A 45042-nucleotide genomic window follows, 5' to 3' on the forward strand; every position below is an offset into this window, starting at 1 on the left:
AGAACTCATTCAGATCTCCCGGGGTAGGACAATCTACTTCCTATGGATGTGGCCTCTGTATATACGTAATAGTCCCCGTGCAGTATTGGGCTTCTGTTTGTTGGGCAACATCACCCGGACTAAATCCGCCTCATATACAGTTTCTGTTCGTAGGCCCCCATATTTGCCGCGGACTTCCTTCAGATTCGCAGTCACCCACGACACCCTTGTCTCTGGCTAACACTTCCTACTGCTAAGCGTGTTCGGGACTCTAACCCTATAGTCGATTGACATGCCCGGCGCACCCAAAAAAAAAAGCCCTGAAATTCAGGGCGTTTAGTTTATTTTTTAGTTAGCCGAAGCTGTCCAAGTATTGTTATCTGGATTAGAATCAGGCAATACTTTATTAGGATCTAGAACTACTGATACAACTTCTTCTGTTGTTGGGTAACGTACAACCCAGTTTGTATATTTCATCCACACATCTACCGGAATTTTTATGGTATCTGTTTTACCACTTTTAGTTTTAATTTGAAGTATAATGGGCATTGGCATTTTCTCGAGGTTTAAAACATTAATTATATAACCCGAAAACTGATCATTTTTTAATGGTTTTACGCTTTCAATTCCTTGATCCATTTTCCAGCTATTTAAAAACCAACTTCTCCAAAACCAAGCTAGATCTTCTCCGCCAGCATTTTCCATCGATCGGAAAAAATCGAATGGTGTAGGGTGTTTGAAAGCCCAATTTTTAATGTATTGGCGGAAAGCATAATCGAAGCGGTCTTCGCCTAAAATTTGCTCTCTTAATATGTTTAATCCCCAACCTGGTTTAGCATATAAATTTACACCAATATTTCCCTCAGTCATACCATCGGGCATTTGCATAATATTTTCATATCTAGGATTGCCAATAACGTTTTTACCCATGTTATTCATGTCTTCTCCCTTTTCAGCATATTCTCCATTGTTAAAGCTTTTCGAAGAAATTCCGTTGATAAAGGTGTTAAAACCCTCATCCATCCAACCATACTTACGCTCGTTAGAACCTACAATCATTGGGAACCAAGTGTGCCCAAATTCATGATCGATTACACCCCATGCATCGCCTTTTTTAGCTGTCCAACCACAAAAAACAATACCTGGATATTCCATTCCACCAATATTTGTAGCCACATTAACAGCCATTGGATATGGATATTCGAACCACTTTGCAGAATAATGTTCGATTGTTGATTTTACATATTCAACACCACGACCATAGCCTTCTAAACTATTACTTTCTACAGGATGCGCCGAAACCGCCAGAGATTTTTTACCACTCGGCAAATTAATACGAGCAGCATCTAAAACAAAAGCCTTTGATGAAGCCCAAGCCGCATCACGAGCATTTAATATTTTAAATTTCCAAGTTAACTTATCTTTTGCAGGACGAGATTTTGGATCTGTAACCTCAGCTTCTGTGCGAATATGAACTGTTGCATCGCTGGTTTTTGCTGCATTCCATCTTTGTAATTGGGTTGCCGTAAAAACTTCTTGAGGATTTAATAATTCTCCAGAACCCATTACAATGTGGTTTGCTGGCGCAGTTATAGCGAAATTTATATCGCCATATTCGCAGTAAAACTCACCACCACCCCAATATGGTAAAGTATTCCAACCAATTACATCATCGTAAACACACATACGTGGGAACCATTGTGCAATGGCGAAAATTTCGCCATTCTTGGTGGTTAAGTGACCAGTTCTATCCGATCCCAGTTTGGGAACAATGTAAGAATAGTCCATTTTAATGGTAACAATATCTCCATTTGCAGCCAATGGTTGGTCTAAGCGGATTTGCATACGGGTATCTTCTACCAAAGAAGTAAATTTTACAGCCGCAGCTTTTTGCGAAACACTAACGTTCTTTATCGAATACCCTCCATCGAATTTTTCGCCCTGTGCGCCGTAACGGCTACGTGATGGCGTAATTTGCTTGCCCCTAGAATTTTCCTTGAAAGTATTTTGATCTAATTGTAACCATAAATAAGGTAATTTATCTGGACTATTATTTTTATAAGTAATGGTAACCGTTCCAGTAACCATGCTTTTGCTGTCATCAAGATTGGCAGTAATATTATAATCTACGCGATTTTGCCAATATTTTGGTCCAGGAGCACCAATGGCAGAGCGGAATTCATTTCCATTTTGTGTGTAGAACAGTGGGCCGAATGCCTCAGATGGATTATAATTAGATTTAGGCGGTGCCTGTGTGGTTTGTTGCGCACTTGAAGAAAAAATAATAGCGAAACAAGCTATACACAGGGTGAATAGTTTAATTTTCATATTTATAATAAGTTATCGGTGGTAAATATAAAAAAATACCACATATAGCGAATATATGTGGTTATAATTTTACGTTTAAAGTGAGTAAGGAATTAAAAGTGAGTATTAATTAGCTTTAAGTTTAGGTAAATCTTGCAATTTTCTTTGTTGTGGCGTTAGTTTTTGCCAAGCAACAAATGCACGAGAAATATAATAAGCGTAACGATATGGTCTTTCTGCTTTTACCTGCTCTACAGATGGACGATAAATAATCATAAAGTTTTTAAGATCCTCTCCCTGAAGTTTTGTTAAATCGACAACCGCATTTTGCGAAAAATTCTCGTCAATTTCTTCGAGGTACATTTCTCGCTCACTTAATTCTGCTTCCTTACGTTGTTGCCTTTTGTATTTGCCATAACCTAGATTGAGATTTAAACCCCCAACCTTATCGGTCATTCTTTTTCTATTCAGATTTCCGCCAGTATTTAATAGCGTATATTTTTCTGCAAGAGGATCTTTGGCATCAGTAATTTGGCTATTCATCCTAACAGCCTCTACGTTAACCTCGGCAAGGTTTGTAGATTTAACGGGCAGATAAATGGTTCTATTTAAAAGATTGGTTAAGTACAAAGTATCGGTATGGTATCCCACTGCCGAGAATTCGATTAAATCGCCAACGGCTGCAGTAATGGTATATTTACCTTCCTTATTGGTGTTTGTTGATTTTTTACTATTTAGGTTTCGAATATTTACGCCCGGTAAAGTGAGCGTTTTTTTAGAATAATCGAAAACAGTACCTGTGGTAACTGTTTGTGCTAGAGCGCCGAATGGCAAGGCAAGAACGAGAAAGATGATCAGCTTATACATATTCAAAAGTAAGTTAGTTCGACATTCAAAAGCTGCTTTTAACATACTTTAACATTATAACAAATGGATTAGCCAAGTGTTTCATTATATCTGGTTTCATCAAAGGAAATTAAAATAGCCTGACTATCTTTTTCAATAATCGGACGTTTAATGGCACTGGTATTTTCGATTAAATAGTTAATGGCTTTTTCTTGATTATCGATTTCGGCCTGTTCCTCTTTGTTGAGTTTTTTCCAAGTTAAGCCTTTTCGGTTTAATACAGTTTCCCAACCAAAAGTGTTACACCATTCATTTAATTTTTCTGGAGTGATGCCCTTTTTCTTAAAATCGTGAAACTCGAAATCTATTTTGTGCGCTTTAAGCCAATCGAGCGATTTTTTAACTGTATTGCAATTTGGAATTCCGTATACGACCATCTTAAATTATTGGATTTTGAATGATTAAATATTAAGCTCAAAGTTAACATTCTGATCGCTTTGCAGAAATATGTTTGTTAATGGATGCAGCATTTGGATTAATTTAAAGTCCTGAAATCATGAGAATCCTATTCATTCATCACATTTTTTCGATAATCCATCACATTTTAAAAATCGAATTGCGAAGTCTTTGTAGAATTGTACCATAAACCAAAAATAAAATGATCATACTTTCTGGCGACCCGGCTGAAACGAAAACAAAAAACATCAATCAATTGGAGTTTTGGATCTCTACTACGTTATACATTCTTGCGGTGATTGGCATTTGCACTTCAACAAGCTATGGCACAGCAAACGCTTATCGTTTTATCGAGAATCACATTTCTTACAGCCGATTAAGCAATTTCTTTCTACCAGAAATTTTTAAAATTAGCATTCTCTACATCAGCTTTTTGCTCATTAATTTTTGCTTTATGCCACAACTGGCTAAAAAGAATAACATCGTGTTGAATGTTGTACTTACTGTCATAGTTACCGGAGTTTCGGTTTTAATTTGGATGGTTGCCAACACTTATTCTCAAGCCGATCGCTTAATAGAAGATGATGATATTGGCCATGCTTACGATATTTTATTTGGCGAAGCTTTTACTTATATTTTCTTGCTTTACCTCCTTTTTAATATATATGCCTATTTCAGTGAAAAGGGAATGGAATTATTAGAAAAGCTTTCATTTTTGAAGAGCTTTAATTCCAATATCAAGCTAGAAATTTTCACCTCGATAAAAATCTGGTTAATTACTTTAATGGTATTTGCTGTTGTATTTTCTCCAACCCGTGATTACGAAATCGTGGTTATTTGCTTAATTGCTCCCCCGGTAAATATTATTTTTGTATTCCTCTCAATTTATTACACTATTCCAAATCTTCGAAAAATAGGTAAAGGTTTTGGCCGATATTTTTGGGGTAATGTGGCAATATCTGCAATGATTTGCCTGCTACTCCTATTGCTACTTGTTGGGTTTATGAGAAATGGACCTGCTGTTCCCATTGCGTTAATTTTGACTTCAATCAGCCTAATTTGCATTTCTACGCCATTAGCTTGGTACATTTATAAACATAAGTTTGAAAAGCAAACGGAAATACAAATGCTGAAAACTGAGTTGGGAAAATCTGATGCAAGCTTAAATTTTCTTAAATCGCAAATTAATCCTCACTTTTTATTTAATGCCTTAAACACTTTATTTGGCACAGCATTACAAGAGAAAGCAGAAAGAACTGGCGAGGGAATACAAAAACTCGGCGATATGATGCGGTTCATGCTGCATGAAAATACCCAAGATAAAATTTCGCTAACACGAGAGGTTGAGTACCTTAATAATTACATCGATCTACAAAAGTTAAGAACATCTCGCTCGGCAGATATCAGCATAGATTCGCACATTGAAGAACAACTTAACAACTTGCAAATTACGCCGATGTTGTTGATTCCTTTCATAGAAAATGCTTTTAAACATGGCATTAGTTTACAGCAACCATCCTATATCAAAATGACGCTGCAAACCAAAGAAAGCACCTTGTATTTCGATGTGAGCAATAGCATTTACATTAAGGCAGATAACGATCCGGAGAAACTAAAAAGTGGTATTGGTTTAGAAAATGTAAAACAACGTTTGGCCTTACTTTATCATGGAAAACACGAATTGATTATTCGCGAAAGTGCAAACGAATTCTTTGTTCATTTAACTTTGCAGTTGGGTTAGTCCTAATTACTATATTGCCGCAAAGAAAAAAATATGATTGCAATTGCTATAGATGATGAACCGATTGCGCTTGAGATAATTAAATCACATGCTTCAAAAGTTCCGTTTGTAGAATTGCAGGAAACCTTTACCGATGCCTTTGCGGCTATTAGTTATTTGCAACAGCATAAAATTGATTTACTCTTTTTGGATATTAAAATGCCAGACATTAGCGGCATTGATTTTTTAAAGAGTTTAAGCAATCCGCCGATGGTCATTTTTACTACGGCTTACACCGAACATGCGGTGCAAAGTTTTGAACTTGATGCTGTTGATTATTTGTTAAAACCTTTTTCGCTTTTTCGTTTTTTAAAGGCTTGCAACAAAGCTCAAGAGTTGTTTAATCTTCGAAATCAGAAGCTGGAGACCAAAACCGAATACATTTTCGTTAAAGATGGTTATGAACAAATTAAGGTGGAATTAAGCGAAATCATTTATGTTGAAGCTTCGGGAAATTACACTCAAATCCAACTTAAGGACAAGCTTTTAAGCTCTAGAATAACGATAAACGACTTGGCAGAACTATTGCCAAAATCAGAATTTATTCGCTGCCACCGAGCGTTTATCGTTCCAAAAAGCAAGATTACAAAATTCGATCGCAGTCAAATTTGGGTTGGCGAGAAAATCATACCAATTGGTGCCACTTACGGCGGCATCCAACTTACCTAAATTATGGCCTCACAGTAACCCGAACTCCTGCAGAATGCGTGGTAAACTCTGGCGCATACATGCTTTGTAACGTTGTTATTCCATTTGAAAAATTCCCTGAATGTGTAACTCTCAATGGGTATTCAAAAACATAAGTTCCTTTACGCAAATAGCTGATGAAGAAGTTTGTTGAGGCATCTTTTGTGCTTTCGTAGTAGCTTAAACCGTCTTGATATTTATATTGAGAAATCACATTCACAGGCTCAAAACCCGAAGAGCGCATATCTTTCAAGTGGATGTATTCCATATCCCGATCACAAAAAATTTCTATCCGAACCTTAATCAAATCTCCGGGAGATAAAACATTGGTTGCTGTTAAAGGCGTTAATAGATTTCCTTTTTCAGTTTGCTTTTGCAGAAATAGTTGTTTGTTAATTTTTACACCAGTTGCAGCAGATGTAATTTTATCCAATTGTTCGAAATATTGCCAATAGTAAGCACCCCATGACACCGTTTTATTGTTGTTTTTGATTTGTACCTTCGCCATTTCTGGTTTAATATCTTTACCGAGGATCACCACTTTTTCATAACCTGTTCCAGCTTCTTTTGGTGACTCGCTTATTCCCAATTGTGCAAACGTTTTTCCGCCAATTAGTATTTCTGGAGTTGCAGATTCATTTAACAAATCATAGCCTCGCATCAGCAATGCATACGAAGCCGCAGCGGTTGCCTTGGTGGTTTTCCAATCGTTGGTTTGCTTATTCTTTAGTAACCAAATCTTCATTTCCTCAACTGACTTCGTATCCTTTGCCACTTCATCAAATGCTTCGATCAACAAAGCTTGAGTTTCAATTGGATTTTGATACCACCACCAACCATTTTGGTTTTTCGGCCAATACATCCCCATTTCATCACTTTGTTGCGCAGTTTGCTTTAACAAATTAATGATTTTCATTGCCTCTGTATGGTTACCGTTTCGCTCTAAAATTAAAGCCGATTGTGCCAATTGGTAAGGCTGCATATATTTCCAATCGCTAATTATTCTTTTGATAAAATATTGTTGTGCCTTTACAAAATCTAGATTCGCATTTTTCTGGATGGAATAACTTCTGGCATACAAATAATGAGTGGGAAGATAAGTTGAAGTGATTTTATTTTTTAGCGCATCCTTATAATCTACTACCAATTTATCATCAAGGTAACTAATTGACTTGCTTAACATTTGGTTCAGTTTTGGAAAGGCTTTTTCATCAACCAATTTAAGGTGTTGCAATTGGCCTAGCCCCAAAGTAATGTGCTGGGTAATATATCTGTCTTCTTGCATTCCCGAGAACCAAGGAAAGGAACCATTGCTAAACTGCATATTTTCGAGTTTTTCGAAATTTGCTTTTAGTTCGTAAGTCATCCTGTTGAGATCGAAAAGTACAGCCAAACGTTTTTTGCGTTCGGTTTCATTTTCGGCATTTCTAACCCAAGGTGTTTCTTCCAATAAAATTGATTTTAAAGCTGGGTTTTTCTCCAAATTGGAAAGTAAGGCTACGCCATTATCAACGTGCTTCCAAGATTCGAAAACGGTTTTAACTTTTGGTGATGAATTGATAATTCCCGTAGCAAAACTGTTTGCGTAAAACCGGCTAAACGTTTGCTCTGCACATTCATAAGGGTATTCCATTAAATATGGCAATGCCTGTACCGCATACCAAACAGGATTTGAGGTAAATTCGAATGTTAAGGATTGATTTTTTAATGTTTTTGAATCGCCAGAGTTTAACAGCTTATCCATTGTAAAGGTTTTATTCATACCACCTCTAACATTGATTGGCATACTTTCGGTAACCAGCATGTTGTTCGGTAAAACAGGAATCGTCATTTCCTCACCATCAGAATAATCTCCCGATTGTGCAATTAATTTATAGGTAATTGCGCCAATTCCCGATGGGATAATTAACGACCATTTCAAGGATTGATTACCATTGTTGGCCAATTGAAATTTTTGTACGATTGCTACATCTTTTCCAAAAATTGAAATGATCTTTCCAGAAAGCGCATCTCTTAATTCTAAAATTGCATTTCCATCAATCGCCTTTCCAGATAAATTGTTCAGTTTAGCGCTGAATAAAATCGAATCGCCCTCACGAAAAAAGCGGGGTGCATTTGCAGAAATAGAAAGTTGCTTTTGAGTTACCAATTCTTTGGTTATGGTCGCCGTTTTAAGGTCTGTCGTATGCGCAAACCCCATCATTTTATACCGGGTTAATGATTGTGGAATGGTAAACTCGATATTAATTTCGCCGGCTTCATTGGTTTGTAATTGAGGATAGAAAAAAGCGGTTTCTGTAAAATTTGTTCTTGGAATAACCTTGGCTTTTTTAACGGGTTTGCCATTAACAATATAAGTATCGGTTTTAGGATCGTAGCCCTTTATACTCAGGAAATCATAAACCTGGTTATCATCTACAGCAATGGCATCCCTTAACGTTTCTGGTGATGGATCGCCCGAAGAATTATATTTTAAACCAGGTGTGGTTCTAATTTCTCTAAGAACTATTCTGTTAGCTTCTACCTCTTGCCTCAATGTTGGATCTTTGTCATCATACATTGTTGCAGATCCTGTTACATCGCTTTTCTTTTGGGTTCCGTAACCTACAACAGAAATTTCGCTCAGACCTTTACCATCTTCTTCTAACCTAAAGTTTATGCGTTTTGTCGATCCTATTTTTAAGGATGCCGAAGTATATCCTATGAAATTAGCACTTAATTCCTCTCCTATCTTGGCGTCAATGCTGTAAATCCCATATTGATCTGTAGAAGTTTTTTTATTTCCTGCTTTAATAGAAACACCAGGAAAGGCATATCCATCAGGATCAGTTACAACGCCGTAAATTTTACCAGTTGCCTTTAGCTCATCAAGCTTTTTACTTGCAGCTTCTGAAATAAATTTGCGCCTATCTGTTTCTAGGCCCCTCAAGAATTGGTTGTAACTATATTTTGGATCGTAACTATTATAGTTAAATCCGTAAAAATTGATTACCTCATAAGCTCTTCGGGTAATATCGAAATAGTTCGCGTAGTTTTTCAGAAACCAAAATTCATTTCCACTTAATAAATTATTTAAGTTAAAGCCCCAAAAGTATTTTTGGTAATCATATTTAGGAGTTACAATATTATCCCAGCTCATGGGCTTCAAATCATCCAATGAAGCATCGTATAAAGAAGCCACCATTTCTGCCATTTGTTTTTCACCTCTTTTGTTGGTGATACTGAGCTTCCAACTTTCTTTTTCTCCCGGCTGAAGTTTATCTCTAAATGTTAGAAATTTAATGTCAAGATTATCCTCAGTATTTATAATCGAAACCTCATTCATCGATTGAAAAATTCTACCGTTTTGCACCATGGTAAATTGAACAGCAAAGCCATCAACAAAACCTAATTGAGGCTTAATCTTAATAATTGTTTGCTTTGGCGACGCTTTTAGCCAAACTTTTTCTACAATCTTATCTTTGTAATATACCTCATAATAGGCTTTTGCATTTGGTACAATACTCGCTAACCTAAAAACAGCAAATTGTTCTGGTTTTATCGTTGTTTTCTCAGCAACAAGCCATTCATTACTCAAGTGAATCTTTTCTGCACTTTCTTTATAAACACGAACAATTTTCTCCACAACAGTAGAATCTTGCGCCTCATTTATTGCCTTAAACCTAACTTTGTAATATCCTGCTGGAATTGATTTGCTACTGACCGCTATTTTCCCAGTACCCATACCTACATTGGCATGCTGTGTAAAATCAACTTTTTTTGCTTTCCAGTTTTCTGGATTTGCATCTCCGTTATATTCCTCATTTGGAAAGTACTTTAGAAATTCCTCTTTGCTTAGGTTATATTTCTCTGTTTTATTGTAGAAAGAACTCGGGTAGATAGGGCGATCGGGATTAACTAAAAAATACCATTCTGAACTTAGTTTTCCTTTTATAGATTCGCGATTTAAATTGGTAATTTGGAAAGGAATACTATCAACCTTGGCAGTTAAAAAGAGTTTTGTAGGCATTGAGACATTTAAAAGCACATCACTTTTACCAGCATTAACAGTGAGCATTTTAGTTTTTGTTTCTCCATTAAGATCCGTGATTTCAACATTAACTTGATAAGAATATGCATTGATATTACCGCTATCAGCCAAAGCCATATAGTTGATTTCAAAACCCCCATCTGCTTTCGTTTCCGTTTTTCCAACAGCTATCTGTTTAAACGTATTAATGCCATAAACTCGACCGAACTCTGCCAAAATGATTCTAGTAATGGTATATTTTACTTTAGCGCCAGTTACGGCATAACCAGAAAAACTAATTGCCTTGCCCTGCAAACGAATGCTATCGTTTAGATTATACTTTTTATTCAACTTATCGAATACAATTTCAAAAGTTGGTCTTTTGTATTCCTCAACCTGTACTTGAATAGCTCCGTAAGTAGTTGAAATATTCATTCTACCATTTAGCTTACCCATTGGAATGATAAACGAACCTTGAAAAGTACCATATTCATTGGTAATTTTCGTACACTTTTCGATGTCTTTCCAGTTAGTATCCTTAAAGGTGATATCTATGCTTTGCTGCTTTAAAATTCTATTCTTGTAATCTTCGTATTCGAAGTAAATTCCTTTGTAAAAAACAGTTTGACCTGGGCGATAAATTGCTCTATCTGTAAATAAAACTACCTTTTCCTTTTTGGCTTGATACTGATACCATTTTTGATTGATATCCATTGCGATAGAATCGCTACCGTGGTTCACCACAATTTTATTTACTGAGGTGTTTAACACACTTTCTGCAAAACCATTTTCATCTGTCAACAGCGTCCCTTTATTATTTAAAACAGATTTGCCATTTTTATATTCGCTCATCTTTTCCTGAATTGAAGCATTTTCAATTGCTTCTCCAGTAGAACTATTTGCTACAAAATATTGATGGTTCATCACGCCGGATACCCTGTTTGTAACCGCCAAATTGGTTACCCTAAAACTAACAAAGTTATAGGCAGCATTCCGGTCATTACTGTCTAATGTACTTTGTGCGATGATGACATAGTTTCCAATCTCTAGGCCATTTAATTTATCTATAATGGAGTGTTCTTGATAGTCTTTATTTACAGGCAAAACTATAGTCCACTCTTTCTCCATCTTATTTCCAGCCAGAAACTTTGTATATGCAGATTTGGTATTTAGTGCATTCGGATCGAGCATATAACTCGGTTTAAAAAGCTTTAAATAAATGGTATCTACACTTTTATATCGAAAAAGCATTTGAGCCGCTTTACCAGGCTGAAGAAACTCTTTCATCGTCATGTTTAGCGATCTATTTTTAATATCGATAACAAGTTTCTCTGAATTCTTTCCGCCAATACTATTTGGATAAGCTTTAATTGCCCGATTAGCAATCCCAACCAATTCTTTTAAATTAGGCAGTTGCTTTGGATCTTGAGAAAACCTACTTTCATATTTTTTTGATGCGAGTTCGAACAATACATCAGCATAAATCTCTGATCTTTTTGAATATTCGGACACCTTTTGGAGCGCCTTGCTGTAAAGTTCTAACTTGTCCTCACGGGTACTTCTCAGAAATATATAATTGAGTCTTTTTAAATCTGCATCTGCAATAGCGCCAATATTTTGTGTTGAACTATGTGTTTTAATTAGGGTTTGAAAAATATCAAAAGCTTTGGCAGCAAATGATGTTGTATCGGTTTTTGGAATCTCAATTGCTAAAAATGATTGATAATCGCCAAACCATTTCTCATCATTAAAATTAATTACATCATCAGTTTTATTTATTTCCAGCTGCGTATTCATCAAAACCGCTATTGCCCGATAGGCTAAAATATCATAAAGCTTTGGTCGCAAATACCTGCTGTAATTATCTCCAATCATCATGTCGCTTAGGCTATCTATCCTGGTTCTCTGCAATAATTTAACATCAGCCAGTGAGGCGAGGTAATATTTTATGGTTTCGTCAATAAATTTGTTTCTCGACCAGATTTTAATGTCATCACCCAAATTCGATTGAACATTAGTTCTATTCATTAAATTGTAACTGTTCTGCTCATAATACTTCCAGTAGCTTTCTGCCAATATCGATTGAAGAATACTTTTAGCAGGCTGCTTGGCCGAGGAAACATCTTGCTTTAACGCTTTTATAATTTTCGAGAATGCATCTTCCTCCAAATAACTCTGAAACAACATGCTATACATTACAGATTTGATGAGCATTGGTGTATTTCCATCTGCTCTAGCATTAACACTTAATTTATTGAGGATAATTAAAGCTTCTTTCGGCTTCGCTGCGATGGCTAACGAATCAACATTTTTAAATCCCTTTTTATAAAATTCTGGATTATTTTGGGGGAATGCTTTAAAGGAAAATAGGCAAAAAATGGAGAATAAGAATAATGAATGTAGAGCGTTTTTCATATTTAGGGCCTTTAAAGTATTAGATGGAATAGCGAATTGATTTCCATAAACAATTTAAATTTATATCTGATTATTATTCTAAAGTAAACATTTACCAGCCAAAATAAACTTACAACATTTAAACATTAACCTCTTTTAACATTACATGCTTAGCACTATCTTTGCCCCATGTCAAGTCAATTAAAAAACCTATCCGATTTCTCTCACACAACAGTTCCAAATGGAGCAGACTATAAATTCGGAATTATTGTTGCCGAATGGAATGCTGAAATTACCGGTGCACTTTACAATGGTGCATTAAAAACCCTTTTGGAAAATGGCGTTAAGGAAGAAAATATTGTTTCATTGCCTGTTCCCGGAAGTTTTGAATTAACTGGAGGTGCTGAGATTTTATTGAGCAAAAGAAGCGACATCGATGCGGTAATTTGCTTGGGTTGCGTAATTCAAGGCGATACCAAACACTTTGATTTTATTTGCGATGCAGCTGCACAAGGTGTTACCAACGTTGGCATAAAATATAGCAAGCCGGTTATTTTCGGTGTATTAACAACCAATAATTTAGAGCAAGCACAAGATCGTGCTGGTGGCAAACATGGTAATAAAGGTGACGAGGCTGCAATTACAGCAATTAAAATGGCCGATTTTTCTGCTAAAATTTAGAATTGCGTTTTAATAAACTATTTGTACCTTAGAGTTTCAAAACTTGTCCCATTCAATGAAACCATCCTGTTTATCAAGATAGCTTCATTACCGTTAAAAAACAATTATATACAGATGAAAAAAGTAGCCATTTTGTTATTGGCGGTGTTTTGCACCATTACCATATTAGAATCTTGTTCTTCTAAGCTTTGCCCGGCTTACGGTTCATATCCTGAAGGTAAACGCAGAAGAAACTAATCTTCAAAATTTCCGAATTTTCATTTTCAGGTCATTTGCAGAACATTATTAAACTGCAGGTGTTTATCTGTAAAACAATATTTATAAAATCATGACTTGGGTTAACTTAACTTCAATAGATCAGCTTAACGAGGTAAAAGCCGCAAGCGGATACAGCCTTATTTTTAAGCACAGTACGCGTTGCTCCATCAGTATGATGGCTAAGAGAAATTTCGAATTTAGCTGGGATGTTATTCCAGAAAACACGAAACTTTACTTTTTAGATTTGATTAGCTATCGCGATGTTTCGAATGAAATCGCTAGCTTATTTCAAGTAGCACACCAATCGCCACAAATTCTGTTAATTAAAGATGGCGATTGTGTATTAGAGGCTTCTCATAGCGATATTTCTGCCGAAGAGGTTGCTGAAGTTATTGCAGCTTAAACCGAAAGTAAAATATTAATTACAAAAAAGGCCTTGCAATTGCAAAGCCTTTTCTATTTAATCTATGTTGGTTAGGCCTCGTCTATTTTCAAAATCTTGGAAGTTCTTTGTCTGGTCGATTTACATAATGCTTCGTCTTTGGCCAACTCTTTTCCGTAGGTAGGAATCATTTCCTTAATTTTCGCTTGCCATTCTTCGGTTGCCAAATCATCCTTAAAACAACGATCTAAAAGCTCTAACATAATCGAAACTGCTGTAGATGCACCTGGAGATGCACCCAATAATGCTGCAATAGAACCATCGCCAGCACTTACCACCTCTGTTCCAAATTCTAAAATTCCACCTTGTTTCTCGTCTTTTTTAATTACCTGAACGCGTTGCCCGGCATATTCCAATTCCCAATCCTTTAATTCGGCTGTTGGCAGATATTCCTTTAATGCTTCCAACCTATCCTCAGGAGATTGCCTTACCTGCTCGATTAAATATTTCGTTAAATCTAGATTATGTAACCCAGCCGAAAGCATCGGACGGATATTGTTAAACTTAATCGATTTTGGTAAATCTAAAAATGATCCATTTTTTAAGAATTTAGTCGAAAAACCCGCGTAAGGACCAAACAGTAAAGCTTGTTTGCCATTAATCATTCTGGTATCTAAATGCGGAACCGACATTGGTGGGGCACCAACTGCAGCTTTACCGTAAACCTTTGCATGGTGCTTTTTAATAATTTCCTCATTGGTACATTTCAGCCATTGGCCACTCACCGGGAACCCGCCAAAACCTTTTCCCTCAGGGATATCAGATTTTTCTAAAAGTGGCAAAGAACCACCTCCAGCACCGATAAAAACAAATTTAGCAACACGTTTGCGTTTATCGCCAGTTTCTAAATCCTTAACCTTTATGCTCCAGTTGCCATCCTTATTTTTCTTCAAATCACGAATTTCATGATTGAAGTTAAGGCTAACATTACTTTGCTCCTTAAGGTGATTAAACATATCGCGGGTTAACGAACCGAAATTAACATCGGTACCTAAATCCATTTTTGTAGCCGCAACTTTTTCACCTTTCTTACGACCATCCATAATCAATGGTGCCCAAGTATTTACGATTTCAGTATCCTCGGTATATTCCATGTCGCTAAAAAGATCACATTTCTGCAAGGCATCATATCGTTTTTTAAGATAATCTACATTCTTTTTACCCCATACAAAGCTCATGTGGGGAATTTTGCGAATGAAATTTTCAGGATCAGAAATTAATCCCTTTTCGATAAGATAAGACCAAAACTGTTTGGAAACCTCGAAATGTTCAGCAATTTGTACAGCTTTTACAATTTCTACAGTACCATCTTTTTTCTCAGGAGTATAGTTTAACTCACAAAAAGCAGAGTGACCAGTGCCGGCATTATTCCAAGCATCAGAACTTTCTGCGGCCGCAATATCCAAACGTTCGTAAATTTCTATGCTTAAATTCGGCTCTAATTGTTTTAATAAAACACCAAGGGTAGCACTCATTATGCCAGCCCCTATTAAAATTACATCAGCGTCAGTTTTACCAACTGTCTTTTTCTTTTTTGTCATCTTATGTTAAAGGAGTTACAAATTTAGAATCATTTTAAACATAGCACGAATTTTAAGTGATGAAAACTTAAAAAAAGTATTAAAAAATTTAAAAAATACTCATATCTAGTAAAGCATTAACAAAGTTTAGTCCAAATCCTTAAAACTTTAGCTCCTGCTTAAAAAAAGACATTAAATTAATATTAGAAACCGTGCTTATGTTGTAAAAAAATTTATCATGATGAATTTACTATGCGAAACTAAGGATCAAAAGACACATTCAATCATGCGAATAATAAACGTTTTCCGACAAAAACAAACTCAATCATTGCAGATACACATTCATCTTTAATTCTTTATTGAAAAAAGTTATTTTTAATGGCTAATTATTTTTTGATGAAAACTACCACCAAATTCGCTTTCGTTTTTTCAATAACGTTTTTTTCTTTTAGCTGTTCGAGTGAGAAAACCGATCAAGTTTTGTTAGAACTAGATAAAGCCAAACTGGAGGAAAACATCAACTACGATAAAATTGTATTTTACAAGTTTGCAAAAATTGCGGTTAGGATGGCCGCTGTTCAAGACACTACCATGCCCGAATATCAAAAATTCTCCAAACAGGTGGAAGGTGTAAATCGAACGATGAAAACCATCAACCCAAATAGCAAGGAAAGCATTTCGGTTATTGATGCGTTAATGATGTATAAAGAATATCGTTCAGTTAAGGGTTTTGTAAAAGAAACCGATGAAGATATTTTCCCGCCATTAACAGATGGTTTTATTGCCATGTACACCGGACAAAAAACATCCAACAACTTTTTCCAAAATACCGAAAAAGCTTATTATCAAAATGTTGAACATGCCGTTTTGAGTATGCTGGTTTTAACAACGAGAGATTTGGGACAGCCGTTTGCACTTTATGAATGTTCGAAAACGCAGCCTGAGCTACTCAAAGATTCTGAAATGAAAACCTTGCTCGAGTTTGTCCGTGGGTTCCTATTCTTCAGCAATAATCTATTCTATTTATCTGAGGATGGATTATCAAGAAACATCAAATGGTTAGATAAAAATGAAAGTATTCCTTTGCCTTACACAAAAGCATTTTTCGGTTGGAGCCGGCTAAGTGATGAACAAACGCATACTGCATTTCACAGCATGAATTATCTCTTTAGAGGTTTTGATAGAATGAGGATGGAACGCAAGGTTGATGAAGAAAGATCATTAGAAGATTTCGATCTATTTTTAAAAGACATGGATAAACTTGGTCTGCAAAATGAATTGGTTTGGGGAATTGATAGTTACTTAAACCTCAAGAGAGAAAACCCAGATAAAGCCATTCCAGCTTTGGAGAAGCTTAAAAAAAGCCCATTATTTTCTGAAAGTGAAAGAGAAGCAATTCAGCAAACAATAGATTATGTAAAGGATAGAAAATCTGATGCAGCTTTAAAAGGCGTTTATGATAAAGCTTTCATGGGCAAAATCGCTACAAAGTATATGTTTTCTATACTCTCGAAGTAGATTGGGAAAAATTGATGAAAGAAAAAGGCGTGCCGCATACAGAAGAAATCTTTGCGGGAGTTAAAAAGTTTAAAGCCCTTTCCAATTCGGTGAGCGATTACACACAACCATCAACTATTGAAAAAGGAAAGAAAGATATAACTGATAAAGGTGGAGAATTAATTGAAAAAGCTAAGGGACTTTGGAAGTAAAACGTGGCGTCTTGATACCTTAGAATCAAAACGCCACATAAATATTTAATTTTTGAGCTTAGCTTTGAATATTTTTTCTAGCTTTTGCATTTTTGGTAAAATAACCGCTCTACAATAAGGCTCGCTACCATTTTTTAAGTAGTAATCTTGATGATAGTTTTCTGCAACATAAAATGGTTTTGCAGCTTCAATTGCCGTAACTACTTTCTTCCCAAAAGCATTCGTTTTATTTAACTCTGCCTTATATTTCTCTGCCAAAGCTTTTTGTTCAGCATTGTGGTAAAAAACTACAGAACGGTATTGTGTTCCGCTATCTGCACCTTGGCGATTAAGGGTTGTAGGATCATGGCTTTTCCAAAAAACCTCCAATAATTCATCGTAAGTAATTACCATTGGGTTGTAGTTTATTTCCAAAACTTCTGCATGTCCGGTTGCGCCGGTACAAACTTCCTCGTAAGTAGGATTGGTTAATGTACCACCTTCGTAACCCGATTTTACAGATGTTACGCCTTTTAAACGTTGAAATATTGCTTCAGTACACCAAAAACAGCCCATTCCGAAAGTGGCCTTTTCTGTTTTTTTTCCTTGAGCATTAGCTTGATTTAAAGCTAAAACAGCTAATAAGATTAAAATTATTTTTTTCATTTGTTTGTGTGTATTTAAATTGAGAATCTACTATCACGTTTCTCTTTAACCTATCTATATTACGAAAAAGAAACCATGATAGTTTCTAGTAACTTAATAATGGATTTTGCATGACAATCGTAACATTATGTGGAATTAGTTGTTAGTGTTAATAACTTAAAATATTGATTTGTAAATTTTTAAACGCCAATTTTTAAGCTCAATCACACTTATTAACAATTCTTTTTTAAATTCGTATAACATTAAAAATAAAATTATGTCTACACCGTATATTCCTTGTTTAGATTTAGGCTCGTACATCAACGGGTCTGAAGAAGACCGCAAAAAATTTTCTGATGAACTGGGCAGAGCTTTCAACGATTCTGGCTTTGTAACGATAACCAACCATGGCTTAAGCCAGGAATTGATTGATAAGCTTTACGAAAACATTAAAGCAGCTTTCGGTTTACCAGTAGAAACGAAAAGAAAATACGAGAAACCAGAATTAGCTGGCCAACGCGGTTATACAAGTGCAGGAAAAGAAACTGCAAAGGGAGCAAAAACGCCAGACTTAAAAGAATTTTGGCAAATTGGTCAGGAGGTTACAGATGGCGATCCCGTTAAGGATCAATATCCAGACAACGAGGTTTTGGAAGAATTACCTGAGTTTAATCAGGTAACAGGAGCTATTTATAAAAAATTAGAGGAAAACGGAACGCAACTTTTAAGGGCAATTGCTACATATTTAGAATTGCCAATTGATTATTTCGACAAGCACGTTCACAATGGAAATTCGATTTTAAGAGGAATCCACTACTTCCCTATCGAAAATCCAGAGGTTATTCCTGATGATGCTGTTCGTGCTGGTGCGCATGAAGATATTAACCTGATTACACTTTTAATTGGCGCAAGTGCCGATGGTTTGGAAGTTTTAACCCGCAGCAATGAATGGTTGCCAATCAAAGCGCACCATACTGATATCGTTGTTAATGTAGGCGACATGCTGCAACGTTTAACTAATAACAAATTAAAATCTACAACGCACAGAGTGGTTAATCCACCTCGTGAATTAATGAAAACTTCGAGATTTTCGGTGCCGTTTTTCTTACATCCACGGAGTGATATGGATTTAACCAGTTTGCCATCTACTGTTGATGCTGAACATCCAAAAGCCTACAGCGACATGACTGCTGGCGAATATCTTGATGAAAGATTAAGAGAAATTGGGTTGAAAAAGTAGTTTGGAGTCCGAGGTCAGGAGTCGGGAAACCGAAGTTTAATGGCATAAAAAATCGTCAATTGCGAGACTCGATTTTTCATTCCCGAAGTTTCGGGATGGCAGTCTCATTTAATAGATCAGCATCGGTTAAGAACTGATGCTTTTTTTATATCTTGAAAAATGCATTCAACCCATTTAGAAATTTTCACCGAAATCAAAGGAATTGGTGCCGCCTCGGGCTTATTTCTACATCGTAACTTACTTTATATCATCGGCGATAACAGCGGAAATTTGAATGAATACAACATCAAGACCAAAGAACTCAAAAAGATTCAAATCCTATTCGATAAGAATTTAAATCAATTGGATAATATTGCAAAAGTTCAGAAACCAGATTTTGAGGCGCTTTGTTACCACGAAAACAAGCTATACATTTTAGGATCGGGATCTACAATAAAAAGAAATCTAATGATTGAGTTCGATCTTTTTGGTAAAAAAGTTGTGGAGCGTGATTTAAAAGAAGTTTATAGCAAACTCCAAGAAATTTCTAAAATCGATGACAAGAATTTTAATATTGAGGGTGCGATCTTTACTGGCGATGAATGGTTACTTTTTAACCGAGGAAATGGATTTGATTCGAAAAATGGGATTTTTATCATTCGTGGTCAAGATTTAGTAAATGGGGAACAAATTAGATTTTTGCCTATTAAATTACCCAACATCGATCATGTAGAATCATCCTTTACCGATGCCGTACTTCTAGGTAATGAAATCTTCTTTATTTCCACAGCTGAAGACACAAAATCCACTTATACCGATGGGGAGATTTTGGGAAGCTTTATTGGTAGTCTCAATAAAAAAACCATGGAGCTTAATTTTACGCACAGGATTTCTAGTCATCAGAAATTTGAGGGCATCTCCGTTTTGAATCAGGATAAAGGCAAAATTGAGTTTTTGCTTTGCGAAGATCGTGATACAGACGAGTTGAAGACAATTATTTATAAGCTGAGTTTGTCTAATTAAAAATATATTTGAAGAGCATTTCTATTGCAAGTTATATCCCGTTTAAAAATTATACATGTCAGAAACATCATTTTACGGAGATTATCACAACTTGTTTGGGCTTTTTAACGCCATCTTTCCATTAAAGGAGGAAATCAAAAAGGCTATTATTGTAAATAGTGAAATAGTTGAGGTTAAAAAGAAAACCAAACTTTTAAGTGTTGGAGAACGTAGTAACATCATCTACTTTATAGTAACTGGTGCGGCCAGAATTTATTACTTAGATAAGGCTGGTAAGGAAACCAATACTTGGTTCTTATTCGAAAATGAGCTGCTTATTTCTGTCTATAGCTTCTATACTGGCAAGCCTAGCTTTGAATATATTGAAACATTAGAAGATTGCAAGCTCATTGCGGTAAGGCGAGAAAAACTTGATGAAATGTACTTGAAATTCATGGAATTCAATTTTTCGGGGAGAAAGCTAACCGAATATTACCACATGCGAAATGAGTTGCAAGCTAATGAATTGCGCATGCTAAGCGCAAAAGAACGTTATGAAAACCTTTTAGAAAGAAATCCCCAACTTTTTCAACGCGTTTCTTTAGGGCACATTGCATCTTACTTAGGAATATCTCAAGAAACATTAAGTAGAATTAGAAAGCAAAAATAATTTTTTGACATTTGTCAAAAGTCAGCAACAAAGACATGCATAGATTTGGTAAATAAATCAAAATTCTATGCTAGTTATAATCTTTATCGTATTTGGTTTCTGCTTTGTTATCGAAAGAATCAAACCGGGATGGAAGCTCCCAAATGTTTCCACTTGGACCATTAGGGTTTTAGGCGTAAATTTTATTCAGCTCAGCATTGTTGTCTTGGCTGGTTATACTTGGGAAAAATGGCTGTCGTCAATATCCGTTTTTCAACTGTCTAATTTCGTTCCGAATTGGCTGGGAGGAATTATTGCTTACTTCATTGCGACTTTTATTTTTTATTGGTGGCATAGGTGGCGCCATACCGTAGATTTTTTATGGCTGGGTTTTCATCAAATACACCATAGTCCGCAACGATTGGAAGTGATTACATCGTTTTATAAACACCCCTTGGAAATGACCGTTAATTCGATAATTGGAAGTCTTTTAGTTTACACTTTATTGGGATTAAATCCTGAGGCAGGCGGAATTTATACGCTTTGCACAGCACTGGGGGAATTCTTCTACCACACCAATGTTAAAACCCCTCAATGGATCGGTTATATTTTTCAAAGACCTGAAATGCATCGTATTCATCATGAATATGAAAAACATAGTAATAATTATGGCGATATTGTTTGGTGGGATATGTTATTTGGAACTTACGAGAACCCAAAAGAGTTTACTACTTCTTGTGGCTTTGATAATGAAAAGGAACAAAGATTATTTGATATGATTAAGTTTAAGGATGTGCATAAAAGCTAAGTTTTTTTAATTAAAACCACAAACTAAAAATCAAACATGAAAAAAGCAACAATAATTCTAGCAATAACCTTAATGTTGTCCGAAATTTCATTCGCACAAAATATGAATAGAGATTTTGGACAAATACTACAAACTTATTATTTACACAAGGATAATGATGTTGTTGATAAAGCAGTTGATTTTATAAACAAAACTCCAATGGATTACAATAAACTAAGTCCTATTTTAACAGGTTTCTTTGGAGCGGCATTTATAAATGATAAGACAATAAAAAGTGATTTTGCAAAAAAATTAAATTTGGTAGAAAAACCTGAATTTAAACAATTATTAACCTTTCTCCTATCATCAAACATTGATACAATTTATTCCAAAACTAAAATATCTACATCGCTAAATGATATGAATTGGTCTTCTTTTTTTGCAACTGGTAGCACAAAATATCTGGACAATATTATAGCAAATGCACCTTATATTGAAAACCGAACCGATTTGAATTTATTTTTAGCGGGTGCAACAGCAAAATGGTCTTTAAGTAGTAATTCAAGACAACATGCCTTAGTAACTAAATACCTTAATTCACTAATAAATAAAAATATAATGCTTAAAGAAATTTTAGAGAAAGAGCCACAATATTTTCAAAATGCAACAATTGGAATTTTGAAAATTCAAAGAGAGAAAGGCATTTGGAATTAAATTTTTCGGGATACTAGGTTTAATTTGAGTTTCTTAAAAGTACCTAATTTATCTAAACCGTATTGCAGCGGCATCCCCCCGATTTAAACATATAACCTATCTTTTTATCGGAATGCTTAATGTCTCACAGGCTTTTATCGGGGGATATAGCGAAAAGACGGGCTGCTGAAACCGAGAAGCACCTCAGCACCTTTCCAAAAAATTTGAATATTAAAAAAGGTTCGTGGGGACACGAACCTTGGCATAGTTTTTAAAATTTCGCATCTTACTTTTTAGCCTCATCGATCGCTTTATTCACCACATCTTGAATACGACCTCGAATTTTTAAGTTGCCCAATTTATCGCTAACGGTTGGATTAACACGATTAGAAAGGAAAACGTAAACCAAGCCTCTTGATGGATCAACCCAAACACACGTTCCTGTGTAACCTGTATGCCCGTAGGTTTGCGGCGAGGCCAACTCTGATGGATAATGTTTCGTACTATCTGGATCCCAACGATCGAAACCTAAACCTCTACGACTTACATTCGACTGTTTGGAAGTAAACATATCTACCGTTTGTGGCTTGAAATATTCTTGACCTCCATAAGTACCACGGTTAAGCAGCATTTGATAAATAATGGCCAAATCGTTTGCGCTGGAAAATAAACCTGCATGGCCAGAAACTCCTCCAGCTAAGGCAGCACCCTGATCGTGAACATAACCCACTAGTAACGTTTTCCTAAAATAAGCATCCATTTCCGTAGGAATAATTTGCTCTGGCTTGAAACGATTTCTCGGTAAGAAACCTGCAGTTTGCATCCCCAATGGCTTGTAGAAATTTTCGTAAGTGTATTGGTTTAAAGGTTCTTCGCTAATGTGCTCCACAATATCTTTCATCACGTACATACTAATATCACTATATACATATTTCCCTCTTGTTTTTATTGGTGAGTTTAACATCTTTGGCCACATGAAATCCTTAAAGAAACCTTTTTTAATGTAATAATTATCGGCAACTTTTGTAGGAAACGCAGCTGAAGAATCACGGCTATAATCTCCATTTTTTACATAATCGTGGAATGGAATAAAAGGGATAAATCCTGCTTGATGCAACATCACTTCACGCACTTGGATATTGTCCATCGGTGTAGTTCGAGCCTTCGGAATATAAGCACCAATATTAGTATCTAGCTTTAACTTACCTTCTTCAAACAAGCGCATTACCGATGGCGTTGTTGCAGTAACTTTAGTAACTGAGGCTAAATCAAAAATATCGGTTATCTTATCTGGAATATTGGTATCATAAGTATGCGTTCCGTAGGCTTTGTTAAAAATTACCTTTCCATCTTTCGCAACTAAAACAACCAAACCAGGCGTAGCTTTCTGATTTATTGCTTCAGCAGCAATGGCATCAATTTCTTTTAAGCTGTTCGAGTTTAGTCCAGCATCTTCAGGAACCGTGTATTTCAAACGTATTTTTGTGGTTGCAAAACCATAGCCAATGGTATATTTAGCAGAAAATGCAGTTGTTAGTTTATTCTCAGCAGCAATTCCTCCAAAAATATATTGTGGAACAATTGCAGCTGCATCCGCATTGTTTTGAGCAGTCCAAACGATTGGCGCTTGCAGTAAATCGAACGACTTTAAACTTCTACCATCACCAAAAAAAGCAATGATAACCTTTTTGATTTTACCTATGCTATTGATAAAATTGATGAATTTAGTATTGTTGGCATTTTGATCATCAATAGCAATTATAACCGTATTAAAATATTTTAGCTCGTCTTCTAAGTCGTTTAGGTTAGCGCTATCTTTATACGAATCGGCAGAAAAAGCCGTTATTTTATCATATTTATTTGCCAAACTATCGAAAACCGAACTATAGGCAAAACTTAAACTTACCGAAGCAATATTCTTTTTCTCAAGCGATTTCAATGGAATAATCGAATCCTGATTATTTAAAACAACTGTGGTACGCGTAATCGTATTGGCTATTGAAAGTTTCTTTTCATTATTGGTATGTTCTTGGGCACAGGCCATTAAACATAAAACATTAAAAAAACTCGCCGCAGCCAATACAAATAATCTATTTCGCTTCATATACTTTTTCTCCATTCAAAAAGGTTTTTAAAACCTTGGTTTTTAATATGTTTTGTGGGGTTGATTTTAAGATATCATGATCAAGGATTACGAAATCGGCTATTTTACCTTTTTCTAAACTTCCCTTTTCATGCTCCTCAAAATTTGCCTTTGCCGCCCAAATTGTCATTCCTCTTAGCGCTTCTTCTGGCGTTAATGCGTTTTCCATTTGGAAGCCCCCTTTCGGAAAACCTTTTGCATCTTCTCTAACTGTTGCTGCATAAAACGTTAATAATGGATTAATGTTTTCGACAGGAAAATCTGTTCCCAATGGAATCCAACCGTTTTGCTTTAATAATTGTTTGTAGGCATAAGCTTGCTTTACACGTTCTGCACCTAAACGTTGTGCTGCCCAATACATATCCGAAGTGGCGTGTGTAGGTTGTACCGAAGGGATAATATTTGCTTGGCCAAATAGATCAAAATCCTTACTATTAACCAATTGCGCATGTTCTATACGCCAACGTTTATCATTTTTACCTTTTAAAATTTTATTGTAAATGTTAAGCATTACTCGGTTGGCAGAATCGCCGATTGCATGTGTACACATTTGAAAATTATTGGCGGCAATTTTTTTCGCAACATCCTCAAAATGCTTTTGATCGCTGAGTAAAAAACCAGTTTTATTTGGCATATCGCTATAAGGATGCAATAAACATGCGCCTCGAGAACCTAGTGCACCATCTGCATAAACCTTAAACGAGCGAACATTTAAGCGATCTGTTTTTATTGGTCCGCGGCTAAAAAGATATTTGTAGTTATCTTCAGAATCAGAAAGCATGACGTATAAACGCATTTTCAGCTTATTTTCCTTTTGAAGTTTCTCGATAAATTCTACGGCCAAATAACTTAAACCACAATCATCAATTGTAGTTAATCCGACAGCAAAACAATTTTTTTGTGCATCGGTAAAAATCTTTTCAGCAAGCTTAGCATCGGGCGATGGAATTTTGCTTTCTACCAAAGTAACGGCGTTATCGATTAAAACTCCCGTTAACTTTCCGTTTTCGGTAAGCATATCGCCACCAATAAGTTTCTGCTCTCCTTTAATGCCAGCAGCATCTAAAGCTTTTTGATTGGCCACTGCGGCATGACCATCAATGCGATTTAACAAAACTGGTCGATCCGGAAATAGTTGCGATAACTTTTCATTGGTTGGGAAAGCCTTATTGCTCCAATCATTTTGATCCCAACCGTTACCAATTAACCAACCATCGGGATGTGTCTTGGCAAATTCTGTTAATCTATTTAAAATTTCTTCCCATGATTTGGTATCACGTAAATCTGCAGTTTGGAGGTTTTGTCCGTAACCAAAAAAATGGGCATGAGCATCTATAAAACCTGGATAAACAGCTTTTCCATCAACATTTATTTCTTCTTTAGCTTTGTATTTTGATTGAATATCATCAGAAGTTCCTAAAGCTAAAATCTTTCCGTCCTTTACGGCGAAAGCTTCGACAGCATCGAACTTTGCGTTAACAGTGTAAACCTTGGCATTAAAAACGATTACATCTACCTGCTCTTTCTTAGTGCAAGAACAGAATAGAACAGCCAAAAAACTGGCAAATAAAATGGATTTCATATCGATAAAGATAGAAAATTGAAATCATTTGGCTTTGTAATTTCAGCTTTACAAAACGAGTATAGCTGTGATTTATAACGAAGAAATGGTTTAACCACAAAGACACCAAGAGCACCAAGTTAAATTTGAGAATTGTTTTTACACCCAATATATTTAACCACGTTTACGCACAGTCATTTACATGTTGAGTTTTAAACAAATCACTTTCCTTAAGCTAAATTTGCATAATTTAGCAAATTCACTTTGCCCTAATACATGACTGATATTATCCATTTATTGCCTGATGCTGTTGCCAACCAAATTGCTGCCGGAGAAGTTGTTCAACGACCTGCTTCTGCCGTTAAGGAATTGCTCGAAAATTCTATTGATGCTGGCGCAGATAAAATTCAATTGGTAATAAAAGATGCTGGAAAGGCGTTAATTCAGATTATCGACAATGGTTGTGGCATGAGTGTTACCGATGCCAGGATGTGTTTCGAACGCCATGCAACATCAAAGGTAAAGAAAGCCGAAGATCTGTTTGCTATTCGTACCATGGGTTTCCGTGGCGAGGCCATGGCTTCAATCGCTGCAATTTCTCAAGTGGAAATGAAAACACGCAGGCATGAGGATGAGATTGGAAGTTGCATTACCATAGAAGGTGCGCAAGTAACTTCGCAAGAACCCGTAGCCACAACTGCTGGAACGCAAATAGCCATTAAAAACTTATTTTTTAATACGCCTGCTCGTCGTAACTTTTTAAAAAGTAACCCGGTAGAAATGCGTCATATTATTGATGAATTTACACGGATTGCCTTGGCTCATCCTACAGTATTTTTCAGTCTACACCACGATGGAACGGAGATTTTTAACCTCCCGAAAGGAAATTTAAAACAGCGTATTGTTCATATTTTTGGCAATAATTATAACGAACGTTTGGTTCCTGTTGAGGAAGAAACGACTATCATCAACCTCAAAGGATATATCGGCAAGCCCGCTTTTGCTAAGAAAACCCGTGGTGAGCAGTTCTTTTTTGTGAATAACCGTTTTATTAAAGATCCATATTTAAACCATGCGGTAAGTTCTGCTTTTGACGATCTTTTGCCTGATGACAGTTACCCGCTTTATGTTTTGTTTATTGAGATCGACCCAGCCAAAATTGATGTCAACGTTCACCCAACCAAAACGGAAATTAAATATTTGGATGAAAAATCTATTTATGCCATTTTAAAATCGGCCGTAAAACGTTCCATTGGTCGCTACAACATCTCTCCTACCTTAGATTTTGATCAGGAAACTGGTTTCAGTAATATGATTACGCAAAAAGCAGTAGAAGATATTGTTCCCCCGAGCATTAATTTCAATCCTGATTTTAATCCTTTTGCAAGCGATAGCAGCTCGACTTCTGGCTACTCTACATCGCCGAGAAACTACGAGGCAAAACCCAGTGCAAAAAACTGGGGCTCACTTTACGAAATTACCGAACAGCCTATTGTAGAGCAAACCTCTTTTTATGCCGATGAACCCATTTTGGAGACTAAGCAAAAGCAATATATGCAATTGCATAACCGTTACATTGTTTCGCAAATAAAATCGGGAATGATGGTTATCGACCAGCAAATGGCACATGAAAGGATCCTTTATGAACGTTTTCTCGTACATTTAGATGATCGCAAAGGCGCATCGCAACAAAGTCTGTTTCCACAAACCATTACGCTAAATGCAAATGATTTTGAATTGGCAAAAAGTTTGTTGGACGATATAAAAAGTTTAGGTTTTGATGTACGGGAGTTTGGTAAAAATACTTTGGTTGTAGAGGGCGTTCCCGTAGATTTGGGCAGCAGCAACATTAATGAAACGCTAATATTTGAACAATTAATTGAGGGTTTTAAAAACTCTCAACAAGAATTAAAGTTAAGTAAACGCGATAGCTTGGCCAGATCACTTGCAAAAAACAGTGCCATCAAAGCGGGTACGGCACTTGGTCAGGAAGAAATGAATACGTTGATTGATGAACTTTTCGCCTGCAAAACGCCTAACTTTAGCGTGAGCGGAAAACCGATTATCCAAACGATTACCCTAGCCGAGCTAGATAAGAAGTTTGAGAAGGCTTAGCAGTATAGCGTTGAATAAAACAAATAGAAATTAAATGAATAACATATATATTCCACCGGTAGTTAAAAACCTACTGATTATTAACGTCTTATTTTTTGCGGCAACGTACTTAATTCCGAGTTTAAATCTACAAACCTTACTTGCTGTATATTATTTCGATTCGCCTAATTTTAGATTTTGGCAACCAATTACTTATATGTTTATGCATGGTGGCATAGGGCATATCTTTTTTAACATGTTTGCGCTATTCTCATTTGGCAGTATCTTAGAAACACGTTGGGGAGCAAAAAAATTCTTGATATTTTATTTTATTACAGGTCTCGGTGCGTTAGTGCTACAAATGGCTGTGCAAGCTTTTGAGGTTCATCAATTAATTGGCCATTTCACCTTATTTGATGGTTGGCAAAAGCTCATTGCAAACCAAGCACAATATAATACTATTGCAGGTATTTATGGAGGCGGAATGGTAGGCGCTTCTGGGGCAATTTTCGGTTTACTGGTTGCCTTTGGAGTGCTTTATCCAAATGCGGAATTAATGCTGATGTTTATTCCTGTTCCTGTAAAAGCTAAATACTTTATTCCAGTTTATATCTTAATAGAGTTAACTTTAGGCGTAGCTAATTTTGCCGGAGATTCAATTGCGCATTACGCCCATTTAGGTGGTGCAATAATCGGGTTCATCCTCGTTAAAATATGGAAAGATAAAAAAGACACATTTTATACGCTCTATGAATAACACTTTCAAAGATCTAAAATTCAAGGTTTTCCAATCGGGAAATCCATTATTCTTTTACATTGGCATCAACGTAATTATATTTCTAGTTACAGCGATTATTGGCGTTTTCGTATTCTTAAGTGGCAGTTCTTTAAGTATGAATGCATTCCTTTTTGAGTACGTGGGTCTACCCGCAAATCTTTCGCACTTGCCTGAACGATTTTATACAGTTTTCACGTACATGTTTTTTCATGATGGAATTTTTCACATCTTGTTTAACATGTTGGGGTTGTATTGGTTCGGCAGTATATTCATGAACTTTTTAAAGAGCCGTCAGTTTCATTTTGTTTATTTAGCTGGAGGATTATTTGGAGGTTTATTTGCCGTAGCCATTTTAAACATTTTTCCTGTTTATGCCAGTGGTTTGGGTGGTGTAACAATAGTTGGAGCTTCAGCAGCCGTAATGGCCATCATTTTTGCTGCAGCAACATTGGTTCCAGACTACACGATCATGCTATTACTTTTTGGCGAGGTTAAAATAAAATGGATTGCCCTGGTGTATTTCTTTTTAGATTTCCTTGCTGTTGGCTCTGTTAATGCCGGCGGAAGTTTAGCCCATATTGGTGGTGCAATCTTAGGTTTCACTTTTATAAAAAGTTTACAAAATGGCAGAGATTGGAGCAAAATTTTCGAACGCAAACCAAAATTGAAAGTGGTTAGAAACGAAAAGCCAATTCCGAAAAAACCCGAGTTTAAAGGCGGTGTTTCTCAACAAGAAATAGACACAATTTTAGATAAAATATCTACTACCGGTTACGATAAATTGACTCCTTTAGAAAAGGAAAAATTATTTAAGGCAAGTAAAGATTAATGGCAAATAAGAAAAAGTATAATTTCTTCGATAAACTGGTATTGCCCATTGCAGTATTACTTGCAATTGCTTTGCTTTTGGGTACGCTTGCTGGCAGTATGGATCCAAGAGAACACGCCATTATTGCCTTTTTCGGATTGGCTTATCCTTTCGTTTTATTCGTAAATATTATTTTCTTAATCTGGTGGATGATAAGCAAAAAATGGATTTTTGCCATTGCCACTATCGTAATTATCGTATTCGGCTTTAAAACCTTAAAGGCAACTTTCGCCATTGGTGGCGATACTGGTGGAGCCGAAAAAGCAGAAAACAGTGTTAGAATGATGACGTATAACGTTCACAGCTTTAAACTTTATGGTGAGGATAACGACGAATCGGTAAAGGAAAAAATGCTTCAAGTGGTGAAAGACCAAAATCCTGATGTGGTTTGTTTTCAGGAATTTTATACCCGCTACAAAGGTGCTTTCGATACGGTGGACAGTTTAAAAACCTTGCTCAATGCAAAATACTATTACTTTGTACCCACAAACAAAAATGATTACGAAGCAACTGGTTTAGCGATTTTTTCTAAATATCCAATAAAGCAAAAGGGTGAAATTCGTTTTAACGAGGGTTTTATTGGGAATATGAGCATTTACACCGATTTAAATATTAAGGGGAAATCGCTTAGGATTTATAATGTACACTTCCAATCGATTTCCTTTGAAAAACAAGACTACGAATACCTGGATAAAGTGAAGAAAATGGATACTGATTTACAGCCATCGAAACGGATTTTAAGAATGTTAAAAAGTGCCTTTCTAAAACGCAGCAGCCAGGTTGATATTATGAAAAAAGAGATGGCCTCTTGTAAAACCCCTTACTTAATTGCCGGCGATTTTAATGATACCCCGGCCTCATATGTGGTAACCCAAATTACCGATGGCTTAAATAATAGCTTCATAAAACAAGGCTCGGGCTTTGGAAAAACCTATAACGGAAAATTTCCAAACTTCCAGATCGATTACATTGCAACTTCGAAAGATTTAGAGGTTTTGAATTACAACATTACCCAAGCCAAACTATCAGATCATTTTCCGGTACGGGCCGATTTAAGGTTCAAGCCCTAATTTTTGGATCAGAGAATTCGACAAACAGAATACTATTTTCTTACCATAGATCAACAATTTGCGATAGATTAATATCCACCTTTGGCACTAATAAGATAGAACTAAAAAAATAACATAATACTATGAGTTTAATAGATGCCCTAAAATGGCGTTATGCCGTTAAAAAAATGAATGGCCAACCAGTTGAACAAGAAAAGGTTGATAAAATTATTGAAGCTGCTTTGTTGGCTCCAACCTCATCAGGTTTGCAACCATTTAAGGTTATTGTAGTAACCAACCAAGAGTTAAAAGAAAAAATTGCGCCGATTGCTTACGGCCAAACTCAAGTGATAGATTCTTCTCACGTATTAATTTTTGCTGCACAAGATAACTACACAGAAGAAGGTATTGATGCTGTTTTTAACAGAATGAATACCGAACGTGGCTTACCACTTGATGCTACAGATGCATATAAAACGCAACTGAAAGGAATGATTTTGACTAAATCGGCTGAGGAAAACTTTAATCATGCCGCTCGCCAAGCTTATATTGCCTTTGGAATTGCCATTGCAGAAGCAGCCTTATTAAAGGTTGACACTACACCAATGGAGGGCTTTAATGGCCCTGCTTTAGATGAACTTTTAGGACTTGATAAAAAAGGATTAAAAAGCGTAACTTTATTACCATTAGGAAATAGAGATGAAGCAGGCGATTGGTTGGTAAACTTAAAAAAGGTTCGTACACCTTTAAACGAGTTTGTAATCGAATTTAAATAAGAAATTCACATCCTGATGTATATATATTGCAAGTCGCTAAATTAGTGGCTTGCTTTTTTTTGATATCAACTTACGAAGTCTCAAAGGCCACTCAGCGTTGGGGAAACTTCGTCAGTTTTTAAGCGTACATTAACTTACGAAGTTTTAAAGGCCACTGAGCGCTGGGGGAAATTCGTCAATTTCTTGGATAAACCCTTAACTACGAGCTTTATTTGGAAACGAACGGAAGCATTTCATAGGTGGCTACGGTCCCGCCATTCACTGTAGCTCCGATAGAAGTAATCGGAGGCTGCCGTTGCTGTCAGGTTTATTTAACAAAGGTCTGCTTCAAAGCTGGGAATGGTTATCAAGGAACATCAACTTACGAAGTCTCAAAGGCCATTCAGCGTTGGGGAAACTTCGTCAGTTTTTAAGATAAACCCTTAACTACGAGCCTTATTTGAAAACGAACGGAAGTATTTCATAGGTGCTTCAGTCCTGCCATTCGCTGTAGCTCCGAAGAAAATCGGAGGCTGCCGCTGCTGTCAGGTTTATTTAACAATGGGCTGTTCTTAAAACTTCATCGGCACCATGCGATTTCCCCGAAAAGCAATGCATTAGGTTTCTAAACCCGATGACACGGAAAGCAGCTATTTTTCATAGCGCTTGGAGGAACAGCGGGGCTACCATGACCGATAGAAACAGAAACCTGCTTTCCAAATCATCATTAACCATGATCAAATTTTATGTAAAAAAATGTTAAACATTGCTTCTGTTTAGGTACGGTATTTATAATTGGATATATTTACAGTCTTAGCATTTAATTTCCCATTCATGAAGATTTTTAGAATAGCGTTTATCATACTTTCACTTCTAACCGTAATAAACTTTTCTTCCTCGGCACAAACCGATACAATTGGTATAAACACCATTATTTTAAAAACGAATAAGATTTTAAGTGATTATCCTGCCGAGAAAGTTTACCTCCATTTCGATAAGCCTTATTATGCTGTTGCCGATACGGTGTGGTTTAAGGCCTACGTTACAGAGAATCAAAATTTCTTATCAGGCTTGAGCAAAATCGTTTATGTGGATGTGATTAACCAGAACGATTCGCTGATACAAACCGTTAAATTACCGGTTGTTGGTGGTTTTGCTTATGGAAGTTTTCCATTAGATCAATTTAATTACAAGCAAGGTAACTACCATATTCGTGCTTATACCATGTGGATGTTAAATAGCGATGATCCTGCTTTCTTTAGCAAGACTTTTTATGTTGGCGAAGCAATTGATAAGGAAGTAAAAACGCATATTACCTATAAAAATTCATCGACAGATAAGCTCGAAAAAATTGATGCCCGAGTGCAGTTTAAAGACGCCAACAACAAACCCTACGCTAACAAGAACGTAACCTGGCAAGTGGTAACCAGCTACACGGTTATTGCTAAAGGTAGAGGAACAACAGATGCAAATGGGTACTTAACCATCGCAATGAGCAATGCGCAAAAGGCAGAATATCAATTACAAAAGGGGCAATTAATTACCAGCATCAATACCACAGAAAAAGACGTTGCAACGAGTAGCTTCTTGCTAAAAAATGCCATCATTAATAAGGATTTTCAATTTTTTCCTGAGGGTGGAAGCTTAATTGCTGGCCTAGCAACCAAGATTGCTTTTAAAGGAATTAAGAGTGATGGTTTGGGAATTGGAGCGAAAGGTACTGTAACGGATAACGACGGCAAACAAGTAGCAATTTTTACCTCGCAACATTTAGGAATGGGAACTTTTAACCTAATTCCTGAAGCCGGAAAAACTTACAAAGCCGCTGTTACTTATGTTGATGGAACCACTCAAAACTACAATTTACCCACAGTTACCGCAGCGGGAATTGTGGTGAATATTGATAATAGCAGTGCCGATAATGTCGCGATTAAAATTTCTGCAAACGATGCCTTCTTTGGCGAAAACCAAGGTAAAAAGTTTTATCTCATTGCGCAAAGCAAGGGTGTAATTTGCTATGGTGCGCAAACGGCGCTTTCGAATAAGGAATACAATACCACGGTTTTAAAATCGAAATTCCCCAATGGTATTGCACAGTTTACCTTATTTAATGAATATGGAAAACCACTAAGCGAACGCTTGGTTTTTGTTCAGCATAAAGATAATATGGTGGTTACCTTATCTAGTCTGGCAACTACATACGGAATTAAGAAAAAGGTTAAGATAAATGTTGCAGCAAAAAAAGATGGCGCACCTGTAGAGGGAAGCTTCTCGGTTGCTGTTGTTGATGAAACCAAGGTTCCATCTAGCGAGGATGCAACGAGTACCATATTAACCGGACTTTTATTAAGTAGCGATGTTAAGGGTTATATAGAAAAGGCAAATTATTACTTTAACGCCCCAGATGCAAAGAAAAACACAGATTTAGATGTTTTACTTTTAACGCAAGGCTATCGCAGTTTCAAGTACACCGACATTATAGCCAATAAATTACCAAAAATAGATTTTTTACCTGAGCAAGGCATCGAGCTTTCGGGTATTTTAAGAATGAACAATGGTATTCCCGTTAGAAAAGGAGCACTTCTATTAACCATTCCCGATAAACGTTTTAACTTGGAAGGCACTACAGATCCAGTTGGAAACTTCAAGTTTAAGGGATTGGTTTTTAACGATTCATCGAAAGTGACTATTTCTGCGAAATATAACCCGAACTACAAGGGAATGACGCTGCAAATGAATGGCTCTCCGGTACCTAGTTTAACTAGAAACTTTAGTGCTGCCGAGGAGGTTTTGAATATCGATAGTGCGCTTACCACCTATCTTGATAACAGCAAAAGACAATATGCTTATTTACATACGCTGAAAGATGTTACCATTAAAGCTGCCATTGTTCCTAAAGTGAGCCATAAGGATTACCCAGCTCTAACAGGTTTAAGTCAAATGGCAGATCATGAAGTTTCTGGCGAACAACTAAAAGGTTGCGGAATGTTGGTTACTTGCCTACAAGGCATGCTTGCTGGTGTTACTTTTATGGATGGAAACTTTTACGTAAGTAGAGATTACAATGCGGGTAACAGAACGCCTATGGGAATTTTTATAAATGGGATGAATGTTGATGTTAACCAGATCAATACCATCGATCCTAACCAATTGGAATCTGTAGAGATTTTCTTAAGGGATGAATTGGGATTGGTAAACAGAGCCAATAATGTTAATGGTGTGTTGGTGTTTAACCAAAAGAAAGCACCAAAAGGACAAAAAATATCGAAAAGCCAATTGATGGATATGTTGCCGAAATATTATGAGTTAACCTTTTCTCCTCAAGGATATGATAAGGAAAAACAGTTTTATTCGCCAAGATATGATGTGGCCACAAATATGAACCGCAATGATTTAAGAACTACTATTTATTGGAATCCGAAAGTGATTACTGATGCAGCTGGAAATGCTTCTTTCGAATTTTACAATGCTGATGGAAGAGGACAGTACAAGGTAACTATAGAAGGTATTGATGGAAATGGAAACTTGGGAAGATCTATCTTTAAATATACAGTGAAATAATATTCACTCGAATTGTTTCAATCAAAAGGGCTGATCATTTCAACGATGATCAGCCCTTTTTTTGATTAAAATATGTTTCTAAACTTGGTAGGGTAGTTTCTCGCCTTTTAATCCCGCAACAATATTTTCTACAATGAGTTTAGCCATTGCATCACGAGTTTCCTCTGTAGCAGATCCAATATGCGGAAGAACAGCTACGCTTTCCATCGACAATAAAGGGTTACTTTTATCCATTGGCTCAGGGTTGGTTACATCTAAACCAGCTCCCCAAATTACTTTATCTTCTAGCGCCTTAATTAAATCCTTTTCATTATGAATTCCACCTCTGGCCGTATTGATAAAAATAGCATTGGGTTTCATCTTGTCGAATACTTCCAATGTAAATTTATCTTTCGTTTCTGCTGTTAAGGCCGTGTGGACAGAAAGCACATCACTTTGAGCTAAAAGCTCCTCAAAAGAAACATATTCAGCTCCAATCTCTTTTTCTGCTTCCTGATTTCGAGATCTGTTATGGTAAATAATTTTCATTTGGTAAGCAGCAGCACACTTTTTCGCAAGCTCTAAACCTATTTTTCCTAAGCCGAATATGCCGAGTGTTTTGCCATTAATTTCAATCCCTAGTTCTGGCGTAGGTTCATAATTTTTCCATCCACCATTAATAATTTTTTTATGCAGGTAAAATGCTTTTCTAGAAACGGCAAGCATTAACAAAAAAGCAGTATCGGCAGTTGCACTACTCAAAACGCCAGGTGTATTTCCAATTGCAATGTTAAGTTTTTTTGCTTCTGTTATATCAACTTGGTCGAACCCAACAGAGTGCAGGGCAATAACCTTTAAATGTTTACAGGCATTTAAAAAAGCTGCATCAATCCTATTCGGACCAACGCTAATTAATCCATCTTTATCTTTGCAGGCCTGAACTAATTCTTCAGCAGTAATTTGTCTTTCTTCTTTCCACTGCGTAATGGAAATATTATTATCTTCCAGTTGTTTTAATCCAATGGGAGCAATGTTGCCACTTATAAATACTTTCATGCTTTAATTAACATTAAAAATTCGTAGCAGTTTTTTATAATTCCAAAAGTTAAGTCATAAAATGGCTACTTAACCGTGGCCGTTATTTTTTGATAGGTATTGGCACTAAAATAGCCTAAAGCATTGTTTGATATGTTTGATGTTGGATTTGCAGGAGTTGTACCTTGGTTTGGCCCTCTACCCGATTGCTGGCTTAAAGCATACCAATAATCGAACACATTTGGATCAATACTTTCCATTTCGACTGCAATATTATCGCCGGTTTGTAAATCCTCATCTTCATCATCCTCACTATTGAAATATAATTGTATCCGAAGTTTGTTTCCATTTGTTAAACGATCATTATTCACATAAATGCGGTTAGAATGTAATGCATTTCTATTAAGTGTAAAACGATAGTAATTAGCTTCATTAGCTGGATCGACAAGATAGGCCGCCGTAATTTTTCTTTCGTTTCCAAAAAATGAATTGCTTACAATACCTATTGAATCGAACTTAACGTAATTAGGCATTTTAGAACTGGCTACAAATGTTTTTCCCTCGGTAGCAACATTTAAATTGTAAATTAAACCACGAACGCCCCGCATGCGGTTGGTATAAACTCCTGGTGTTGTTTCTGTAAATTTGAAGCTTCCACCTTTGTCATCCGTTACGGTTACCACAGCACCAGAAACTTTCGGAAAAATACTTGCATCTGTATAACCTACGGTTTTGGATATCTTAATCTGCTGATCCATTAAAACATCGTTTATCTTACCCTCGATAACGATTTGTGGTTCGGCATTTTCGGTATCAATCGTAATAATTTTCTTGCATGAAGTAGTGCAAAAAGCAATTACCGCTAAATATATTATCAGTTTTTTCATTTCTTAAAATTTAAAGTTCCAAGTTACCGACGGAATTAACCCGAAAAGTGAAGTTTGTTCTGCAACAGTTTTTGATGGATTTGTAGGGTCGTTTATAAACTCAATGGAGTATGGATTTTTTCTTGCCAAGGCATTGTAAACCCCAAAGTTCCAGCTCGAATGGAATTTGCCAGTATTTTTACCCTCCAATGTAGCGCTCAAATCTAAACGCATATTGTAAGGCATTCTCCCTGCATTTCTTTCTGTATAATAGTACGAGGTTTGTCCACCAATATTGTATTTTCCTGCCGGAAAAGTAACCGCATTTCCTGTACTATAAATAAAGCTTGATGAGAAAGTCCAACGCTTGTTTAAATTATAAATTCCAACTACAGAAATATCATGAGTTCTATCTTGCCTTGCGGGAAAATAATTTCCATTATTCAATTGTGCAAACTTTCTTTCTGTTCTAGATAAAGTGTAACCAACCCAGCCATTCAATTTGCCGAATTTCTTTTTAAAGAATAATTCCAAGCCATAAGCCCTACCTGTTCCGTACAGCAATTCTGATTCTATATTTGAATTTGCCAATAGCTGTGCAGCGTTTTTATAATCAATTTGATTTTGAAGCCACTTGTAATAAATCTCTCCAGAGAATTCATAATTATTCTCCTGAATATTCTTGAAGTATCCCAAAGCCACCTGATCAGCAATTTCGGGCTTGATGTTATTGCTACTCAAAACATATTGATCTGTTGGCGAACTCGAAGTTGCGTTGGTTAAAATGTGGATATTCTGGGTATTCCTATTATACGAAGCCTTGATGGAGTTCTGCTCATTAAACAAATAACTTACCGAAAAACGAGGCTCTAAATTAAGGTAGCTTTTGTAGAATTTTCCGCTAGCAACATTTTCTGTTGAGGTAATATTTCCGGCAGGATCATAAATACTGAAATTCCCCGGACCCATTAAAGAAAAGGCTGCCAAACGCACACCATACAAAAAGTTCAGCTTATCGTTGACTGCCCATTCATCAGAAACGTATGCCGCAGATTCTAGTCCGTAACGCTTTTCTTGTGTAAGTGGATTTACCTGCGATTCTCGATCTGTACTAATATCAATTGGTGAAATTCGATGCTGTGTAGCGTTTAAACCAAACCTTAAAATATGCTTATTACTGAAATATTGAAAATCTTCCTTAAAGTTGAAATCCCGAACTAAAGATGTAGCCTTGAAATTGGTGGCATCATTAAGCAATTGAACCGTGTAGTTGTAGTTGTTATAAATTAAGGAAGTATTGGAAAACAAACGATCGTTAAAAATATGATTCAACCTGATTGTTGTAGTAACATTGCCCCAATTATTCTCAAATAAATCTTTTACGCCGATATTATCCTTGCCGAAATAACCGGAAATATAAATGGTGTTTTTATCATCGATTTTGTAGTTCGCCTTTGCGTTAATATCATAAAAGTTTAAAGTGCTACCATTGATGGATGAATCTGGTGAAGCCCGTAAAAATAAATCGATATAAGTTCTACGAAAGCTAACCATAAAAGAGCCTTTATCTTTCACAATTGGTCCTTCTGCTTTTAAACGAGATGCAATTAAGCCAATTCCACCCTGAAACTTAAACTCCTTATTATTCCCGTCATCCATTTTAACATCCAAAACGGATGATAAACGTCCACCATATTGTGCAGGCATTCCACCTTTGTACAGGCTCACATCCTTAATCGCATCGGCATTAAAAGTAGAGAAGAAGCCTAACAAATGCGAGGAATTATAAACCACGGCCTCATCTAAAATAATCAAGTTTTGATCGGCAGCGCCACCACGAACATAAAAACCCGTATTGCCCTCGCCGCCAGATTTTACACCGGGAAGTAACTGAATGGTTTTTAAAATATCTTTCTCACCCAATAAAACAGGAATAGAATTTAAGGCCTGCATATCGATTTTTTCTAAACCCATTTGCGCACTTTTTACATTCTCATTCTTGCGATTATTGGCACTTACAGTTACTTCTGCCAAATCATTTGCGGCTTTTAACTCCTCATTTAATTTTATATCCTTAGTTAAATTGATGGTTTTTACCATAGACGCATAACCCGTATAACTTACCGTAACCGTATATGTTCCGGCAGGTTGGGTAAGTGCAAAATAACCGTAACCATTTGTTAAGGTGGCGCCAGTAGATGCGCCCGTAATCCTAACGGTTGCCCCAATTAAGGTTTCGCCAGTACTTGCATTGCGAACGGTACCACTTAACGTAAATTTATTTTGAGCAAAAACGGAATTTTGGAGAACGAAAATAAGGAATATGACTAAGTAGTTTTTTAAGGGCATACCGGCTCGATCTGATTTTTAACTTGGTATCAAACTTAGATAAAGTTGCTTAGTTAAGCAATTATAATTGTCTGAAATAAAAAAGCAACTTTATCGATCTCTCCTCTGCCGTTGAGAGACAACTATTATAGAGGAAATGTACGAATTACAAGCCCTTTTTATGCCTTAATTATTTTATCCTATCGGGATATATTGCAACGCGGTGCGACCTTAACATATAAGCACTTGCCTGATCTTTACCCGCTTGCTGAAAGGAAATTAATTTTGACGATTCTTTTGGCATGTGGCAGTCGATACAATTTGTGGTGAGCGCTCCCTTAGCTAAAGTTTCTCTGCTGTGATTTGTTGTTTGATGGCAACTAATACAGCGTTGTGAATAGATATTTAAATTTCCCTTGATATTTTCATGTGTGTTGTGGCAAGATTGACAGGTCATGGTTTCACTTTTAAGGTAGCAATTACTTCCCATTAACATGGTTGTTTGGTTGCCATGAACATCAGGATTTCCACCACCAAAGCCAACAAAATCTTGTGCATAATAATCATCAATATTATCGCCAGGCTTAAATTCAAATACCGATTGATGTGCCATTAATGTATTGCCAGAATGACAAACACCGCAAGCATCCATCTTCTGTTTTCTACTTAATGTTTTAAATATAGCAATGTATTTTGCCGTTTTTTCCGCTGGATTTTCGATGTGAAATACCACGTGCTGCTTTCCTGGTCCGTGGCAACGTTCGCAATCTATCCCGTAAATGATCGAGCCTTTTTCCATTTCCTCATCCATAGAAAAAGCAGATTTTTGAGTGAGTTTCTTTTCTACATAAGAGCCATGACATTCGAAACAACGACTCGTAATACCACGTTCGTAATAAAAAGTATTTGCCGGAAAACCAGGACTGATCGCCCAATTATTAATGGATGAAAAATAAGACAATGGCAATTCATAAAGTTTTTTCCCATGCCAATAAGCAAAGGTAAATGCCTTTTCGCCAGAACCAAATTTAATATCGAACTTCTGGGCATTAACTTCTTTGCCATCGTTATAAGCGACTTGAAATATGCCATCATTCCGCTTCTCAACCACAACTTTTTGATGTTCGTTAAAAGAAAAGGAATTAGAATCGGGAGCGTAAACCTTTAACAATTCTTGATCTACAACCAAATTAGAAGTTAATCCATGCGGACTATGGGCATAAGATTGAGGCAGATCCTTATGGCATTTAACGCAAGTTGCCGCACCAGTATATGCGTCTCCACGAATATCTCTTGGGAGTTTATCGGCCGCGGTCATGCATCTCGATAAAATAATGATCACAATAGAGATTGCACCTAAAATTAGGAGAATACGTTTGGCGCCTTTCAAGATTAGGGATTTGGTTAGCTTATTTTAAAAATTGAATATAGCTAAAATCCTGAAAACCTACAGCCAAATTTATTTAGTTTCTGCTTTTAAAAGATATTTCTCAATTGCCTTTTTCCAAATGGCATAACCATTAGGATTCATGTGCAACATATCGCTAAGGAACAATTCACGCCTAAAATCGCCTTTGTCTGTTAGCATCAACGGGTAAATATTTACAAACTTGGTATTCGCTTCTCCAACTAAAAATTTTTCGATTAATGCATTCGAGGCCACAGCCTTTTCCTTAAATTTCGCCCTACTCGGACTAGGCTTAATAGAAATATAAACGATGGGCACTGCAGGCAACTTCGCTCTAATCGCCTTGTATAAAACAATTGTTCTATTTAAAACGGTATCTGCTGTTACGGTTTCATCCGTTAAATCGTTTTCGCCAACGTAAAGCACAATTTGTTTTGGTTGATAAGGAAAGACGATATCGTTTAAATAAAAAGTGATATCGTTAATTACCGCCCCACCAATGCCACGATTTAAACCATTATTTTTTGCGAAGACCTGCGTTAAATCGTCCCATTTTCTAATGGATGAACTGCCAACAAACAATACTGGATGAACTGGTGGCTGAAACATTTGATCGTACTTTTTGATCGTTTGAATATCTTCCCAAAAATTAGGTTTTTTCTGTGCGTAAGTTGGTAAAATCAAAAGCTGAAAAATAAAAATAATAAAAAATAATTTTCTCATAGAAATGGAAGTTGCTAAAGAGTTGACAATATACCAATATCATTTTTTCTATTCGGAATCAATCAAATTTATTACGCCAAGAAAGCAGAGCGAAAAAATAGCCTTAATTAAATCTTGATTTAAGAGAAAACTTAAGGATTAAAGAATACACCAGAAAGTATTTGATTATGTATGGTAATCAGATTTTACGATAAGCATTAAGCACCATTATTTAATGATAAAGATGGTTTGCCTTTCTTTACCTAAAGAGAAATAGTAATGCGTTTCCTTAATATATCTAGTAATCATCACCTTGGTTGCTAAACCAATATTTCCAAAATCATCTTGCAAGTGATCTCCTATTCTTACTCCATCTAAATCATTGTTCGAACACCTTTTATTGATTATCATATGTTAATATACGTGTTAACAACGTATTAATACGTCTATAAATTTTTCATTAACACTAAATCCGTATTAATTGTAGATCATCCTACGCAAAAACAACCATTGGTTGTAATTATTGTGCACCAGGCTTTTACTAAATCATAAGCTCGATTAAATAATATTTATTTTGATCTAGACAGGTAATTTATTAGTTGGAAGAGGTTAAATTAAACAAATAAGGTTTTTATTCAAGGTAAAAATATTTGAAACTTAAATATTGAGCAGATTTTAAACATGAAAAAAACCGAAATTAGATTCGGTTTTTTCAGTGACCCCTCAGGGGTTCGAACCCTGGACCCACAGATTAAGAGTCTGTTGCTCTACCAGCTGAGCTAAGAAGTCGAGGGGATAAATATAGGATAAAAAATAGAGGTTGTGGGTAAAAAATTCAATTTAAAAGCTAAGTAGTAGGCAACCTAAACCTTTACCTTTCCACCAACTTTTTTGCTGAGATCATAAGCTAATTATGTAAGGAATCGATAAATTTAGGCCGAGTGCGCCAAAGTGCGCCAAAAATGAAGAATACATTGCCAAGAATCGTAACATCTAAAGATCTAAATTCTAGAAGTTATGTTACTTTTTATTACCTAGGAAAAAGGATCAGAGAATATAATGGGGATTCAATCAATATTGATCTAAAACCAAATACTGCTAACTCCATTAAAGAAAGAAATCAGCTTTTAAAGAAACTTGAATATGAATACACCAAAGCCCTAGAAAATAAACATTACCAAATTAACGTTAAAGAACCACTTAGTATAACCGTAATTGAACCTAGCTTTATAACCGCAAAAGGATACCTCGATCAGGCTATCGCAAAGAAGCTAAAGTCAAATATCAACAATAAATATAAGACCAATTTAGAGACGATTCACACCCAATTTTTGAAGTTCTTGAATGAAAGAGAGAAATCAGGAAGAATCGAAAATATCAGTCTAGCTAGAGTGGAAGACTTTTTGTCGAACTACTCTAGTTCGGGAACCTATTATATGAATAAACGACGGGACTTAGGTGTTTTATTTTCAACTATAAATAAGCAGCTTAAAAACAAAATTCATATAATCCAAGATAGCGAGAAAATGAAATCAAGCGCAAAGCTACATAAGGTTTATCAAGAAGAACAAATCAAACCCATACTTGACTTCTTAAAGGAAAACCACCACAACTTATATATATGCTGTTTAATTACTTATGCGACTTTCTTAAGACCACATCATGAGATTAGAGCACTTAAATTAAGCCACATCAAAAATGATTGTACAGAAATACACCTCGATGGAGCAGAGAACAAAGGAAAGCGTATTAGGATTGTCTATATTCCAGACTATTTGAGAAAGGAACTTCTACCATTAATTGATGGATTAACATTAAATGATAGCTTATTTACTAAAACAATTGAAATTCCAAATGAGTACTATTTTAGTACTGCTTGGACAAGGCAGTTCAAGGCTATGCAAAGAATTGGTTTAATTGAAAAGAATCAAACCATATATTCATTCAGACATACAGCAGCGGTTCAGGTGTATAATAAAACCAAGGATCTGCACATTCTCCAACAACTTTTAGGCCACTCAGATATGATAGTAACACTTAAATACCTACGAGGTTTAGCTGCAATCAAAAACGAAAATTTAAAAGATGTAATGCCTACCCTAAATTTATAATATCAGAATAAAAGTTATTGTCCTCTGCTATGGCTTCAAATTTATTAGCTAACTAGAATTGAATACAAATATTCATTATTATATATCGGAATGACTACATCAAATTATATAGGAAGTTTAATGCCATTTTTGCCTCAGGTGATGATCAAAATTTCTTGGATAAATTTTACCTTTAATCATTCATGGAAAAGAGGTTTGATATTATTCTCGAATTAGAGCGATTAAGAGAATACCACGTAATTTTTAAACTAGAATACAGGAACTGTACTCTTCAAAATTTACCATATTATTTAAAGCAACAAGTCATCTTTCACGCAGATATTGAGTATGCTTCTGAATTTGAAAATCATTATAAAATACTTAGTGATGCTTACAGATTAGAAGACAATCATATCGCAAATATGTTGGGAATCATAAAAGTTTATATTGAAAATAGCGATCCTAGCGATGCTGAAGAACTGAGTCACTTAAATAAAAAATTCCTAGAGGTTGTATCACGTTTAAGCAACTTAAGTGAGTTAAATAAAAAAAGTGCTATTAGGTTTTTAATAGATTCTACTAACCAGTTTTCTAATACAAATGGCTTTGAAATTCTAAATAAAGATGAAAATGTCGAAATTGTTAATTTTTTAAAAGCATCATCCCTTGAAAAGTTACACTCCCTCAAGTCATCATTTCAAGCATTTTCAGGTGAAAATAATATGGAGATTACTGAGGTATACATCGATGTCGCCATATCTCTTGCTAAAGGAGTTAAAAACATTTCACCTGAACTAGAAACATTTGATCTATTGAAAAATGAGTTAAATAAGCTCATTTCTAAAAACAATTTCAACAAGACTAAATATAAAAATGATCTACTAAGGATGATTTACAAAACGTTATTGGAATATTTAAATAATGAAACCTCGATCAAACCAGAGGGGGAAATTGATGGCATACCAAAAGAAACGGCAGTAGAGCAGTACCGTATAATCTATCAGCTCTGTTATTGTTTCGGACTTGTTGAAAGAATAGAAGATAAAACAAAACAGTATGAAAAGGTGAAAAATATTTTGAAAAATTTCAAAGAGGATAATCGACCCAGTATTACTAACATATTTGGGTCTGGGATCTAATGAGCTTTTAAAAGCAGACCGGAAACTTTTTCACTTCCTTTGGCCTATCAAATCAGAAACAAAGCGGCCGCTTATTTAAGATTTGTAATAATGGAAACATCATTTCACATTAAAATAATCAAGGAAAAAAACATGGAGAAAGAAAATCCAAAGATCGACATAATCGATTTCATCGTCTCAGAAGAGCGAAAAAAGGCTGAGGCATTTCAAGCCCAGAATAATGAAAATTTAACTTTACTAGATGAGGTTAACATTTTTAAAGAAAATGATCCTACTACAGGGATCTGGAAAAAAGAAAACTTAAGGCCTATATTTAAGGCCTCGCAACAAGTTTTGATGGGCTACATGTAATCAGTAAGTTAATCTGCACAGAAATCGGCAAATAAGAATACACCAAAAACGGCAACAAGAGTGCACAAAAAAAACGGTAGGATAATTAAACCCCACCGTTTAATACGACCTTCATCGGCTTACGACAACTGATGAATATGCACGCATTCTTGAACAAATTTATGATGTATTATGAAATTAAGCGAATGTCCCTTGCCGGACGTTCAGCTTCAAAGATCAGCAAGGCGCTGAACTGTAACCGCAGAACGGTAAAAAAGTACCTTGAGATGGATGACGGGGAGTTTGACGCCTTT

At 36.0% G+C, this 45042-nt stretch carries 34 protein-coding genes and 1 tRNA gene; 20 read left to right on the top strand and 15 right to left on the bottom strand.

Annotated elements, in window-relative coordinates; genetic code table 11:
* Nucleotides 1–327: 327 nt before the first annotated feature.
* The 3 genes from EZ449_RS20545 to EZ449_RS20555 all read right to left on the bottom strand — a co-directional run bounded on the left by EZ449_RS20545 (nucleotide 328) and on the right by EZ449_RS20555 (nucleotide 3569).
* Nucleotides 328–2307: a M1 family metallopeptidase gene (locus tag EZ449_RS20545; protein WP_131562469.1), complete on the bottom strand. Its 1980-nt coding sequence runs from the start codon at nucleotides 2305–2307 to the stop codon at nucleotides 328–330.
* Nucleotides 2308–2412: 105 nt separating this feature from the next.
* Nucleotides 2413–3153, bottom strand: coding sequence for a carboxypeptidase-like regulatory domain-containing protein (locus tag EZ449_RS20550; protein ID WP_165499824.1), 741 nt, complete (start codon nucleotides 3151–3153; stop codon nucleotides 2413–2415).
* Nucleotides 3154–3221: 68 nt separating this feature from the next.
* Nucleotides 3222–3569, bottom strand: a complete 348-nt coding sequence (locus tag EZ449_RS20555) for a Spx/MgsR family RNA polymerase-binding regulatory protein (RefSeq protein WP_131562473.1) — start codon at nucleotides 3567–3569, stop codon at nucleotides 3222–3224.
* A gap of 221 nt (nucleotides 3570–3790) precedes the next feature.
* Here EZ449_RS20555 and EZ449_RS20560 point away from each other — a divergent pair, with 221 nt between their 5' ends.
* A complete protein-coding gene (locus tag EZ449_RS20560; RefSeq protein WP_131562475.1) occupies nucleotides 3791–5329 on the top strand; it encodes a sensor histidine kinase in 1539 nt (512 codons plus the stop codon).
* Between the two features lie 33 nt (nucleotides 5330–5362).
* Entirely contained in the window at nucleotides 5363–6037 is a 675-nt protein-coding gene (locus EZ449_RS20565) for a LytR/AlgR family response regulator transcription factor (RefSeq protein WP_131562477.1), read from the top strand.
* Nucleotide 6038: 1 nt separating this feature from the next.
* Here EZ449_RS20565 and EZ449_RS20570 read toward each other — a convergent pair whose 3' ends face one another.
* Nucleotides 6039–12479, bottom strand: coding sequence for an alpha-2-macroglobulin family protein (locus EZ449_RS20570; protein ID WP_131562479.1), 6441 nt, complete (start codon nucleotides 12477–12479; stop codon nucleotides 6039–6041).
* Between the two features lie 168 nt (nucleotides 12480–12647).
* Here EZ449_RS20570 and ribH point away from each other — a divergent pair, with 168 nt between their 5' ends.
* A complete protein-coding gene (ribH, locus tag EZ449_RS20575) occupies nucleotides 12648–13139 on the top strand; it encodes a 6,7-dimethyl-8-ribityllumazine synthase (RefSeq protein ID WP_131562481.1) in 492 nt (163 codons plus the stop codon).
* A 328-nt stretch (nucleotides 13140–13467) separates the two neighbouring features.
* On the top strand, nucleotides 13468–13800 hold the full coding sequence (gene ytxJ / locus EZ449_RS20580; RefSeq protein ID WP_131562483.1) for a bacillithiol system redox-active protein YtxJ: 333 nt from the start codon (nucleotides 13468–13470) through the stop codon (nucleotides 13798–13800).
* Between the two features lie 71 nt (nucleotides 13801–13871).
* On the opposite strand, the gene EZ449_RS20585 is transcribed toward ytxJ, so the two are convergent.
* Nucleotides 13872–15380, bottom strand: coding sequence for a malate:quinone oxidoreductase (locus tag EZ449_RS20585; RefSeq protein WP_131562485.1), 1509 nt, complete (start codon nucleotides 15378–15380; stop codon nucleotides 13872–13874).
* A gap of 375 nt (nucleotides 15381–15755) precedes the next feature.
* Here EZ449_RS20585 and EZ449_RS20590 point away from each other — a divergent pair, with 375 nt between their 5' ends.
* Both EZ449_RS20590 and EZ449_RS22750 read left to right on the top strand, forming a co-directional pair.
* Nucleotides 15756–16877, top strand: a complete 1122-nt coding sequence (locus tag EZ449_RS20590; RefSeq protein ID WP_131562487.1) for a short-chain dehydrogenase — start codon at nucleotides 15756–15758, stop codon at nucleotides 16875–16877.
* A gap of 14 nt (nucleotides 16878–16891) precedes the next feature.
* Nucleotides 16892–17068: a hypothetical protein gene (locus EZ449_RS22750; RefSeq protein ID WP_165499825.1), complete on the top strand. Its 177-nt coding sequence runs from the start codon at nucleotides 16892–16894 to the stop codon at nucleotides 17066–17068.
* 45 nt (nucleotides 17069–17113) lie between these two features.
* Here EZ449_RS22750 and msrA read toward each other — a convergent pair whose 3' ends face one another.
* Nucleotides 17114–17713, bottom strand: a complete 600-nt coding sequence (gene msrA, locus EZ449_RS20595; RefSeq protein ID WP_131562489.1) for a peptide-methionine (S)-S-oxide reductase MsrA — start codon at nucleotides 17711–17713, stop codon at nucleotides 17114–17116.
* Between the two features lie 256 nt (nucleotides 17714–17969).
* Between msrA and EZ449_RS20600 the strand changes: the two genes are divergently transcribed.
* From EZ449_RS20600 to EZ449_RS20620, 5 genes are all read left to right on the top strand, one after another.
* Nucleotides 17970–18932, top strand: coding sequence for an isopenicillin N synthase family dioxygenase (locus EZ449_RS20600; RefSeq protein WP_131562491.1), 963 nt, complete (start codon nucleotides 17970–17972; stop codon nucleotides 18930–18932).
* Between the two features lie 159 nt (nucleotides 18933–19091).
* A complete protein-coding gene (locus tag EZ449_RS20605; protein WP_131562492.1) occupies nucleotides 19092–19934 on the top strand; it encodes a DUF6929 family protein in 843 nt (280 codons plus the stop codon).
* Between the two features lie 55 nt (nucleotides 19935–19989).
* The gene (locus EZ449_RS20610; protein ID WP_131562494.1) at nucleotides 19990–20583 is read left to right on the top strand and encodes a Crp/Fnr family transcriptional regulator; all 594 of its coding nucleotides are present in this window, start codon (nucleotides 19990–19992) and stop codon (nucleotides 20581–20583) included.
* 67 nt (nucleotides 20584–20650) lie between these two features.
* Complete coding sequence (locus tag EZ449_RS20615) at nucleotides 20651–21370, top strand: sterol desaturase family protein (protein ID WP_131562496.1); 720 nt, start codon at nucleotides 20651–20653, stop codon at nucleotides 21368–21370.
* A gap of 36 nt (nucleotides 21371–21406) precedes the next feature.
* Nucleotides 21407–22063: a hypothetical protein gene (locus tag EZ449_RS20620; protein WP_131562497.1), complete on the top strand. Its 657-nt coding sequence runs from the start codon at nucleotides 21407–21409 to the stop codon at nucleotides 22061–22063.
* Between the two features lie 265 nt (nucleotides 22064–22328).
* Here EZ449_RS20620 and EZ449_RS20625 read toward each other — a convergent pair whose 3' ends face one another.
* Complete coding sequence (locus tag EZ449_RS20625) at nucleotides 22329–24161, bottom strand: serine hydrolase domain-containing protein (RefSeq protein ID WP_225872392.1); 1833 nt, start codon at nucleotides 24159–24161, stop codon at nucleotides 22329–22331.
* Nucleotides 24133–25767 carry an amidohydrolase gene (locus EZ449_RS20630; protein ID WP_131562499.1) on the bottom strand — a complete coding sequence of 545 codons (1635 nt, stop codon included), beginning with the start codon at nucleotides 25765–25767 and terminating at the stop codon, nucleotides 24133–24135. The genes EZ449_RS20625 and EZ449_RS20630 overlap by 29 nt, the downstream gene beginning before the upstream one ends.
* A gap of 255 nt (nucleotides 25768–26022) precedes the next feature.
* Between EZ449_RS20630 and mutL the strand changes: the two genes are divergently transcribed.
* From mutL to EZ449_RS20660, 6 genes are all read left to right on the top strand, one after another.
* A complete protein-coding gene (gene mutL / locus EZ449_RS20635; RefSeq protein WP_131562501.1) occupies nucleotides 26023–27861 on the top strand; it encodes a DNA mismatch repair endonuclease MutL in 1839 nt (612 codons plus the stop codon).
* A 34-nt stretch (nucleotides 27862–27895) separates the two neighbouring features.
* On the top strand, nucleotides 27896–28597 hold the full coding sequence (locus tag EZ449_RS20640; RefSeq protein WP_131562503.1) for a rhomboid family intramembrane serine protease: 702 nt from the start codon (nucleotides 27896–27898) through the stop codon (nucleotides 28595–28597).
* Complete coding sequence (locus EZ449_RS20645) at nucleotides 28590–29447, top strand: rhomboid family intramembrane serine protease (RefSeq protein WP_131562505.1); 858 nt, start codon at nucleotides 28590–28592, stop codon at nucleotides 29445–29447. Before EZ449_RS20640 ends, EZ449_RS20645 begins: the two co-directional genes overlap by 8 nt.
* A complete protein-coding gene (locus EZ449_RS20650) occupies nucleotides 29447–30556 on the top strand; it encodes an endonuclease/exonuclease/phosphatase family protein (RefSeq protein ID WP_131562507.1) in 1110 nt (369 codons plus the stop codon). The genes EZ449_RS20645 and EZ449_RS20650 overlap by 1 nt, the downstream gene beginning before the upstream one ends.
* Nucleotides 30557–30678: 122 nt before the next feature.
* Nucleotides 30679–31311, top strand: coding sequence for a nitroreductase family protein (locus EZ449_RS20655; RefSeq protein ID WP_131562509.1), 633 nt, complete (start codon nucleotides 30679–30681; stop codon nucleotides 31309–31311).
* A gap of 813 nt (nucleotides 31312–32124) precedes the next feature.
* Nucleotides 32125–34851 carry an Ig-like domain-containing protein gene (locus tag EZ449_RS20660; protein ID WP_225872393.1) on the top strand — a complete coding sequence of 909 codons (2727 nt, stop codon included), beginning with the start codon at nucleotides 32125–32127 and terminating at the stop codon, nucleotides 34849–34851.
* Between the two features lie 78 nt (nucleotides 34852–34929).
* Here the strand turns inward: EZ449_RS20660 and EZ449_RS20665 are convergent, their stop codons facing one another.
* The 7 genes from EZ449_RS20665 to EZ449_RS20695 all read right to left on the bottom strand — a co-directional run bounded on the left by EZ449_RS20665 (nucleotide 34930) and on the right by EZ449_RS20695 (nucleotide 41958).
* The gene (locus EZ449_RS20665) at nucleotides 34930–35886 is read right to left on the bottom strand and encodes a 2-hydroxyacid dehydrogenase (protein ID WP_131562511.1); all 957 of its coding nucleotides are present in this window, start codon (nucleotides 35884–35886) and stop codon (nucleotides 34930–34932) included.
* Between the two features lie 65 nt (nucleotides 35887–35951).
* Nucleotides 35952–36752: a DUF4249 domain-containing protein gene (locus tag EZ449_RS20670; protein ID WP_131562513.1), complete on the bottom strand. Its 801-nt coding sequence runs from the start codon at nucleotides 36750–36752 to the stop codon at nucleotides 35952–35954.
* A 3-nt stretch (nucleotides 36753–36755) separates the two neighbouring features.
* A complete protein-coding gene (locus EZ449_RS20675; RefSeq protein ID WP_131562515.1) occupies nucleotides 36756–39080 on the bottom strand; it encodes a TonB-dependent receptor in 2325 nt (774 codons plus the stop codon).
* Between the two features lie 169 nt (nucleotides 39081–39249).
* On the bottom strand, nucleotides 39250–40449 hold the full coding sequence (locus tag EZ449_RS20680; protein ID WP_131562517.1) for a hypothetical protein: 1200 nt from the start codon (nucleotides 40447–40449) through the stop codon (nucleotides 39250–39252).
* Between the two features lie 69 nt (nucleotides 40450–40518).
* Nucleotides 40519–41190: a GDSL-type esterase/lipase family protein gene (locus EZ449_RS20685; RefSeq protein WP_131562519.1), complete on the bottom strand. Its 672-nt coding sequence runs from the start codon at nucleotides 41188–41190 to the stop codon at nucleotides 40519–40521.
* A 207-nt stretch (nucleotides 41191–41397) separates the two neighbouring features.
* Complete coding sequence (locus EZ449_RS20690) at nucleotides 41398–41580, bottom strand: hypothetical protein (RefSeq protein ID WP_131562521.1); 183 nt, start codon at nucleotides 41578–41580, stop codon at nucleotides 41398–41400.
* Between the two features lie 305 nt (nucleotides 41581–41885).
* A tRNA-Lys gene (locus tag EZ449_RS20695) sits at nucleotides 41886–41958 on the bottom strand.
* A gap of 173 nt (nucleotides 41959–42131) precedes the next feature.
* Here EZ449_RS20695 and EZ449_RS20700 point away from each other — a divergent pair.
* From EZ449_RS20700 to EZ449_RS20710, 3 genes are all read left to right on the top strand, one after another.
* Nucleotides 42132–43280, top strand: a complete 1149-nt coding sequence (locus EZ449_RS20700; protein WP_131562523.1) for a tyrosine-type recombinase/integrase — start codon at nucleotides 42132–42134, stop codon at nucleotides 43278–43280.
* 182 nt (nucleotides 43281–43462) lie between these two features.
* On the top strand, nucleotides 43463–44398 hold the full coding sequence (locus EZ449_RS20705; RefSeq protein WP_131562525.1) for a hypothetical protein: 936 nt from the start codon (nucleotides 43463–43465) through the stop codon (nucleotides 44396–44398).
* Nucleotides 44399–44488: 90 nt separating this feature from the next.
* A complete protein-coding gene (locus tag EZ449_RS20710) occupies nucleotides 44489–44749 on the top strand; it encodes a hypothetical protein (RefSeq protein ID WP_131562527.1) in 261 nt (86 codons plus the stop codon).
* Nucleotides 44750–45042 lie beyond the last annotated feature (293 nt).

It is taken from the genome of Pedobacter frigidisoli (assembly GCF_004331675.1).
Taxonomy (GTDB): domain Bacteria; phylum Bacteroidota; class Bacteroidia; order Sphingobacteriales; family Sphingobacteriaceae; genus Pedobacter; species Pedobacter frigidisoli.

Coding starts and splice junctions, on each gene's coding strand:
- EZ449_RS20545 (WP_131562469.1), bottom strand. CDS start 2,307: ATGAAAATTAAACTATTCACCCTGTGTATAGCTTGTTTCGCTATTATT.
- EZ449_RS20550 (WP_165499824.1), bottom strand. CDS start 3,153: ATGTATAAGCTGATCATCTTTCTCGTTCTTGCCTTGCCATTCGGCGCT.
- EZ449_RS20555 (WP_131562473.1), bottom strand. CDS start 3,569: ATGGTCGTATACGGAATTCCAAATTGCAATACAGTTAAAAAATCGCTC.
- EZ449_RS20560 (WP_131562475.1), top strand. CDS start 3,791: ATGATCATACTTTCTGGCGACCCGGCTGAAACGAAAACAAAAAACATC.
- EZ449_RS20565 (WP_131562477.1), top strand. CDS start 5,363: ATGATTGCAATTGCTATAGATGATGAACCGATTGCGCTTGAGATAATT.
- EZ449_RS20570 (WP_131562479.1), bottom strand. CDS start 12,479: ATGAAAAACGCTCTACATTCATTATTCTTATTCTCCATTTTTTGCCTA.
- ribH (WP_131562481.1), top strand. CDS start 12,648: ATGTCAAGTCAATTAAAAAACCTATCCGATTTCTCTCACACAACAGTT.
- ytxJ (WP_131562483.1), top strand. CDS start 13,468: ATGACTTGGGTTAACTTAACTTCAATAGATCAGCTTAACGAGGTAAAA.
- EZ449_RS20585 (WP_131562485.1), bottom strand. CDS start 15,380: ATGACAAAAAAGAAAAAGACAGTTGGTAAAACTGACGCTGATGTAATT.
- EZ449_RS20590 (WP_131562487.1), top strand. CDS start 15,756: ATGAAAACTACCACCAAATTCGCTTTCGTTTTTTCAATAACGTTTTTT.
- EZ449_RS22750 (WP_165499825.1), top strand. CDS start 16,892: ATGAAAGAAAAAGGCGTGCCGCATACAGAAGAAATCTTTGCGGGAGTT.
- msrA (WP_131562489.1), bottom strand. CDS start 17,713: ATGAAAAAAATAATTTTAATCTTATTAGCTGTTTTAGCTTTAAATCAA.
- EZ449_RS20600 (WP_131562491.1), top strand. CDS start 17,970: ATGTCTACACCGTATATTCCTTGTTTAGATTTAGGCTCGTACATCAAC.
- EZ449_RS20605 (WP_131562492.1), top strand. CDS start 19,092: ATGCATTCAACCCATTTAGAAATTTTCACCGAAATCAAAGGAATTGGT.
- EZ449_RS20610 (WP_131562494.1), top strand. CDS start 19,990: ATGTCAGAAACATCATTTTACGGAGATTATCACAACTTGTTTGGGCTT.
- EZ449_RS20615 (WP_131562496.1), top strand. CDS start 20,651: ATGCTAGTTATAATCTTTATCGTATTTGGTTTCTGCTTTGTTATCGAA.
- EZ449_RS20620 (WP_131562497.1), top strand. CDS start 21,407: ATGAAAAAAGCAACAATAATTCTAGCAATAACCTTAATGTTGTCCGAA.
- EZ449_RS20625 (WP_225872392.1), bottom strand. CDS start 24,161: ATGGAGAAAAAGTATATGAAGCGAAATAGATTATTTGTATTGGCTGCG.
- EZ449_RS20630 (WP_131562499.1), bottom strand. CDS start 25,767: ATGAAATCCATTTTATTTGCCAGTTTTTTGGCTGTTCTATTCTGTTCT.
- mutL (WP_131562501.1), top strand. CDS start 26,023: ATGACTGATATTATCCATTTATTGCCTGATGCTGTTGCCAACCAAATT.
- EZ449_RS20640 (WP_131562503.1), top strand. CDS start 27,896: ATGAATAACATATATATTCCACCGGTAGTTAAAAACCTACTGATTATT.
- EZ449_RS20645 (WP_131562505.1), top strand. CDS start 28,590: ATGAATAACACTTTCAAAGATCTAAAATTCAAGGTTTTCCAATCGGGA.
- EZ449_RS20650 (WP_131562507.1), top strand. CDS start 29,447: ATGGCAAATAAGAAAAAGTATAATTTCTTCGATAAACTGGTATTGCCC.
- EZ449_RS20655 (WP_131562509.1), top strand. CDS start 30,679: ATGAGTTTAATAGATGCCCTAAAATGGCGTTATGCCGTTAAAAAAATG.
- EZ449_RS20660 (WP_225872393.1), top strand. CDS start 32,125: ATGAAGATTTTTAGAATAGCGTTTATCATACTTTCACTTCTAACCGTA.
- EZ449_RS20665 (WP_131562511.1), bottom strand. CDS start 35,886: ATGAAAGTATTTATAAGTGGCAACATTGCTCCCATTGGATTAAAACAA.
- EZ449_RS20670 (WP_131562513.1), bottom strand. CDS start 36,752: ATGAAAAAACTGATAATATATTTAGCGGTAATTGCTTTTTGCACTACT.
- EZ449_RS20675 (WP_131562515.1), bottom strand. CDS start 39,080: ATGCCCTTAAAAAACTACTTAGTCATATTCCTTATTTTCGTTCTCCAA.
- EZ449_RS20685 (WP_131562519.1), bottom strand. CDS start 41,190: ATGAGAAAATTATTTTTTATTATTTTTATTTTTCAGCTTTTGATTTTA.
- EZ449_RS20690 (WP_131562521.1), bottom strand. CDS start 41,580: ATGATAATCAATAAAAGGTGTTCGAACAATGATTTAGATGGAGTAAGA.
- EZ449_RS20700 (WP_131562523.1), top strand. CDS start 42,132: ATGAAGAATACATTGCCAAGAATCGTAACATCTAAAGATCTAAATTCT.
- EZ449_RS20705 (WP_131562525.1), top strand. CDS start 43,463: ATGGAAAAGAGGTTTGATATTATTCTCGAATTAGAGCGATTAAGAGAA.
- EZ449_RS20710 (WP_131562527.1), top strand. CDS start 44,489: ATGGAAACATCATTTCACATTAAAATAATCAAGGAAAAAAACATGGAG.